Source organism: 'Catharanthus roseus' aster yellows phytoplasma, from assembly GCF_004214875.1.
GTDB lineage: Bacteria > Bacillota_I > Bacilli_A > Acholeplasmatales > Acholeplasmataceae > Phytoplasma > Phytoplasma asteris.
Window position 1 is genome coordinate 1 of sequence record NZ_CP035949.1, and the last position, 57671, is coordinate 57671.

The 57671-nt window shown below is 26.2% G+C and carries 55 protein-coding genes and 3 pseudogenes (1 of these 58 running past the window's edge); 52 read left to right on the forward strand and 6 right to left on the reverse strand.

The genetic code is table 11. The annotated features are described in order from the left end of the window. Together dnaA and dnaN are read left to right on the forward strand one after the other, a co-directional pair. On the forward strand, positions 1-1524 hold the full coding sequence (dnaA, locus tag EXT02_RS00005) for a chromosomal replication initiator protein DnaA (protein WP_130427242.1): 1524 nt from the start codon (positions 1-3) through the stop codon (positions 1522-1524). A 294-nt stretch (positions 1525-1818) separates the two neighbouring features. Further along, entirely contained in the window at positions 1819-2955 is a 1137-nt protein-coding gene (gene dnaN / locus EXT02_RS00010; RefSeq protein WP_130427244.1) for a DNA polymerase III subunit beta, read from the forward strand. A 94-nt stretch (positions 2956-3049) separates the two neighbouring features. On the opposite strand, the gene EXT02_RS00015 is transcribed toward dnaN, so the two are convergent. Beyond that, a complete protein-coding gene (locus tag EXT02_RS00015; RefSeq protein ID WP_165383224.1) occupies positions 3050-3556 on the reverse strand; it encodes a hypothetical protein in 507 nt (168 codons plus the stop codon). Between the two features lie 780 nt (positions 3557-4336). Here EXT02_RS00015 and EXT02_RS00020 point away from each other — a divergent pair. Together EXT02_RS00020 and EXT02_RS00025 are read left to right on the forward strand one after the other, a co-directional pair. Continuing rightward, complete coding sequence (locus tag EXT02_RS00020; protein ID WP_130427248.1) at positions 4337-4567, forward strand: hypothetical protein; 231 nt, start codon at positions 4337-4339, stop codon at positions 4565-4567. A 130-nt stretch (positions 4568-4697) separates the two neighbouring features. Continuing rightward, positions 4698-5063, forward strand: a complete 366-nt coding sequence (locus EXT02_RS00025; RefSeq protein ID WP_130427250.1) for a hypothetical protein — start codon at positions 4698-4700, stop codon at positions 5061-5063. A gap of 305 nt (positions 5064-5368) precedes the next feature. Here the strand turns inward: EXT02_RS00025 and EXT02_RS00030 are convergent, their stop codons facing one another. Then, complete coding sequence (locus tag EXT02_RS00030; RefSeq protein WP_130427252.1) at positions 5369-6157, reverse strand: phosphatase PAP2 family protein; 789 nt, start codon at positions 6155-6157, stop codon at positions 5369-5371. A 1437-nt stretch (positions 6158-7594) separates the two neighbouring features. Between EXT02_RS00030 and EXT02_RS00035 the strand changes: the two genes are divergently transcribed. The 10 genes from EXT02_RS00035 (at position 7595) to EXT02_RS00080 (ending at position 18939) form a co-directional block, all read left to right on the forward strand. Then, positions 7595-8911: a bifunctional folylpolyglutamate synthase/dihydrofolate synthase gene (locus EXT02_RS00035; protein ID WP_130427254.1), complete on the forward strand. Its 1317-nt coding sequence runs from the start codon at positions 7595-7597 to the stop codon at positions 8909-8911. Between the two features lie 70 nt (positions 8912-8981). Then, the gene (locus EXT02_RS00040) at positions 8982-10190 is read left to right on the forward strand and encodes a glycosyltransferase (protein WP_130427256.1); all 1209 of its coding nucleotides are present in this window, start codon (positions 8982-8984) and stop codon (positions 10188-10190) included. Positions 10191-10362: 172 nt separating this feature from the next. After that, positions 10363-11610 (forward strand): glycosyltransferase, encoded by a 1248-nt coding sequence (locus EXT02_RS00045; RefSeq protein ID WP_130427258.1) that lies wholly within the window; start codon positions 10363-10365, stop codon positions 11608-11610. 547 nt (positions 11611-12157) lie between these two features. Then, positions 12158-12445, forward strand: coding sequence for a 30S ribosomal protein S6 (rpsF, locus tag EXT02_RS00050; RefSeq protein WP_034172155.1), 288 nt, complete (start codon positions 12158-12160; stop codon positions 12443-12445). A 14-nt stretch (positions 12446-12459) separates the two neighbouring features. Then, entirely contained in the window at positions 12460-12804 is a 345-nt protein-coding gene (locus tag EXT02_RS00055; protein ID WP_011160385.1) for a single-stranded DNA-binding protein, read from the forward strand. A 137-nt stretch (positions 12805-12941) separates the two neighbouring features. Then, the gene (gene rpsR, locus EXT02_RS00060; RefSeq protein WP_011160386.1) at positions 12942-13181 is read left to right on the forward strand and encodes a 30S ribosomal protein S18; all 240 of its coding nucleotides are present in this window, start codon (positions 12942-12944) and stop codon (positions 13179-13181) included. A 93-nt stretch (positions 13182-13274) separates the two neighbouring features. Next, positions 13275-15824, forward strand: a complete 2550-nt coding sequence (rplI, locus tag EXT02_RS00065) for a 50S ribosomal protein L9 (RefSeq protein ID WP_130427260.1) — start codon at positions 13275-13277, stop codon at positions 15822-15824. Beyond that, entirely contained in the window at positions 15821-17164 is a 1344-nt protein-coding gene (gene dnaB, locus EXT02_RS00070; RefSeq protein ID WP_130427262.1) for a replicative DNA helicase, read from the forward strand. Before rplI ends, dnaB begins: the two co-directional genes overlap by 4 nt. A gap of 69 nt (positions 17165-17233) precedes the next feature. Continuing rightward, positions 17234-18289 (forward strand): peptide chain release factor 1, encoded by a 1056-nt coding sequence (prfA, locus tag EXT02_RS00075; RefSeq protein ID WP_130427264.1) that lies wholly within the window; start codon positions 17234-17236, stop codon positions 18287-18289. A 92-nt stretch (positions 18290-18381) separates the two neighbouring features. Next, a complete protein-coding gene (locus EXT02_RS00080; protein ID WP_130427266.1) occupies positions 18382-18939 on the forward strand; it encodes an L-threonylcarbamoyladenylate synthase in 558 nt (185 codons plus the stop codon). Between the two features lie 38 nt (positions 18940-18977). On the opposite strand, the gene holA is transcribed toward EXT02_RS00080, so the two are convergent. Further along, entirely contained in the window at positions 18978-19949 is a 972-nt protein-coding gene (gene holA / locus EXT02_RS00085; protein WP_130427268.1) for a DNA polymerase III subunit delta, read from the reverse strand. A gap of 261 nt (positions 19950-20210) precedes the next feature. On the opposite strand from holA, the gene yihA reads away from it, so the two are divergent. The 21 genes and pseudogenes from yihA to EXT02_RS03095 all read left to right on the forward strand — a co-directional run bounded on the left by yihA (position 20211) and on the right by EXT02_RS03095 (position 36225). Next, positions 20211-20801, forward strand: a complete 591-nt coding sequence (gene yihA, locus EXT02_RS00090) for a ribosome biogenesis GTP-binding protein YihA/YsxC (protein ID WP_130427270.1) — start codon at positions 20211-20213, stop codon at positions 20799-20801. 197 nt (positions 20802-20998) lie between these two features. Next, complete coding sequence (locus EXT02_RS00095) at positions 20999-23647, forward strand: valine--tRNA ligase (RefSeq protein WP_130427272.1); 2649 nt, start codon at positions 20999-21001, stop codon at positions 23645-23647. A 119-nt stretch (positions 23648-23766) separates the two neighbouring features. Beyond that, positions 23767-24324, forward strand: a complete 558-nt coding sequence (locus EXT02_RS00100; RefSeq protein ID WP_069028004.1) for an ECF-type riboflavin transporter substrate-binding protein — start codon at positions 23767-23769, stop codon at positions 24322-24324. 57 nt (positions 24325-24381) lie between these two features. Beyond that, on the forward strand, positions 24382-26148 hold the full coding sequence (locus EXT02_RS00105) for an ABC transporter ATP-binding protein (protein ID WP_130427274.1): 1767 nt from the start codon (positions 24382-24384) through the stop codon (positions 26146-26148). Further along, a complete protein-coding gene (locus tag EXT02_RS00110; protein ID WP_130427276.1) occupies positions 26138-26971 on the forward strand; it encodes an energy-coupling factor transporter transmembrane component T family protein in 834 nt (277 codons plus the stop codon). Before EXT02_RS00105 ends, EXT02_RS00110 begins: the two co-directional genes overlap by 11 nt. An 863-nt stretch (positions 26972-27834) precedes the next feature. Beyond that, positions 27835-28299 (forward strand): hypothetical protein, encoded by a 465-nt coding sequence (locus tag EXT02_RS00115; RefSeq protein WP_130427278.1) that lies wholly within the window; start codon positions 27835-27837, stop codon positions 28297-28299. A 105-nt stretch (positions 28300-28404) separates the two neighbouring features. Beyond that, complete coding sequence (locus EXT02_RS00120; RefSeq protein WP_130427280.1) at positions 28405-28638, forward strand: hypothetical protein; 234 nt, start codon at positions 28405-28407, stop codon at positions 28636-28638. An 11-nt stretch (positions 28639-28649) separates the two neighbouring features. Then, positions 28650-28829, forward strand: coding sequence for a hypothetical protein (locus tag EXT02_RS00125; protein WP_130427282.1), 180 nt, complete (start codon positions 28650-28652; stop codon positions 28827-28829). A gap of 450 nt (positions 28830-29279) precedes the next feature. Beyond that, positions 29280-29432 carry a hypothetical protein gene (locus EXT02_RS02875; RefSeq protein WP_165383225.1) on the forward strand — a complete coding sequence of 51 codons (153 nt, stop codon included), beginning with the start codon at positions 29280-29282 and terminating at the stop codon, positions 29430-29432. A gap of 99 nt (positions 29433-29531) precedes the next feature. Beyond that, entirely contained in the window at positions 29532-29984 is a 453-nt protein-coding gene (locus EXT02_RS00130; RefSeq protein ID WP_130427284.1) for a hypothetical protein, read from the forward strand. Continuing rightward, positions 29971-30369 carry a hypothetical protein gene (locus EXT02_RS00135; RefSeq protein WP_130427286.1) on the forward strand — a complete coding sequence of 133 codons (399 nt, stop codon included), beginning with the start codon at positions 29971-29973 and terminating at the stop codon, positions 30367-30369. Before EXT02_RS00130 ends, EXT02_RS00135 begins: the two co-directional genes overlap by 14 nt. A gap of 228 nt (positions 30370-30597) precedes the next feature. Then, the gene (locus EXT02_RS00140; protein ID WP_130427288.1) at positions 30598-30972 is read left to right on the forward strand and encodes a hypothetical protein; all 375 of its coding nucleotides are present in this window, start codon (positions 30598-30600) and stop codon (positions 30970-30972) included. A gap of 170 nt (positions 30973-31142) precedes the next feature. After that, positions 31143-31562: pseudogene (locus tag EXT02_RS00145) on the forward strand (ABC transporter permease subunit); the annotation flags it as partial. After that, entirely contained in the window at positions 31549-32049 is a 501-nt protein-coding gene (locus EXT02_RS02970) for a hypothetical protein (protein WP_240682808.1), read from the forward strand. The pseudogene EXT02_RS00145 and the gene EXT02_RS02970, both read left to right, overlap by 14 nt. After that, entirely contained in the window at positions 32021-32803 is a 783-nt protein-coding gene (locus EXT02_RS00150; protein ID WP_240682809.1) for an ABC transporter permease, read from the forward strand. The genes EXT02_RS02970 and EXT02_RS00150 overlap by 29 nt, the downstream gene beginning before the upstream one ends. A 112-nt stretch (positions 32804-32915) precedes the next feature. After that, the gene (locus EXT02_RS02975) at positions 32916-33110 is read left to right on the forward strand and encodes a hypothetical protein (RefSeq protein ID WP_240682810.1); all 195 of its coding nucleotides are present in this window, start codon (positions 32916-32918) and stop codon (positions 33108-33110) included. A gap of 17 nt (positions 33111-33127) precedes the next feature. Beyond that, entirely contained in the window at positions 33128-34069 is a 942-nt protein-coding gene (locus EXT02_RS00155) for a Sapep family Mn(2+)-dependent dipeptidase (protein ID WP_240682811.1), read from the forward strand. A 44-nt stretch (positions 34070-34113) separates the two neighbouring features. Beyond that, complete coding sequence (locus EXT02_RS02980) at positions 34114-34287, forward strand: hypothetical protein (protein ID WP_240682812.1); 174 nt, start codon at positions 34114-34116, stop codon at positions 34285-34287. A gap of 110 nt (positions 34288-34397) precedes the next feature. Then, positions 34398-35434 (forward strand): annotated as a pseudogene (locus EXT02_RS03175) (ABC transporter ATP-binding protein). A gap of 16 nt (positions 35435-35450) precedes the next feature. After that, positions 35451-35696, forward strand: coding sequence for an ATP-binding cassette domain-containing protein (locus EXT02_RS03090; protein ID WP_165383226.1), 246 nt, complete (start codon positions 35451-35453; stop codon positions 35694-35696). 28 nt (positions 35697-35724) lie between these two features. Next, the gene (locus EXT02_RS03095) at positions 35725-36225 is read left to right on the forward strand and encodes an ATP-binding cassette domain-containing protein (protein WP_276318972.1); all 501 of its coding nucleotides are present in this window, start codon (positions 35725-35727) and stop codon (positions 36223-36225) included. A gap of 88 nt (positions 36226-36313) precedes the next feature. Here the strand turns inward: EXT02_RS03095 and EXT02_RS00175 are convergent, their stop codons facing one another. Further along, the gene (locus EXT02_RS00175) at positions 36314-39304 is read right to left on the reverse strand and encodes a S1 family peptidase (protein ID WP_240682816.1); all 2991 of its coding nucleotides are present in this window, start codon (positions 39302-39304) and stop codon (positions 36314-36316) included. 477 nt (positions 39305-39781) lie between these two features. On the opposite strand from EXT02_RS00175, the gene EXT02_RS00180 reads away from it, so the two are divergent. After that, positions 39782-40195, forward strand: coding sequence for an Hsp20/alpha crystallin family protein (locus tag EXT02_RS00180; protein ID WP_069028016.1), 414 nt, complete (start codon positions 39782-39784; stop codon positions 40193-40195). Positions 40196-40415: 220 nt separating this feature from the next. On the opposite strand, the gene EXT02_RS02880 is transcribed toward EXT02_RS00180, so the two are convergent. Together EXT02_RS02880 and EXT02_RS00185 are read right to left on the reverse strand one after the other, a co-directional pair. Next, positions 40416-40589 (reverse strand): hypothetical protein, encoded by a 174-nt coding sequence (locus EXT02_RS02880; protein WP_165383227.1) that lies wholly within the window; start codon positions 40587-40589, stop codon positions 40416-40418. Between the two features lie 211 nt (positions 40590-40800). Further along, entirely contained in the window at positions 40801-43563 is a 2763-nt protein-coding gene (locus tag EXT02_RS00185) for a cation-translocating P-type ATPase (RefSeq protein ID WP_130427296.1), read from the reverse strand. A gap of 1017 nt (positions 43564-44580) precedes the next feature. Between EXT02_RS00185 and EXT02_RS00190 the strand changes: the two genes are divergently transcribed. From EXT02_RS00190 to nrdE, 16 genes and pseudogenes are all read left to right on the forward strand, one after another. Next, complete coding sequence (locus EXT02_RS00190) at positions 44581-45711, forward strand: hypothetical protein (protein ID WP_130427298.1); 1131 nt, start codon at positions 44581-44583, stop codon at positions 45709-45711. A 485-nt stretch (positions 45712-46196) separates the two neighbouring features. Then, positions 46197-46406 (forward strand): hypothetical protein, encoded by a 210-nt coding sequence (locus EXT02_RS00195; protein ID WP_130427300.1) that lies wholly within the window; start codon positions 46197-46199, stop codon positions 46404-46406. A 3-nt stretch (positions 46407-46409) separates the two neighbouring features. Beyond that, on the forward strand, positions 46410-46811 hold the full coding sequence (locus tag EXT02_RS00200; RefSeq protein WP_130427302.1) for a hypothetical protein: 402 nt from the start codon (positions 46410-46412) through the stop codon (positions 46809-46811). Positions 46812-47144: 333 nt separating this feature from the next. Next, positions 47145-47393 carry a hypothetical protein gene (locus EXT02_RS00205; RefSeq protein WP_130427304.1) on the forward strand — a complete coding sequence of 83 codons (249 nt, stop codon included), beginning with the start codon at positions 47145-47147 and terminating at the stop codon, positions 47391-47393. Between the two features lie 315 nt (positions 47394-47708). After that, the gene (locus EXT02_RS03100; RefSeq protein ID WP_276318973.1) at positions 47709-47837 is read left to right on the forward strand and encodes a hypothetical protein; all 129 of its coding nucleotides are present in this window, start codon (positions 47709-47711) and stop codon (positions 47835-47837) included. Between the two features lie 106 nt (positions 47838-47943). Beyond that, on the forward strand, positions 47944-48294 hold the full coding sequence (locus EXT02_RS00210) for a hypothetical protein (RefSeq protein ID WP_071345292.1): 351 nt from the start codon (positions 47944-47946) through the stop codon (positions 48292-48294). 35 nt (positions 48295-48329) lie between these two features. After that, positions 48330-48548, forward strand: a complete 219-nt coding sequence (locus tag EXT02_RS00215) for a hypothetical protein (protein ID WP_130427306.1) — start codon at positions 48330-48332, stop codon at positions 48546-48548. A gap of 117 nt (positions 48549-48665) precedes the next feature. After that, positions 48666-49370, forward strand: a complete 705-nt coding sequence (locus EXT02_RS00220; RefSeq protein WP_130427308.1) for a hypothetical protein — start codon at positions 48666-48668, stop codon at positions 49368-49370. A 104-nt stretch (positions 49371-49474) separates the two neighbouring features. Next, a pseudogene (locus tag EXT02_RS03180) lies at positions 49475-51169 on the forward strand (ATP-dependent metallopeptidase FtsH/Yme1/Tma family protein). 58 nt (positions 51170-51227) lie between these two features. Next, entirely contained in the window at positions 51228-51689 is a 462-nt protein-coding gene (locus EXT02_RS00235; RefSeq protein ID WP_071345295.1) for a hypothetical protein, read from the forward strand. 11 nt (positions 51690-51700) lie between these two features. Then, on the forward strand, positions 51701-52435 hold the full coding sequence (locus EXT02_RS00240; RefSeq protein WP_130427312.1) for an ABC transporter substrate-binding protein: 735 nt from the start codon (positions 51701-51703) through the stop codon (positions 52433-52435). A gap of 206 nt (positions 52436-52641) precedes the next feature. Further along, a complete protein-coding gene (locus tag EXT02_RS00245; RefSeq protein ID WP_130427314.1) occupies positions 52642-53313 on the forward strand; it encodes a hypothetical protein in 672 nt (223 codons plus the stop codon). A 617-nt stretch (positions 53314-53930) separates the two neighbouring features. After that, on the forward strand, positions 53931-54416 hold the full coding sequence (locus tag EXT02_RS03005) for an AAA family ATPase (protein ID WP_240682817.1): 486 nt from the start codon (positions 53931-53933) through the stop codon (positions 54414-54416). 145 nt (positions 54417-54561) lie between these two features. After that, the gene (locus EXT02_RS03010; RefSeq protein WP_240682818.1) at positions 54562-54729 is read left to right on the forward strand and encodes a hypothetical protein; all 168 of its coding nucleotides are present in this window, start codon (positions 54562-54564) and stop codon (positions 54727-54729) included. Positions 54730-54746: 17 nt separating this feature from the next. Then, positions 54747-54980, forward strand: a complete 234-nt coding sequence (locus EXT02_RS00255; RefSeq protein WP_071345303.1) for a hypothetical protein — start codon at positions 54747-54749, stop codon at positions 54978-54980. Between the two features lie 739 nt (positions 54981-55719). Continuing rightward, positions 55720-57671, forward strand: partial view of a class 1b ribonucleoside-diphosphate reductase subunit alpha gene (nrdE, locus tag EXT02_RS00260; RefSeq protein ID WP_130427316.1) — the 5' portion only. 592 nt of this gene lie beyond the right edge of the window; the window shows 1952 of its 2544 coding nt (coding positions 1-1952); the start codon lies at positions 55720-55722; its stop codon lies beyond the right edge, outside the window.

Sequence of the window (57671 nt, forward strand, 5' to 3'; positions counted from 1 at the left end):
ATGAATAATTATAATAAAATTTGGGAAATAATTTTAAATGAACTATCAAAAATTTACAGTGATGAAGTTTTTAAAGAAACATTTTCGAATATTAAAAAAATAAAACAAATTGAAGAAAAAATTATAATTTCAGTAGAAACTGAATTTATTAAGAATAAAATATATAAAATGTATTTTGAAAAAATCAAAAAAATAACTAAATTAAAATTTGAAGAAAAAATTATAATTGAATTTGTTTCAGAAAAAAATCAAAAAAATAGTAATTTTGATGATGAAAAAAAGCATTTTGAAAATCTTAAAGAAAAATTAGAAAATGAGAATCAAAATTATTTTTCCAAAATTGAAAATAATGAAAATAATGATGAATTCCAAAATAATAAATATTTTGAAACAATTGAAAAAGAACAAATCGAAACTAAAACTGATAATGACACAAATGTTGAAATTGAAAATAGAAAAATAAGTTTTAATAAATACAATTATGGAAATACTAATCCCAAGTATAGTTTTGATAATTTTGTTGTGGGAAAAAGTAATAATTTTGCCTTTAAAATTGCCAAAAAAATTGCTGAAGAAAAAAAAGTAACTACCAATCCGCTATATATTTTTGGAAAAGCAGGAATCGGAAAAACCCATCTAATTCAGGCAATCGGAAATCATATTTTAAAAAAAACACATTCAGCCAAAAAAGTTCTATATGTAAAAGCTGACGGATTTATTGAAGAATTTACCAACCAATTAAGAAAATCCAAAATGGAGGATTTCAACGAAAAATACCGTGATATTGATCTTTTATTAGTTGATGATATCCAAATTATGGCAGGTGCTACAAGAACTCAAATGGAGTTTTTTAAATTATTTGATTATCTTTATTTAAACCAAAAACAAATTGTAATTACAAGTGATAAACAAGCCTCAGAACTAAAAAATATTATGAGTAGATTAACTTCACGTTTTGAAGCTGGTCTTATGGTTGATATTCAAAGTCCTGATTTTAATCATCGTCTCAATATTTTGAAAAAGAAAATATTAGAATTTGAACCACAAAATCCTTTGAAAATAAAAAAAGATGTCCTTGATTTGATTGCTTCTTCTTTTGTTAATAATGTTCGCGAAATGGAAGGAGCTTTATTAAGATTGTTGAATTATGCCCAAACTTTTGGCTATGATATTGATATTAATATTGCCAATGAAGCTTTAGAACTTTTGATTAAAAGCAAAAAAAGTGTTTCTTATGATGAGGATGTTTTGGAAAAAATCAAATCAGTTGTTAGCAATTTTTTCAATATTTCAGTTCGTGATTTAATGAGTAAAAAAAGACAACAAAAATATACTTTACCGCGTCATATTGCTATGTATTTAATCAAAGAATTAAAAGATATTCCTTATAATATTGTTGGTAGTTTTTTCAAAAGAAACCATTCTGCAGTTTTTAAAGCTTATCAAAAAATTAAAAAAAATTCTCAAAGTGATTATGAATTAAAAAAATCCTTAGAACTTATTTTGAAAAAAATTAATTCTTAATAAATGAATTAAATAATAAATGAATTGAATAAAATTGAATTAAAAATGAATTAATAAATTATCTATATTTTAAAAAAGTATCTTTTAATTATTCGATGATTTTTAACTTATTTTAGTCTGTTTTTGAAATTGTAATATAAATATTAAAAGTAAGTTAAACATCAATTAAAATAACTTTAAACGTGTTTAAATGCCATTATATAAAATATTAATAATAAAATTAATAAAGATATAAAATAAATAATAAAGATATAAAATAATTACTACAACAAAAAGATAAATGAGGTTTAATAAATGTATTTAGAAATTAATAAAGATATTTTTTTGGAACAACTTTTAAAAATACAAAAAATTTTACCCCAAAAAAATTTTTTCCCTATTTTTAATGCTCTCAAAATCCAAACACAAGAAAATAACTTAATTTTAGAAGCTAATAATGGCAATATTGCAATTAAAATAGAAATTAAAGATGAAAGTTTAAAAATTAAAAAACAAGGTAAAATTGCTTGTTTAGGGAGATATTTTATTGAAATAATTAAAAAAATTAGTGATTCTTTAATTAAAATTACTGTAATGGAAAATAATTTTTTAGTAATTAAAACTAGTTTTTGTGAATATAAATTAAAATTAATGGATGTTTGTGATTTTTTAGAACTTGATTTTTCTTTCCAAAAATTAGATTCTTTTCAAATTGAAACTCATTTTTTAAAAAATATGATTAAAGAAATAAATATTTCTACTTCTAAAAATGAAAAAAGACCTATTTTAATGGGACTTAACTTGATTTATCAAAACAACCTTTTAAAAGCTTGTGCTACTGATTCTTTTCGAATGAGTCAAAAAAAAATCAATCTAGATATTGAATATCACAATTTTAATATTGTTATTCCTAATAAAAGTTTAGAAGAATTAAGTAAAATATTAGAACATTGTCAAAGTAAATATTTAAAAATTTATTCTGATACTCAAAAAATCTTTTTAGAAATTGATAATTTATGGTTTCAAACTTCACTTTTAGAAGGAAATTATCCCCAAATTCAAGAAATTAAACTTACAAATTTTCTTTTTTCTATTCATTTAAATAAAGATGATTTAATGAAAGCCTTAGAAAGAGTTTCATTGTTGTTTTCCAAAGAACAAATAAATACCAATGTTATTAAATTTATTTTAACTAAACAAAATTCAATTGAAATTTCTTCTTCTAGTGAAAGTTTGGGAACTGCTTTGGAAAAAATTATTCCTTTAAAAGTTAGTGCAAATAGTTTCCAAATTGCTTTTAATGCTAAATATTTAGAAGATGTTTTAAAAGTTTTATCAGTTAAAGAAGTAGTTTTTTATTTTGATAATCCCTTAAAACCATTTATTATTACTACTTTGGAAAAAGATAGTTCTATTCATTTAATTCTGCCTATTCCTTTGGAAAATGATTGATATTGTTATATAATGGTAAGATAATAAAAAGAACAGTGTTAATCTTAATTGTCTAAATAAATGAAACAGTTATTTATTAATTACTACAAATGATTTAATATTTAAACCAATATATTTCTTTTAGTTCTTTTTCAATTTCTTTTTTAAGGTTTTTAATGCATTGTTGTAATATATTTTGTTTATTTTGTTGGTTATAATTTTCGTTATCTTCTGTTACTTTTTCTTTGCTCCAAGTTAAAAATGAACTATACTCTCTTTCAATGTTTGGAAATATGTTTTTTTCATTTCTTGTTTCATATTTAGCTACACAATTATCCCATGACATGCTTTTTAAATCATTTAATATTTCTTCAACAATTCTATCAAATTGAATTTGGGTAATCTCTTTGCGATTACTTTCAAATGTATTTAATGTATTTGTATTTTGTTTTGTTTCTGGTTTTGGATCTTTCCAAAAAGTTGTTATCTCTAAACTAGAAGATGATGGTTTATTTTTTGATGGTTTTTGTTCAGATGGTTTGATTGGTGTTGTTTTTATTTGGGATGGCACTTTGTTTGGTTTTTTAAAATATTGATATAAAAGAAAACTGCAAACACTCAAAAAGCAGCAATAAATAAAAATAGTTAATATTTTTTTACATTTTGATTCATATTATTTTATTCCTTGCTTCCTTTTGAAAATTGTTTTCTTTTTTAAAAAATATTTTATCCCTTACTTTTGTTTTACTTGTTTTTTTTGCAAGAAAAATAAAAGTAATTATAATTTTATTAAGTAAATTTATTTATATAAATATTAATAGTAATAATAAAAAATGGTATAATTATCATAAAGGTTATAAATTATCTTTTTATTTTTATTATAATTATATTTATAAAAAACAAAATAGGAGCAAATATGAAGTTTAAATTAAATTTTAAAGTAAAAGATATTAAATCCAAAATAACTCCTTTTAGTATTGTGTTTATTTGTAGTGATTATTTTTTTAGGAGTTTCATATTTTAAATTTACACAACAAAATAAAAGAGATACAGAACAAGAATCAGATCAAAAAGTAAATTTATTTATTAGATGAAAAAAAATTAGCGATTTAGAAAAATATTTAGAAAAAGAACAATTAAAAAATTTAGATTTTAGTAGAGATGAATTATTAAAAAGTGGTCTTTTTAGCAAAGAACAATTAAAAGATTATGATGAAGAAAGGAAATAATAAAATTAAAAGAAACTAAATATATAATATATTCTTTTATCGTTTTAAATATTATTTTATTTTTAGGTGGATTTTTGTTAATTGTAAAAACATATAAAATTAAACAATTTAAAGATAAAGAAGTAGAAATAAAAGTAAAATAAAAAAAGTAGGATATACTTTAAAACATTTAATTGAAAAAAGGTCTTTCTTATAAACAAATTTTAGAACAATTAAAACCATTTTTTGGTGCTTTTGATCTTAAATATATTAAAAATAATGAAGGAAAACAAATATATACTATAAGTTATTTAAGACAAAAAGGGGATTATGAAGACAAAGAATTGGTAAAAGAAGGTTTTAATGTAGAAGATTTTAAAGAAATTGGTTACCAACTTCCTCAATTAATAGAAAATTTAGTTTAAAAAAATTAAATAAATCAGGTTATAGTTTGGAAGAAATAAAAAATTTAGATCCTCAAACAGAAAGTTTTTTTATTTAAAACAATTTAGTGCAAGAGATTTAAAAGATAAAGTTGGTTTTACTTTGCAAGAAATGCAATTATATAATTATAATCTGAAAGATTTTGCCAAAGGTGGCATTAGCATACAAGAAATAAAAGAAACACCAATATATATAAATCCTCCTAAATTAAAAGAAACAGGTTTTACTTTTCAACAAATTAAAGAAGCGGGATATACACTTGATGATTTAGGATACAAATATGAAACACCAAATCCATTGCAAAATAAAACATTTATTCCTTTTCAAGAATTAAAAGATGCAGGTTATGATAAAAAAGATTTTAAAAATGCTAAATATCCAGCACAATATTTGAAAAATAATGGTTTTTCTTTGAAAGAATTAATGAATGCTGAATATAGATCATTTGATTTGAAAATAGCTGGATATATATTATAAGAAATTAAAGAGTGTTTGACAAACCATCCAAATTCTTATTATAATATACAAAATATAGAACAAAATTATTATACTGAAAATGTTCATAATTAGATTTTAATTATATAATCCGTACTATCTTGTTTTTTATCATGTTATAACGGTGGTAATAAATAATTTTGGTTTTTCCAAAACCAAAACTTTAATTCTTTTATCTGTGTATTTTATTAGAAACTAAGCATTATAACTTTTTTTGTAAAAAAGTGCTCAGCAATTCTAAATTTATTTCTATTTTGGTTATTATAGGTAATTTATTGACAAAAAAATTATCTTAATTGATAGTCTTTTTTAATGTTATTCATTTTTTTACCAACTAAAAAGAAGGTAGTTTCTACTAAAATAATTGCAATTATTCCATCCATTATATAATGTTGTTTTAAAACAAAAGTAGAAATAAAAACTAAAATAGCACAAAATAATTGTCCATAATTTAATATTTTAGGGATTTTCTTTTTATTTTTTTGGCGAAAACCAATATAACATAACCAACTTAAACTAACATGAAAACTTGGTAAATTATTAAGATGAAGATAATCATATTTATATAAATTTTGAATTAAAAAATCTACAAAACTTTTGTTTTCCTTAAATAAAAACTTATCCAACATTTGAACTGGGAAAACAAAAAATAAAATAAAACTAATAGCTAAAATTATAAAATAAGAAATGAATAATTGAAATATTATTTTTTTATCTAAATGTTTATATATCAAATAAGGAGCAATTAAAAACCACCACCAGCAGCTTATTATATAAATATAAATAAAATATTTAGAAAATTCCCAACTAGGGAATCCACTGCTTCCATTAATATTTAAATTTAATATTTTTACCCAATAATTATTAGTTTCTTCATTACCATCTTCTTTAATTCGAATAATTGTTTTAAAAAAACCATTTTTATTCTTTTCAATTATATATAAAGAACCAAACCAAGTTATGTGTTGAATTAAAACAATAAATAAAAACCATAATATATATTTTTTAAGATATTTATTTTTATTATTTGTTTCTTTTTTTTCTAAATTGTTTCTTTGTAAAGTTTGTTTTTCCATTTTTAATAATTTAAACTCCTGTTGTTTTTGTTATTTATAATATTGGATTTTATAATGATAATTTATTAAGAATTAAAAAAACGATATAAAAAAATAATAAAAATAAATTATTTTATAAAATTAAAGAAAACAAAAAAAGAAAGAACCAAAATACTTAAAAAATAAAACCACCTTTTATATTTTTTGATAACTACAATATCATTATTTTTGATGATTTTATTTTTTAAAATAATTGTATAGAAACTAATTATTAATATCATTATAGAAGTTAGAAAAGCATAAAACAATAACATAAACTCGTTAATTTCATATTTTGTTATTTCTCTCGAATAAGGATTTAACTTTTCATTATCAATTTTTATAAGTATAAACATTATTAAAAAATAAATCAAAGGATATATTATTCCTACATAATTTTTTTTTAATTTTATTATGCTTTTGTTTCGGAAAAAATAATAAAATATAAACATCAAAGATAAAATTTTGTGTTCAAAAAAATAATTAATTTGCAAAGTACCTGTTTTTGTTTCAATTAAACAAAAAAACATCACTATTAAACAATTAATAAAACAAACAAAACTTAAATAAAGGTAATATTTTGATTTTTTAAATTTATTATTTAAAGATAAGAGTAAAAAGATATTCACTGATAATGTGTTTTGTCTTGTGAATAAACCTAAAGTAAAAAAATTTCTTTTATTTTTATCATATGAAATTGTATAAATAGCCAAAAGAGAAGTGATACAAGAAATAATTAAAGGCACATAAACTAAAAACTTTTTTGAAAAAACATTTTTTGCTTTTCCGTTTGTATTTGTATCTAAATTATTTTTATACATAAACATAAAAAATCCTTTATAATATTGTTTTTTAATTTTTAGATAAATAATATTTGATTAATTTAGAAAAACTTTTACTTATTTTTTTAATCCTTTTTTATTTTTAATAATTTTTTTATTTCTTGTTAGTATAATGTTGTTTCTAAAAAATTATTTAAAATTATAACAGTAAAATTATAACAGTATAACAGTAATATTATAACATTTTTATATTTTTGAAAGTTTCTTTTTTTAAAATATGATTTTTATTGACTCTAACTATTTTATTTATTTAGTCAAATTAATATTTTTTTTTTGCTTACTTTATTTTACTAAGTAATAATTTATCCTTATTTTGCCTTTGAACCTTATTTTTGCAATATTTTTTGTGGTATAATAAACTTGTATTTACAATTTTAATTTATTATGTAGTTCAAAATAAGTTAATAAAAAACTAATAAAAATAAATTTACAATAGATATTAAAAATTCAAAAAAATAAAAAAATTTAAAAAACACCTTAAACAAATACATTCTATCAAACATTTAGTAATTTTAAAAATTTAATAATATCAAAGAAATCCTAAATATAAATAAATGCAGACAAACGGAAAATAAAAATGATTACTGAAATAAATAACATAAAAGAAGCTATTTTGTGGATTGAAAAAAGAGAAATTTTAGGCATGCGTTTAGGACTTTTGCGTGTTTTGGCTTTGTTAAAATTATTACATCATCCTGAAAAAAAATTAGCTATGATTCATATTGCAGGTACTAACGGCAAAGGTTCAACTGTTAATTATTTAAGTTCTTTATTGCAACAAAGTTGTTCCAAAGTAGGAACTTTTATTTCTCCTCATATTCAAAATTACAATGAAAGAATTAAAATTAATGGCGAGACTATTTCTTGTAATGATTTAATAATTTGGGTTCGTAAAATTAAAAAGTTAGTAGACCAAGCAAGTCCCAATTCTGCTTTATTTAGCATTACTCCGTTTGAAATTATCACCGCTATTGCTTTTGATTATTTTTATCATAAAAAAGTTGATGTTTGTGTAATTGAAGTAGGTTTGGGAGGTCTTTTAGACAGTACCAATGTTATTTATCCCATCCTAACTGGAATTACTACCATTGGCAAAGATCACGAACATATTTTAGGAAAAACTCTTAAAGAAATTGCTTTTCAAAAAGCAGGAATTATTAAACCCAAAATTCCCTTAGTTACAGGAAATATTTCTCAAAAAGCTTTGTTAGTTATTGAACAACAAGCCATAAAAAACAAAACTCCCATTTATAAATTCAAAAAAGATTACAACATAACTTATTTAGGAATGCAAACTTGGCAAGAATGTTTTAATTTTAAAACAAAACAAATCACAATAAAAGCCATCAAAACTCCTTTAATAGGAAAATATCAACCTGAAAATGCTGCAATGGCAATCAAACTTTATTATTTATTTTGTCAGCTAAAAAAATTTCCTTTCTTAGAACAAAATGTTTTTACAGGCATTAGCAAAACTCAAATTCCAGCCAGAATGCAAAAACTAAATTCAACTCCTTTAATTATTTTAGATGGTGCTCACAATGTGCATGCCATAAGAAAATTAGTCCAAACAACAATCAAACAATTTAGTAACTACCGCATTTCTATTTTATTTTCTGCTTTGGAAAACAAAAATGTAGTTTCTATGTTGTACCAATTATTAAAAATTCCCAAATCCCACATTTATTTAACAACTTTTAATCATCCAAATAGTATTGAATTAGTACAAAAATATTTGTTTATTGCTCCACAAAGAATTACAAAAGTTTTTGATTGGCAAGACAAATTGAAGGATTTTTTACAACAAAACCAAACTCAAAATTGTAAAGATTTATTGTTAATTATAGGGTCTCTATATTTTGCCTCAGAAGTAATTCATTTTTTTGATATTTAAATATTTTTAATATTTTAAAAACATCAAATTTAATTTACACAACTTTAAAAAACTTAAAGAGGGGTCAAAAATGAAAATAGGTTTTTTTACTGATACATACTTACCAATTATTGGAGGTATTCCTATCTCTGTTAAATCTCATAAAGATAGTTTAGAAAAATTAGGACATAAAGTTTATATAATTACTCCTCAAGGACCTAAGAATTATGAAGAAAAAGATGCTTCAATAATAAGAATTAAAGGAATACCAATACCTTTTAAAGGTATTGAAGGTCATCGTGTAGTATTGAGGTTCAAAAAATATTTATCTCTTGTAAAAGATCTTAATTTAGATATTATCCATATTCACACTGAATTTCCTATGGGTAAATTAGGTATTTATGCTTCTCAAAAATTAAATATACCATCCGTTTATACTATGAACACCATGCACGAATATTTTTTTAATAAAAGCAAAAATATTGGAATAAAAATATTTAAATTATTTTTTATATTAGCTAATAGAAAAGCTTTAAAAAAATTTATTTCCAAAACACATTCTACAATTGTTCCTACTCATAAAATTTTAACTTTATTAGAAAAAGATTACAATATCAAAGGAAAATATAATGTTGTTCCTACAGGAATCAATTTAGAACAATTTTATTCCCAAAACCACTCTTTAGAAGAAATTCAAGCTTTAAAAGTTAAATTTAATTTAGTAAATGATTTTGTTTGTCTTTATGTAGGTAGGTTGTCGCCTGAAAAAGACATTTCTTATTTGATTAGTGCTTTTGCTTCTTTTTGTCAAAATCATCCTCAAAGTAAATTTGTGATTGTTGGCGATGGTCCTGAAAAAAAAGCTCTTCAAAAACAAGTAAAACAATTACAAATCGAAAATAATGTTTTGTTTTTGGGATTTGTTCCTTATGATAATTTAGGAATTTATTATCAATTGGGAAATTGTTTTTTGAGTGCTTCTTTATTTGAGACTCAAGGTTTAACTTTTGTAGAAGCGATGGCATCTTCTTTGGTTTTGTTAGCTAGACACGATCAAGCATTAGATGGTTTAATTGATAATGGAAATAATGGTTTTTTTTATCATCAAAAAGAAGAATTAATCAATTATTTAAGTCTTTTATACAATGATAATAAAAAAACTAAAACAATGTCTATGAATGCCAAAAACTCAATACTTAATTATGATCAAACAAGTTTTGCTTCTAAAATGATCCAAATTTATAAAGAAGCGATAAAAACTAATAAAGAAAACAATAACCAAAACAATAACCATAATTAATTATTTTTTTACCCTTTTTATTATTTTTCCTTATTCCCTAATTATTTCAACTTTTTAGTTATTAAAAAATATAAATTTATTTTTTATTTTTGTTGTTATTACTATTACAATTTGCTATGTTTTCATTAAGATAAAAAAGTATGACAATGACAATAATAAGGAGGTTTTTTGCTTGAAAATAGGAATTTTTACCGATTCATATAAACCTTTAATTAGTGGTGTTGTTGTTTCTTGTGATTCTCTAAGAGAAGGTTTAGAAGCTTTGGGACATGAAGTCTATATTATTACAACTAACTGTCCAAAAGTCAAACAAGAAAAAGACTCTCGCGTAATAAGAATTAAAGGAATGCCATTGCCTTTTAAAATTTTTAAAGATCATCGTTGGGTTTTAAGTTATAAAAAACATCTTTTTAAAATCAAAGCCCTTAATTTAGATGTAATTCATGTTCATACTGAATTTGGGGTAGGTTCTTTAGGGCTTTTAGCTAAACAAAAATTAAATTTGCCTTTAGTTTATACAGCACACACAATGTATGTTGCCTTTTTTGATACTCAAAAATCTTTTATTGTTAAATGTTTTAAAAAACCCATTTTAAAATATGTAGACTATCTTTTTACTAAATTTATTTTTAATAGTGATGTCAATATTTTACCTACTAAAAAAGTGTTGTATTTTTTAGAAAATCGCTATTATAATAAAGTTAATGATACTTCTAAAATCAATTATCAAATTGTTCCAACAGGTTTTAATTTAGAAAAATTTTATTGTCACAATCATTCATCAGAAAAAGTTTTTTCATTAAAACAACAATTAGGACTTAAAGATTCGTTTGTATGTCTTTATGTAGGAAGAATATCTGCTGAAAAAGAAATTGATTATTTGATGGATGCTTTTACTTCTTTTCACCTTCAAAATCCCAAAAGTAAATTTTTAATTATTGGTGATGGACCTGAAAGAAAAAATTTAGAAAAAAAAGCCAAAAAACTTAATTTAGATGATAAAATCATTTTTTTAGGATTTGTTGCTTATGATAAGTTAGGAATTTATTATCAATTAGGAAATGTCTTTATTAATGCATCTTTATTTGAAACTCAAGGACTTACATATATTGAAGCACTAGCTGCTTCTTTGCCTTGTGTAGTGCGTTTTGATCAAGCATTAGAAGGAGTAATTAAACATGAACAAAATGGATTTTTTTATCATAACCAAGAACAATTAATTACAATTCTTACTTCCTTATATCAAAATCCAGATAATTTTAAACAATTATCATATCAAGCTCAAAAATCAGTTAATTTATATACTCAAAAGACTTTTGTAACTAATGTTTTAGAAGTTTATAATCAAGCTATTGATAATCATAAATTAAAAAAACAAAAATTAATTCAACATCAAAAAGAAACTTCAGATAAGATTTAATTATAAAGAACAAAAAAAGATCAAATTATTTATTTTTAATAAGTAATTTGATCTTTTAATATTTTATTTATTATTATGTTATTTTGAAAGTTTTCAAAAAATTATTTTACTATTTTGAGAATCTAAATATATTTCTACTAATTGAGATACAATAAAAACACTTATCCAAAACCATTTTTTATTTGATAAAGTTATTTTATCATACCAATTTTCTTTATAAGTTCCTTTTGTTTTTATTTTTGAATAAACTTTTATTTTAACTAAAAAACAAAACTTAATAAAACAACAAATTATTTATTTTTCATCAATTTTATTCACATCTTATTTTATTTTTACAAAAATTCCCAACTTTAAAATTACTTTTTTTATTTTTTTATTACCTTATCCAACTAAAAAACCTATAAATATTAAAGTTTTGTCATCTAATTAACTCAAAAAAATATTTTTTTGTTATAATATTAATGTCTTATAAATTATAAAATAAAATGCTTATTCCTTGTCTTTACAATTTAGAGATAAAGACCGCGTAGGCCATAAGGAGAAAAAAATGAAAAAATACGAAATAATGTATATTTTACGCCCCAATTTAGACAGCAAAGACGTTAAAAAAATTAATGACACTTTGCAAAATGTTTTTTTACAAGCCCCAAATCAAATTTTGGAACAAAACGAAATAGGATTAAAAGACCTAGCTTATCTTATTGATAATCATAAAAAAGGATATTACAATTGGTTAATGGTAAAAGCAGATAATGATGCTGTTTTAGAATTTAATCGTATTGTTAAAATTACTGAAGAAATTATTAGATTTATCTTTATCAAAGATAAAGAATAAGGAGTTTAATTCATATGATTAATAAAGTTATTTTAGTAGGTCGCATTACCAAAGACCCAGAACTAAAAAATACTAATAGTGGCACTTATGTTGTTAAATTTACTTTGGCAGTTAATAGAATTGTAAGTGCTTCTAGCGAAAAAAAAACTGATTTTATCAATTGTACTGTTTTTGGTAAACAAGCTGAAAATTTAGAAAAATATATTTCTAAAGGTGCTTTAATAGGTGTTGAAGGAAACATTAGAGTAGAAACTTGGGAAAAAGACGGTGTAACTAATTGGCAAACTAGTGTTGTTTGTAACAATGTCCAATTCTTAGAATCTAAAAAAAATCCTGATAATGCTTATGACAATTTCTAAAATTAAAAACAATTCTTAAATTAACTGATATAAAATAATAAACAAATATCACAATCAAATCTTAAAACAAAAACATTAAATACAAGCGAACCAAACCAAACAACAATAAATATTTTCAATTTCAAAAGGAGCTACAAATGAAATTCAATAATAAAAAAAATACTTTTAAAAAACGTCGCAAAGTTTGTTTTTTTACTGAAAACAAAGTAACTAAAATTGATTTTAAAGACATAGAGCTTTTACAAAGATTTATTACTGACCGTGGAAGAATTCTTTCTAGAAGAGTAACAAATACTTCTGCTAAATGGCAACGTCAATTGGCAATTGCTATTAAAAGAGCTCGCCATATGGCTTTAATTCCTTTTATCCAACAATAAAAACAGGTGTTGCATCCTGTTTTTTTTATTAATTGAAAATATTAAAAACCAAATTTATCTAATTATTTAAATGCAAATGAGGGCAAAAAAATTATGTTTTCTAAAAATAAACATAACACAAAATTTATTGTAATTGCTTGTGTAATTGTTGTTTTAATTTTAATTCTTTTTTGTTTGGATTTCCAAAATATCCAAGAAATTATCGAAACAATTAATCAATTAACCAACAATCAAAACCCAAGCCAAAATACTGCCAGCGAAATGAGTGGTATGCGTCGTAAAATCATTTTTTTCATTTTTAACTTTTTTGGAAAAATCATTTTAGCATCCTTTGTTATCAGTTTTTTGCTTCACATTAAAAAAAACGCCCAAATTAAAAGATTAAAAAACAAACTTTCTTTATGGTCTAAATTATCTTTTCACGTAAGTCAAATTGGAGAAGAAGTACTTAATGAACTTCCTATTGGTATTGTTTTAATTGATATTTCTAGTCAAGAAATTCAGTGGCTCAATCCTTACGCCAGTTTTATTTTGAAAAATCCTGAAATCAATTCGCCCTTAGCTCAAATTAATGAAAATATGGCACAACTAATAAGCACTTCTGATGCAATCCCCAAAACTATTATCACTTTGGAAAACCAAAAATTTGAATGTTTTTATAAAAAAGATTTAAATGTTTTTTACTTGTTTGATGCTACCGAAAAAGAACAAATCAAACATTTATTTTTACAAAAAACCTTAGCTCTTGCCATGATTGCTTTTGATAATTTAGCAGAATCCTTAATTCGTTATGATCTTTCAGAACAATCACAAATACAAGGTGAATATTTAAGTGCTTTATCTGATTACATTGAACCTTATGAAGGTTATTTAAAACAATTGATAGACGACCGTTTTTTACTTCTTCTTAACCGCCAAAACTTAGATAAAATGTTAGAAAATAAATTTAGTATTTTGGATACCATCCGCAACATTTCTTACAAATATCAATTAAAAGTTACTCTTTCTATGGGAATTGCTTGTTGGAATTTGTCATATGAAAAATTGGCTACCTACAGTCAAAATGCAATCGAATTAGCCCAAAAAAGGGGTGGCGATCAAGTAGTTGTTAATATTGAAAATGAAAAAATTAAATATTTTGGTGCCAAAATTGCTTCTTTAAGTAAACAATCCAAAGTTCATGCCCGTATTAATGCCCAAAATTTGGTCGATATTTTGAAAAAACACCCCCATTGTTTTATCATGGGACACACTCACACCGACCTTGATGCTTTGGGTTCTGTCATTGCTTTTTACAAAATTGCAACCACTATCCATCCTGAAAGCAACAATTATATTATCCTTGATGAAGAAAAATTAGACAAAAGCCTCATTCCTGTTTATCATCAATTAATTAAAACTGAGGCAAAAACATCTCTAAATATTATTACAACCCAACAATCCTCCAAAATGATTAAAGACAATTCCTTAATTGCAGTTTTGGATACTCAAACTAAAGATATGGTAAATAGTCCCGAACTTTTGTCACTAACGTCCAATATTTTAGTTGTTGATCACCACCGCGCTACCGAAGAAATTATTCCTTCTATTTTTTCTTACGTCGAATCATCTGCTTCTTCAACTGTTGAATTGCTTGTTGAAGTTATGGGATTTTTGGAAAAAGAAGTCCACATTACTGCTTTTGAAGCAAGCATTATGTATGCAGGTATTTTAATTGATACTAACGCTTTTATTTATCGTACAAGTTCTAGAACTTTTGAAGTAGCTTCCAAATTAAAAGATTTAGGCGCTGATGCAATTGAGGTTAAAAGTTGGTTACGTAAAGACTTTGATAAAGTTTTAGAAATTAATAAACTGATTTCTGAAATGGAAATTTTTATGGATAGATTTGCTATTATTCAAAGTTCTGAAATTTATGAAAATCGTTCTTTTTTAGCTCAAGTGGCAGAAAGTGTTCTAAACATTCGCAACGTTGATGCTGCCTTTATGATAGCTCAAATAGCAGATAATAAAATAGCAATTAGTGCTCGTTCTTACAATGAAATTAACGTTCAAACTATCATGGAACAAATGGAAGGTGGAGGACATCTCAATAGCGCTGCTACTCAATTAGAAGGAACTAATATCAAAACAGTTACAGACACTTTAAAACATTTTTTAAAATTAGAATATGAAAAAGGTGAAAAGAATATGGAAATTATTTTGTTAACTGACATTCCTAATAAAGGAAAAAAACACGCAATTATTAAAGTTAATAATGGTTATGGCAATTTTTTAATTCAAAATAAAAAAGCTCTTTTAGCAGACAAAACCAATTTAGCTGCAATTAAACAATCCCAAATGTTAGAACAAGAACAAAAACGTAATCACGAACTTTTAATGCATAAATTAAAAAAAGAAATTGATGACAAAAAAATTACTCTAGATATTCAATTAGGACCTAAAGGAAAAATTTATGGAAAAATTACTCTCAAACAAATTGCTGAAGAATTTTTAAAAGTTTATAATATTACTCTTGACCGTAAAAAAATATCTTTAGAAGGCGAAATCATTGCTATTGGTATTTATCCTGTTGATGTTTTTCTAACTGATCAAATTAAGGCTACTTTTTTCCTTAATGTGACTGAAAGAAAAAGCAAATGACCAATTATTCTAAAAATACTCCTTCAAGTCCTGAAGCAGAACGTGCTTTGTTAGGAGCTTTACTTTTAAACCCTGAAAAAATAGCTTTTACCTTAGATATGATTGCAGAAACTGACTTTTACAGCTCTCATCACCAACATATTTTTAGAGCAATGAAAACTTTGCATGAAACTAACAAACAAATTGATTATTATTCAGTAAGTGCTATTTTAGACAATGAAAAATTATTACAACAAATAGGAAATATCGATTATTTAAATGAATTATCTGATTTGATGCCTTCTACTCAACATATAGAAACCTATATTGATTTAATTAAGGAAACTGCTTTAAAAAGAGAAATTATCGAAACTGTCACTTCATTAGCACAAAAAGGATACGAAAACATTGATGTCCAAGAATATTTGGATTTTTCAGAAGAAAAAATCTTTAATTTAACTAAAAACAAAAAAACCAGTGAATTATTAAAATTAAAAATTTTGTTAAAAGACACTAAAGAAAAAAATATTCTTGCCAAACGCCATAAAGATTTAGTAGGTCTTTCCACTGGATATGATAATCTCAACAATATTACTTTAGGTTTTAAGCCCGAAGAATTTATTATTTTAGCTGCTCGTCCTTCCATGGGAAAAAGTACTTTTATGCTTAATTTAGCTCTCAGAATTGCAAATCCCAAACATAATTATCAATCCCCTCATATTGCTATTTTTAGTTTAGAAATGTCAAACGAACAATTAGCTATGCGCATGTTAAGCACTCAATCAAAAATACAGCACAAAAAAATTCAATTGGGTAACACAAACAGAGAAGAAAAATTTTTGTTAGAAATATCAATGGAAAAAATGGATGATCTAAATATTTATTTTGATGATTCAGCTACAGTAAATATTTTAGATATTAAAGCTAAATGTCGCAAACTTAAAAGTCAAAACAAACTTGATATTGTAATGATAGATTATTTGCAACTTATCCGCAAAACTAATAAACAAAACCGTCAAGAAGAAGTAGCAGAAATTTCTCAAAGTTTAAAACAAATGGCACGTGAATTAAAAATTCCTGTTATCGCCCTTTCACAATTATCAAGGGATGTAGAAAAAAGAGAAGACAAACGTCCCATTTTGGCTGACCTCAGAGATTCAGGTTCAATTGAACAAGACGCCGATATTGTAATGTTTTTGTACCGAGAAGGTTATTATGAAAAGGACAAAAAACCCAATTCTTCTGGACACACCCAAGTTATTATTGCCAAAAATCGTCAAGGATCAATTGGTATTAGAGAATTTATACTTGATTTTGATCATATGTTTTTTTCAGAAATCGAACCTAATATAAATGAATAAAAAAGCATTTTGATTGATTAAAATATTTTTTTAACCCCCCATTCTTTTTTAAAAAACAAAGAGGTAAATATGCTTGACAGATTAAAAATAATAAAACAAAAATATCAAGATTTACAAAAACTTTTGTTAAACGAACAAAACATAAACCAAAAAATTGACATTTTAAAAAATTTATCAAAATTAGAACCCACAGTAGAACTTTTTAACCGATACTTAAATTTAGAAACCGAATTTACTCAAATACAGACCATTTTAGAAACCCAACAAGATCAAGAATTATTGCTTTTAGCACACCAAGAAAAAGATAATATTTTGTCAGAAAAAAAAACTACCTTAGATAAATTAAAAATTTTGCTCTTACCCCAAGATCCTTTTGATAAAAAAAATGTTGTCTTAGAAATTAAAGGTGCAGCTGGTGGCAACGAAGCGAATCTTTTTGCAGCTGATTTATTACGAACCTATGTTAAATACGCAGAAAGCAAAAAATGGAAAGTCGAAATCCTCAATCTAAATCCCAGCATTAAAGGCGGTCTTTCTTCCGTAGAACTTTTAATTTCTGGACAAAATATTTATTCTTTTTTAAAATATGAATCAGGTGTGCATCGCGTCCAACGTGTTCCTGCTACCGAAGCTCAAGGGCGAATTCACACTTCTACTGCTGTTGTTTTGGTAGTTCCCGAAGCAGAAGAATTAGAATTAAAAATTGATTGGCATGACATTCGCACCGACACTTTTAATTCTAGCGGACCTGGTGGACAATCAGTAAACACTACTAAATCAGCTGTTAGACTTACTCATATACCTTCGGGAATTAGTGTTGCTTGTCAAGAAGGAAAAAGCCAGCACGAAAACAAAGATAAAGCATTTACCCTTTTAAAAACACGCATTTATAATCAAATGTTAACCGCTAAACAAGAAGAAGAAAACAAACACAGAAAAAATTTAGTAGGAACTGGTGAAAGAAGCGAAAAAATAAGAACATACAATTACCCCCAAAATCGTATAACAGATCACAGAATTGGACTTACTTTACAAAAATTAGATATTATTATGGAAGGTAAACTCGATTTAGTTATTGAACCTTTGATTCATGAAGCCCAAAAAGAACAACTTGCCCAAAGTTAGTTTTGATGCAATTTCTTTTAAAAAACCAAAATCAAAACAATTCAATTAAAAAAACCAGTTTAAGATAAATAAAGATAAATAAAGGAATTATTTTGAAACCAAAAGATATTATTATTTTTCCAACCGATACAGTTTATGGTATGGGCGCTAAATTATATGATAAAAAAGGACTCAATTGCATTTATCAAATTAAAAAAAGACCTTTAAATAAAAGTATTGTTGTTTTGTGTGCATCTTTACAACAAGCAAAAAAATTGGTCCAATTTAGTCCCCAAAGCCTTAAATTAGCTCTGCATTTTTGGCCAGGCCCTTTAACTTTAATTCTGCCTACCACTTTGAAATATTTTTCTAAAACAAAGGCAAAAACTTTAGGAGTAAGAATCCCCAATCATCCTTTAGCTTTGGAAATTTTAAAAAAAAATGGTCCTTTAAAGACCACTTCTGTTAATCAAAGCAATCATCCTCCACTAAATGATTACCAAACTATTTTTAATATTTATCACAATAAAGTCGCCTTAATTTATCAAAACTATCACCCGATTTTAAAAACATCTTCAACTGTTGTTGATCTAACCACCTTTCAACCAGTTATTTTAAGGCAAGGAACAATTACTCAAGAAGAAATTTTACAAATCTTAAAACCTTTGTGATCGTCAAAAAATTGTAAGTTATATGCTTAGTTTTCAAATTACAAAAAAACCTTTTGCTTACCCAATAAAAACATTTCCAAACCGATATCTTTATTTACAGCACCCATTTTAATTTGATATTCTAATTCTATTAAATCTAAAAACAGTGTATTTAATTTTTGCTTTTCAATCAATTTTGCTTCTTTCATTAAAAAAAATACTTTGCCTTGTGAAACTGGCAAAACTTTTTGCACTTCTTCTGGGCTTTTTTTTTGTTGCAACATTTCTTTTACCAATAACAATTCTTTAATTTTATGAGTTAATTGATTTATAACATGAAAAGCATTGATTTTTTGCGTTTTTAAGGTTTGATACATTTGATAAGCATCAATATAATTTTGTTTTAAAAAAAGATTAATTAATCCAAAAATATTGTCATTTTCTTTAAAAGCATTGATTTTTTGCACCAATTGCCAAGTTATATTTTTATCATTTGATTGAAATAATTTGATTTTTGTTATTTCTTGATGCAATAAATAAAGATTATAGTTAGTTTTACTCACTAATTCTTGTATAGCTTTGGTATCAATTTGAAAACCATCTTTTTGAAAAACTTCCATGATATATTTAAAAAAATCTTTTTTCTCCAAACTGTTTGTCGTTTTGCAAAGACAATATTTTTCCCAAATTTTTTGAACTTCAGATGCTTTAGTTGTTTTTTCTGCAAAAAAATATAAATCTAAATTGTTGTAAGGATTTTGTAAATAAGAAATTAAAAAAGCCATTTCTTGAGGTTTTTTTTGAAATAAAATTTCACTGTGATCCACCAAAACTACTTTTTTCCATGCGCTTTCAATCAAAGAAGTGGTTTGTAGTTCTTTTTGCAGCTCTGTTACAAGATCTTTTTGCATACAATAATAAACTACATCTAATTGTTTTTGTTTGCAAATATTAATTATTTTTTTTATTTTTTTTTCTAGAAAAAACCTTTGTTTTCCCCAAATTAAATGTATGTTATTTGTTTGTTCCAAATTAAAAACCTCATTTTGCTCTTTTATTATTAATTAATTGTTTGTTTTTTAAATGTTGTGCAAAAGATCAATTCAACATTATTATCATTATCACTATTGTTATTTTATCAAAAAAATATTATTATAAAACGATATCACAAAATATAAAGCAACAAAAATAATAATTTGCTATAATAATATTTGTAAACTACCTTCAAAAATTTCCCAAAATTACCAATCGCAAACAATTATAGACAAAAGCAAAGAAAAGGAAAAACCAAAATGATTAAAAAAGCCACTTTTGTGCGTAGTATTGTCCATTTTAAAGATATTCCTTTGAAAAAACAACCCGAAATTGTTTTAATGGGCAGAAGCAACGTTGGCAAAAGCACTTTCATCAATGCTTTAACTCAAAGAAAAAAATTAGCTAAAATTTCTCAAACACCTGGCAAAACCATCACCCTAAACTACTATGACATTAACGAATCTTTTTATTTGATCGATACTCCTGGATACGGTTATGCTAAAAAAAGTAAAGAAATTCAAAAGCAGTTATTGCCGATGATTATTTCTTTTTTGGAACAAACTTCTCATCTCAAAGCAGTCTTTCAGCTAATTGATTTTAAAGTGGGTGCTACCCAAGAAGACGATAGAATCCATCAAGCTCTTTTGAAAGTGGGTTTTGAGGTCGTCTTGTTATTTGTTAAAAAGGATAAAGTTAAAAAAAATCTTGTGCCCAAACAATTAAAAATGCTTGTTAATCACTTTCCCCAGATTAAATATTTTTTTTTGATTTCTTCAAAACAACAAGAAGGGCTGGAAGAATTAAAACTGTTTTTAAGTCAATTAATAGATCCAAATGCCAATGATTAAAAAAGGAGTCCCTTATTTTTTGGCTCTTTTATTTTTAGTTTTTCCAACTTTTTCACTTTGCAAAAAAAATTTGTAATTTTTTTTATTTCCTCCAATCCATTTAAACATTTTCAAAACCCCAAACATAACCCCCAAAAAACTTTTAAAACCCAAAAACTTCAACCCTAAAAAAAGAAAATAGAAAGAAGCTAGCTTTTATGCAAACTAAATATGATTTTAAAAAAGTAGAACATCAAAGATACCAACAATGGTTAGAAAAAAAATATTTTTGTGCCAATCCAAACGCCAACAAAAAAACTTTTACTGTTGTAATTCCGCCTCCCAATGTAACAGGAAAACTGCATTTGGGACACGCTTGGAATAACACCATTCAAGATATTATTATAAGATTTAAAAAAATGCAAGGCTTTGATGTGCTCTTTTTGCCTGGGATGGATCATGCAGGAATTGCCACTCAAAATAAAGTTAAAGAACAATTAAAACAAGAAGGGCTTTTGACCAAAACTTTAAGTAAAGAAACTTTTTTAAAATATGCGTGGCAGTGGAAAGAAAAACATGCCCAAAATATTAGGCAACAATGGCAAGTTTTAGGGCTGCATCTAGATTATAATTTTGAAAAATTTACCCTTGATCCTGATTTGAGCCAAACAGTTCAAGAAGTTTTTGTCAAATTATACCAACAAAAATTAATTTACAGAGATTATAAAATTATTAATTGGGACCCCGAAACTAAAACAGCCCTTTCTAATGTAGAAGTAAATTACCATGAAACTGAAGGAAAATTATATTATATTAAATATTTTTTGGTTGATTTTCCAACTAATTCCAATTTGTCTGACGCTTCTTTGGTTCCTTCTTTTTTAGAAATTGCAACCACTCGCCCCGAAACCATGTTTGCTGATCAAGCTTTAATGGTAAATCCTAACGACCCTAGATATCAATCTTTTATTGGCAAAAAAGTTTTTATTCCTGATACTAACATCCAAATTCCTGTTATTAGTGATAATTACGTAGATATTAATTTTGGTACAGGAGTTGTAAAAGTGACACCTGGACATGATATTAATGATTTTGAAGTAGCTAAAAGACATCAATTAAAAGCTTTATTATGCATGAACGAAGATGGCACTATGAACAACTTAGCCTTGCAATATCAAGGATTAGACCGCTTTTTTTGTCGTCAAAAGTTATTGCAAACTCTTAAACAAAAAGGATTTTTTACAAAAACCGAAAATCACCTTCATAAAGTAGGATATTCAAGTATTTCGGATGCCATCATCGAACCGCGGCTTTCTTTACAATGGTTTTTAAAAACCAAAGCCATCGCCCAAATTGCTTTAAAAACGAACAAAATCAATTTTTTTCCGCTTCGTTTTGAAAATATTTTTAATAATTGGCTCCAAAATATCGAAGACTGGTGTATTTCGCGTCAATTATGGTGGGGTCATCAAATTCCTGCTTGGCATAAAGGACAAGAAATTAAAGTTCAAATAGAAAGTCCTGGTCCAGAATGGAGCCTTGATTGTGATGTTTTGGATACTTGGTTTTCTTCTGCTTTGTGGCCTTTTAGCACTTTGGGATGGCCTAATTGCAATGCCCCTTTATTTCAAAATCGTTTTCCTACTGATGTTTTAGTAACAGGCTATGACATTTTAACTTTTTGGGTATCAAAAATGGTTTTTCAAAGTATTTTATTAACCCACAAGGACCCTTTTAAAGATGTTTTATTACATGGTTTAGTAAGAGATAACAAAGGACAAAAAATGTCTAAATCAAAAGGTAATGGTGTTGATCCTTTGGAAGTTGTTGCCAAATATGGTACCGATGCTCTTAGATGGTTTTTAATTACTAACGCTGCTCCTGGGTTTGATTTATTCTATGATGAGACTAAAGTTGCTTCATCTTGGAATTTTATTAATAAATTGTGGAATATTAGTCGTTTTGTAAAATTAAATACCAGCACCTTAGACACTGATTTTGATATCAATCTTTTGACTTTGACCCAAAAAGCCCTTTTAACACAATTGCATTTAACAACTCAAAAAGTAACAACTTTATATCAAAAATATGAATTAAAAGAAATTGGAAAAATTTTATATCACTTTGTTTGGGAAGATTTTGCTAATTGGCATTTAGAATTTGCCAAACATGATTTAGATCAGAATAACTCCAATTTAACAAAATTGCACAACAGTCAAAAATTTTTAGTTTATATGATGAAACATATTTTGCAACTCTTACATCCTTTTATTCCTTTTGTAACTGATGCTCTTTATGAAAATTTTGACAATAAAACGAACATTACTCAAACCACTTTGCAAAAAACTTCTTATTGTAATTTAGATGCCTTATCTGATTTTGAAAATCTTAAAAACTTAATTATTAAAACACGTCATTTAAGACAAGAATCCAATATCAATTGTAAATTAAATTTAGAATTAGAAGTTGCATCTCAATTTTCAACTATCCTACAAGATTTCGTAAATTTGCAACAAGCTTTAGAAAAATTTTTCAAAACTTTACAAATTAAAATTACTAACAAAGTTACCAATTCAAAAAAAACTATTTGGTTAATTGAAAAAAATTTAAGTCTTTATATTGACCTCAAAACCCTAAACGAACTTAATGAAACCAAAATTGAAAGTAATTTTTTACAACAAAAAAATACCCTTCTTAAAGAAATTAAAAGAAGTGAAACCATTTTAAATAATCCATCTTTCTTGCAAAAAGCCGCAAGTGCCAAAATTGAAATTGAAAAAAAGAAATATGAAAGTTATTGTAAGCAATATCAAAAATTGTTAGAAAGTAAAAACAATTCTAATCCGCTAAATCCCAACAAAAAATAAAAAATTTAAATAAAATTATAAATGAATAATTTAAGCTTTGAAATTAAAAAACATTACAAGCAAAACCCCAACCCACTAATATTTTCAAAACCCAAACCATTTATTAAAGGAACTAACCAATGTCAAAAGATGATTCTATTAAAAAAACTGTTACTATAGGACTGAGTGCTGCGATATTTTTTGTTTTAAGTTGTTTTGCCTCTATTCCTGTGGGATTTAATGTAAGTATTGAAACTTCAGTCGCTTTTTTAGCTTTCATTGCTGTTGCTTTTGGTCCTGCGGTTGGTTTTTATTTAGGACTTATAGGACACACCATTAAAGATTTTATTTTGTTTGGAAATGTTTCTTGGAATTGGGTTTTATGCTCTGCTCTTATTGGATTTATTTACGGATTGCCGCATAAAATAATTGATCTTAAATATCAAGTGTTTACCAAGAAAAAAATTGTTTACTTTTGGCTTTATCAGGTTGCTTGTAATTTTATAATTTGGGGTTTTTTTGCTCCTCAAAGTGATTTATTGATTTACGGACAACCACCTAAACTAGTTTATTTACAAAGTTTTTTAATAGTAATTTCTAATATTTTAGCTTATAGTGTAGTAGGAATTAAATTAATGTCTATGTATTCTTGTCATTACACTAAACAAGCTACTTTAATTAAAATTAATAATTCTTAAATATTTTTAAACATCCTTAATCAATTTTTTTATTTTATAACTTCAAAGAGGAACTTTATGCCAAAACCATTAATCATTTTTAAAGATTTTAGTTTTCAATATTATAGCCAACAAACGCCAACTCTAAATCAAATTAATTTAACTATTTATGAAGGACAAAAAGTTTTGATTGTGGGCAAAAATGGTAGCGGTAAATCTACTTTTTTAAAATGTATTAATGGTTTGATTCCTCATAGTTATCAAGGAAAAATTACAGGTACTGCTATTATTAAGGATAAAGTCTTGACACAAACCAATATCTTTGATCTATCTTTGGATGTGGGTACCATTATGCAAGATACAGATAATCAATTTGTAGGTTTAACAGTAGCAGAAGATATAGCTTTTGCCTTGGAAAATGATGATTTGCCTCAAAGTGAAATATATCAAAAAGTAAATATGTGGGCACAAGATTTAGGATTGCAATCCTTTTTAGATTACAAACCACAAGAACTTTCTGAAGGTCACAAGCAATTAGCATTGATGGCAGGAGTTTTAATTTATAATCCTTCTATTTTGTTATTTGATGAATCTCTATCCAATCTTGATCCTGTTTCAAGATCCAAAATGACTGCTTTAATAAAAACTATTCATCAAAAATACCATTCGACTATTTTAGTTATCGAACATTATTTAGAAGATATTTTAGATGATTCTTTTGATAGGGTAATAGTATTTGAAGATGAAAAAATTATTTATGACAATTCTCCCCAAAAATTAATTTTAGAAAATATTTTAACTAAACAAGGTATCCAAGAACCAACTTATATTAGTGCTTTGAAAAAGGTTGGTATCAATTTGGGAAGCCTTCCTTATTTATTAAATTTGCCTGCCTTACAATCCTTAGATTTTGTTCAATATTTTTCCAATCAATTAACAAATTTAAAAAAATGTGCTATTTCTCAAAACGACCCAACTCAATTATTGCCTTTTTTCCCCAAACATTTTGCCCCAATTTGCCCTATTTTGCAATTAAAAAATATTTCTTATCACTATGAATCCAAACAACCCAATATTTTAAATGACATTTCTTTGGATTTATTTCCAGGAAAAATGATTAGTATTGTTGGTAAAAATGGTAGTGGTAAATCTACTTTAGCCAAAGTTATTTGTGGTTTTTGTAATCCTCAAGCAGGAACTATTTTATTAAATAATCAAGATTTAACACATTTGTCTTTACAACAAAGATCAGAAAAAATTGGTTTTGTCATGCAAAATCCCCACCATATGATTTCTCAAAAAACTGTTTTTGAAGAAGTATCATTGGGGCTTTTAGGCAAACAACTTTCATTAACTGAAATAAAAACCAAAGTGCATGCCATTTTGAAAACTTGTAATTTGGATTGTTTTGTTAACTGGCCTATTTCTGCTCTTAGTTTTGGACAAAAAAAAAGACTTACCATTGCTTCTATTTTAGTGATGCAACCCCAAATTCTTATTTTGGATGAACCTACCATAGGACAAGATTTAAAACATCACACACAAATTATGACTTTTTTACAAAAGTTAAATAATAAAGGAATTACCATTATAATTATTACTCATGATATGTCTTTAATGCTTAATTATACTCAAAGAACTTTGGTTTTGGAACAAGGAAAAATTATTGCAAATACTACTCCTTTAAAAATTTTTACAGATATGTCTTTAATGCAAAAAACTTCTCTCAATCCTATCAGCTTGATTGTTCTTATCAATAAATTGCCATTTACATCAGAACAAAAAAATGTTTTGTTAACTCAAATGTTGGCTTTTTTAAGGGAGGATTGTTGTTATGGCAAATAGTATGTTACAATATTTACCAGGTAATACTTTCATTTATAAAATCCAAGGAGCAACTAAGTTATTGTTTTTAATTTTGGTTTCAGTTGCTTGTATGATGGTCTATCATGTATGGTTTTTGTTAGGACTTGTCTTTTTTTCTTTGTTTTTGTTTTGGTGTGCTCAAATTAAATGGCAGCAAGTAGCGTTTGTAGTTAAAGGAACTTTCTTTTTTTTGTTTGTAAACAATATTATTATTTTTTTTTGTTTTAGAAATTATGGTACTCAAATATATAACTCCAAAACCCCCATTCCTTTATTTTTTAATCTTTTAACCCAAGAACAATTATTTTATCAATTTAATGTGTTGTTAAAATATTGTTGTATTATTCCTTTATTTTTAATCTTTATTATAACTACTAATCCCAGTCAATTAGCTGCTAGTTTAAATAAATTAGGGGTTAGTTATAAAATTAGTTATGCTTTTGCCCTTACTATTCGTTATATTCCTGAAATTCAAAAAGATTTTAAAAATATTTCTCTCAATCAACAAGTACGAGGTATTAAAGTTGTTAAAAAAACTCATTTTTTGGCTCGTATTATTGCAGATATTAAAAGAATTGCTCTTATTATTCCTCCTTTGATTTTCTTTAATTTAGATAAAATTGATGTAATTACTAATGCTATGCAATTGAGGCGTTTTGGTAAATACAAAACAAGAACTTGGTATTATGAAAAATCTTTTAGTATTCTTGATTTGTTTACTTTTTTATTGGGATTGGCACTTCTTTTGCTTGGTGTGTGGCTTTTGTGCCTTTATGATAGGTTTTATTATCCTTTTGCCTAAAACCCTTTTTGATAAAATATTGCCAAATTATTAACATCAAACAATTAAATATTTTGAAAAATTATAAGATCAACTCTAAAAAGTTGGTTTTTTTTGTTATATAAAATTGCAAGAAAAAAACTCATTATATAAAGATGAGTGAGCAAAAAATTCCTTTTTTTTGTGATAAAATGATGTTAATAGCAATATTTTTATTTTTAAATTGCTGTTGTAAAAAAAGATAAAGGAGTGAAAAAGTGTTAGGTGGTTAATAAAAAAATGTCAATATACTTTTAAAGTATTTTTGATGCAATTTAGCAAAAAAATTGTATTTTTGTATTTTTATTGTATTTTTAATTTTTTAAGTTTTTAAATATTGAGTTTTTTTGTTTTTAAAATATATTTTTATTTTGTAGTTTTATTTTTTAATTGTTAAATATTTTTGTTATAAATCTCAGTTTATATCAAAATAATACTAAATATTTATTTTTAATTTTAAAAAAACTTAACTTATTTGGTGTCATATGTTATATTTTTAAAATATTAAAATACTTGATACAATATTTAAATACCAAAATTACTGCAATTTTACTATTTATATAAAACAATATTAGAAAGTATTTTTTTCAATATTATATAAAATATAAAATCATATAAAAAGAAAAGGAAATAAAGGAAAAATAAATGTCAAAGAAAAATAAAGGAGTTCCAAAAGCCAATCAAGCAAATCGGAAATCAAAAGTAAAGAATTTTTTTAGTGCGTTAAAAAAATATTTTTTTACAGATTTTACCAAAAAAAGGTTGTTACATGGACAGTACTTGCATTATTAGTAGTAGGTGGTGTACTTGGTTATCTTTTATGGCCTAAATCACAAGTTTTAAAAGTGAAATTTTATAATCAAGAAGGAAAAGTTGTCAAAGAGTTTAAAGTTGATAAAAATACTAAACTTTTAGATAAAGATACTAATAAACAAGATTTTGAACCACTTGGTAATAAATTTAGATGGTGTTTGGAATCTGATAAAAATAAACAAGTAGATTCAAACCGAGTTAAAGATTTTCAACCTTTATATGAAAAAGTAACTCAAAGTTTAAATTTATATCCGTTAGTTTTACCAGATGATAAAAAACTAGTTACTTTTAATTTTAAAAAAGGTAATAAAGTTAATGCTTTGTTAGTTGATAAAGGTGCTGATAGTGCTGATGTAAAGACCAAAGTAGATCAATTAGAAAAACCTGCAAATGATAACTTTAATTTTTGTGGTTGGTTTCGTTTTGGATATGGTGGTGAATCATTTTTAGAACCGTATCAATTTGGAACAAAAGAAGAACAAAGAACAAAAGATTAAAAAGCCTCTAATCAAGTAAATGATGATTTAGTTTTACATGCTTATTTAGAACCTAAAGATTCTAAAGCTGTAACTTATAGTGATTATGAAACTTTTAAAAGCAATATGAAAACAAATGTAGAACACATCAATCCTTTTACTTGGGAAAAAGGTACGCAAATTGATTTTTTAAAACTTTTATCTTCTTCTTTTGTAGATACAGAAGAAATAGATTGGGACAAAGCTGTTCGAGATGGACACGCTTCTTATGCACATGATTTTTCTAAATTTTCACAAGAACCTAATGGTCCAGGAAAAGTTCAAGAAGGCACAACTGAGACTTTATCAACAAAGGTTTAAAAAAGAAATTTATGCCTGGTTTATTACAAGATTTACCATTTCATGAAGAATTAAAAGATCTTTCGGGTAATGAGTATTATGAAAAATCAAAAGAAGTAACTGCTACTAAGTTTACATTTAAGTTTAAAGAAGATTTAAAATTTGAAAATGGAGAACCTATTAATGCAGAAACTCTAAAAATATACTCTTAAAAGAAGAATAGATCCAAATTGTAAAAATAAACAAGCAGAATATATATATATATATATATGATGAAAAATATTTAGAATTGAAAAATGCTAAAAAGTATTATGAACAAAAATCAGAAACTAAAGTTGATTTTGAAGAAGTAGGTGTTAAAGCAGTTCAAGGGGATCCTTTTTAACATTTGAATTACATTTCGATCAACCCAAAAGTTTATTCAAAGTAGTAAATAGTTTAAATATGGTTATTTTAGTTCCTCCCAAAAGTTATGATGCTGCTTTTTTTCAAAATGATGCTCAAACCCAAACTTCTTATGGAACTGTTAACTTCACTTTCCAATCTTACGGACCTTATGTAGTGAAAGAATGGAGTAATAATCAAAAATTTTTTTTAATAAAAATTATAATTATTTTGATAAAAATAAAGTTGCTTATAAATCAATTGTTAAAAGAGTTGTTATGGAAAATAATGTATTTGAATTTATGTTTGAAGAGAAAAAAATTAACGCATTACCTTTAATGAATGATCCGATGTATCACAAATATAAACAACATCCTTTATTAAAAATGAGTCCTGTTGATAAAAGACAAACATTATGTTTTAATAATTGAAAAAGAGGAGATAAAAAAGCAACTCCTAAATTATTAGAAGATCTAGATTTTAAAAAAGCAGTTTTATTTGCTCTTAATAGAAGTGATGTAGGAGAAAGTGTGGATGTATTTAGTGATGGAGAGTTGGCTGTTGTTCCTAAAATAACTTCTTTTTTAGAAGAACCTTTAATGTATAATGAAAGCGAAGAACACAAAGCAAATATTCAAGATTTTGAACCTGAAAATAAAGGTTATAATCCAACTAAAGCTTATGAATTATTTAAAAAAGCTTATAATCATTTATTTGATGCAGATAAACAAAAAACAGTTGAAATAGAATTTTTAGTTGCTAAAACACAAGAAGAAAGAGTTAACTTAGCTCGTTTTGTAAAAAACCAATTAAAAAATTGTTTTAATCAAGAAGGAAAAAAAGTAGAAATAAAAGTTAATGTGGTTGCTGAATGGAATAATTTTGTTAACCAACTATTGCTGCCTTATAATTATGATATGGTATTTGAACCTGTATCAGGTAGCTCTAATGGATACATATTTTTTCAACATGCTAGAACTTAGCCCTAAAAAATGGAGTTTTGGAGTAGGATTTGAATTAGATAAAAAAGTCCTTGATCTAGATTTTGTAGAATTAAAAAAAGATCTAGATGCTTCTTCCAACAAACCAGCTTGGTACAAACAATTTACCCAAGGTCTAGATAGAGTTGTAGAAAAACAAAAAGTTAAAGTTTTAGATGGAACTGGCCAACCTCAAAAAGGTTCAGACGGTAAAGAAGTTTATCAAGAGCAAAAAGATGCAAATGGCGAAACTTTAAAAGATGAAAACGGAAATGTTATGTATGTAGAAAAAGAAGTTGAAATAGAACCTAAAGTGCCAGGAGTAAACGAACAAGGAAAATGGCAAGGAACTGTTTCACAATTTAAAACTTTTTTACTAAAACATTAAATGATTCTGCCAATTATTCTCAATATAAACAAAAAAACATTACTTTATGTTTTTGGAAAGTTAGAAAAAGTTTTTTGATAATTTAGTTGATGTGCCTTTGTCTACTGTAAGAGGTGGATAAGTATACAATGATATGAAATTTTTATGGCCTAATTTTAGTGCTGAATGGAGTTGAGGACCTGATTATTATAAACATTTAACAAGTGATCTAGATTATAAACTTTAATTATGTTAAAATATATTATTAAAAGATTGCTTTTAGCTATTTCTTGCTTTTTGTTAATTATTTTTTGTTGTTTTATTCTTACTAAAATATCAATTACAAAACCTTTACAACCTCTTTTAATGTCTGATTTAGCATGGAAAGATATGTGTGAAAAAGAAGGTTATGACAAACCAGCCCTAACTCAGTTTTGGAAATGGTTTAGTCATGTTTGTAAAGGAGATTTTGGTTTTTCAACTAAATTAAATCAAAATATTTATGATGTTGTTAAAAGTAAAATCTCATTTACTTTTAAGATGAATATCATTCATACTTTATTATCAGTTCCATTAGGGATTTTATTAGCAATATTAGCTACTATTAAAAAAATTCTTGGATAGATTATAGCATTATTTTTTTTGCTATTATTGTTATGACTTTAGGAACTTTAGTAATTGCCATTATGGAACAATATCTTTTTGTTCATGTGTGGCATTTATTTCCTTATCAAGTAGCAACTTCGATGGAATGGAAAGAAAAAGGCTTTTAGGTTGGAGTTAATTCTTATTTACTTCCCTTAGCATTTATGACTTTGTTAAGTATGGTTTTTTACATTAGAAAAATTAGAGCCGAGTTAATTGAACAAAACAATCAAAATTATTTTTTGTTAGCTCACTCTAAGGGGCTAACTTTTGGCCAAACTATTAATCGTCATGCCTTAAAAAATTCCTTAGTACCTTATGCTCCTGTCTTTTTTGATGAATTCGTGGGTTTAATTACAGGCAGTTTTTTAATTGAAAGAATTTTTTCTATTGATGGTGCAGGAAGACTTATGATAGAAGCATTCCAAACTCAAGATCAACCTTTATTAATGTTTTGTTTTGGGTTTTATACCTTCATTAGTTTAATTACTAATATTTTAGTTGATTTATCATATCGCTTATTAGATCCAAGAATTAAGATAGGGAGCAAAAAAGATGAAAGTGCTTGATCCTAAATATTTTGTTCTGATAAATCAAACTTTGCTTGATAAAAATATTACTTCTGAAAATAAAATTGTTGGTTATTATCGCAATACTTTTAAAAAATTATGGAAAAATAAAAGTACCAAATCAGCTTTATTTATGATTTTGGTAGTCTTATTTTTTACTGCTGTAGGACCTTTTATTAATACTCTTCCTAAAACTACTCAAGAAAAAGAAAAATCTTGGATTGCTTTATTACCTCCAAAAATCCCTTTTTTAGAAAAATTTGGTATTTGTGATGGTACTAAAAAAGTAGATTTATATTTAGATGAAATTGAACAAATTAAAAAATTTAATCCTAATATTATCAAAAAACAACAAACCATTAAGGACAACAAACAAACAGTTATTTTAGATGCTTATCTTTATTGTGAATATGAAAAGTCATCTATTAATTTAACTTTTACCCAAAAAGAATATGATCTTGCCAAACAAAATAAAAGCCTTATTTAATAGTACTCCTTTGCAAAATGGATTGTATAGAGTAAAAATTCGTTTGTTTAAATATGTATTTAACAAAACGTCTGGAAAAACTTATTTTTATTTTGGTACTACTCATGAAGGAAATGATTTGTTTACTCAAATATGGAAAGGTTATTTTATTTCTCTTTCCTTTGCTTTTATTTTTTCGGTTTGTACTTTAATTATTGGTACTATTATTGGAGCTATTTGTGGTTATTATGGTGGCTTAGTTGATTTGATTGTTAATAGTATTGTTGATTTTTTAAGCTATTTGCCCTTTATGACTTTGGTGTTGGTGTTAATGCTAAAAGTAGGTATTTCTTTTTGGACTATTATTGGTGTTTTTCTAATTAAAGGTTGGATTGGATCTTTTTATTATTCACGCGCTTCTTTTTATCTTTATAAAAATAAAGAATATATTATTTCTGCAAGAATGCTTGGAGCCTCTAATTTGCGTATTATGTTTAAACATATTTTTCCCAACATCATAGGACTAATGATAACTAGTTTTACTCTTGCTATTCCAGGATTTATTTTAACTGAGGCAGTTTATAGTTTTGTAGGAGTTATTAAATATCCTGAAGTATTTATTAGTATTGGTGAATTGCTTGATAAAAGTTTTGATAAAATTGGGTCTTTTTCTTATTTATTAATTTTTCCGATGAGTTATTTAATTTATTTAATGTTTGCTTTTGATTTGTTGGGAAAAAACCTTAGAGAAGTTTTTAATCCTGCTTCTAATTAGTTAAAATGGTGCATTTTATTTGTAAATATTTGATACAGTTTTGATATAATTAAATTTAATAAACAATTAAAATAAAAAAATATCCAAAATAATAAAAGAGGTTAGATAATGGTTGATTTTAAAAAAAGAAGTTTTAAAAAGAAAAAATGCTTTAATCGAGACTTTTCAAAAATTATTAAGAATCAACACTAAACTTACCACCTTTGATTCTCATAGAAAAGTAGATCCTTTTGGCGAAGGCAACCAACAAGCCCTTAATTTTATGCTGGATTTAGGTAACCAAAGTGGTTCAAAACTCTTAATTTAGAAGGTTACGCAGGTCACATGGAATATGGAGAGCAAAAAGAATGGGTTGGTATGATTGGTCATTTGGATGTTGTTCCTGCAGGAACTGGTTGGACTTATCCTCCTTATGAAGCTTTAATTGTGGATGATAAAATTTATGGTAGAGGTTCGCAAGATAACAAAGGGCCTGTGATAGCTTCTTATTTTGCTTTAAAAATATCAAAAGAACTCAATTTGCCTTTATCAAAAAGAATTAAATTTATTTTAGGTGTTGATGAAGAAACAGGATTTCGTTGTATGAAACACTATTTTACCAAATTACCTAAAATGCCTGTATCTGGTTTTGTTCCTGATAGTCATTTTCCTGCTGTTTATTGTGAAAAAGGACTTGCATTTTTTAATTTTGAAGGTGAATTTTCAGATAACAAAATTGTAAGTATCCAAAGCGGGCAAGCCTCTAATGTAGTTCCTAATTTGGCAGAAGCACTTTTAGTTTATGATCCTGTTTATAAAACTTTATTTGATGAATATATGCAAAAAAGTGATATGAAAGTATCTTTAAAAAAATATTCTAATTTGTGGAAATTAACTGTTTATGGCAAATCAACTCATGGTTCTACTCCTGAAAAAGGAAAAAACGCTCTTTATGATTTGATGAAAATGCTAAAAGTATTAGGAATCAACAATAATTTAGTTAATTTTTATGATAAATATTTAGTAGATAGTTTAGATGGTAAAAAATTAGGGATTGATAATTATGATGAAGAAACTTATAATATGGTTTGTTTTTCTGGAGTTTGTAAATTAGAAAAAAATAAAACTTCATTTGCTCTTAATTTGAGATATCCTAAAGGAATTATGTTTGAAAAAATCCTTTTTCAATTAGAAAAGGCAGCTAAAGAGAATAATTTTCTTTTAAAACAAGGGCTTCATTATCCTATTATGTATGTTGATCCCAAAAGTGATTTAATGAAACATTAGTAAAAGTTTATCAAAAACATACTCTTTATTTTACTTCTAAGCCTATGTGTATAGGAGGTGGTTCTTATTCAAAATGCGATCCTAATTTAGTTCCTTTTGTACCTGCCTTTATTGACTTAAAAAAATTAGCTCATCAAGTGGATGAATTCTTTACAATTGATCAATTACTTACTTTAACTACAATTTATACTGAATCCTTATATCTTTTATCTAAATAAACAACCAAAAAACATCTAAATAAACAACCAAAAAACATCTAATAAACAATCAATCCCCCAACTAAAATATATTTATATACAAATTAAACAAATATATAAAGGAGTTATTTTTGAAAAAAGAAATACTTAAAATATGTGATCTAAATCTTAATTTTCTTGTTAAAAAACATTTAATCTATGCACTAAGAGGGATTAATTTGTCTCTTGGTGAAGGCGAAATTTTGGGGTTAGTAGGAGAATCGGGGAGTGGTAAAAGTGTTATTTCTAAAGCTTTAATGGGACTTTTACCTGATAATGCTTTAATACAAAAAGGTTCTATCCTTTATAAAGACCTAGATTTAGCCCAAATGAAAGATAAATAATTTAATAAAATTAGAGGAAATGAGATTTCTATTATTTTTCAAAATCCTCTTTCAAGTCTTAATCCTTTAATTAAAGTTGGTAAACAAATCTATGAAATCCTACAATTAAAAAAGACTAAAAGCACTCATCAACAACGCAAAAATCAAGTATTAAAATTGATGGAAGAAGTATGAATTCCCGAACCTATGAAGTGTTTCAATCAATATCCTCATCAACTTTCAGGTGGGATGTGTCAAAGAATTGTAATTGCTATTGCTCTAGCTAATGAAGCCAAAATTTTAATTTGTGATGAACCTACTACAGCTTTGGATTTAAGTGTGCAAAAAAAGATTTTGTATTTGATTAAAAAATTACAACAAGAAAAAAAGTTTTCCATTATTTTTATTACTCATGATTTAGAAGTAGTTAAATATGTAGCTGATAGAATAGCTGTTATTTATGCTGGTAGGATTTTTGAATATGGGACTACTCATGAAGTTTTTATAATAGTAAACATCCCTATACTTGGGCTTTTTTGCAATCTATGCCTGTTTTTGCCAAGAAAGGCAACAAGTTAAAAAGTATTCAAAGAAATCCTCATCTGCTTACTGCTCCTATTTTGGGGGATGCTTTTGCTCCTCGTAATCCTTATGCTTTAAAAATTGATTTTGAAAAAGAACCTCCCATGTTTAAAATCTCTGCTACTCATTATGCAAGTGGTTGGTTATTACACAAGTTTGCTCCCCGAATTGAAGTCCCTGATTTAATTTTGGATTTGCAAAAGAAAGGAGGATATTGTAATTAAAAACAATAAAGTTATTTTGGACGTTAGTAATGTTTCTAAAATTTTTCCTAATAAATTTCAAGGATTAAAAGATGTTTCTCTAACTATTTATAAAGGTGAATGTTTTGGATTAGTAGGACAATCAGGTTCAGGCAAAATTACTTTAGGACGCATTATGGCAGGTATTATTCATGCTACTGCAGGAACAGTTTTATTTAGTGGTAGTATGGATAAAAAAACATATTTAGTTCAACAAGGTTTTAAAAAATCCCCAAAATCTTAAAGATAAACAAAAATTAAAAGAGATTCAAATGATATTTCAAGATCCTGATCGAGCTCTTAATCCAAGAATGATTGTAAGAGATTTAGTAGAAGAAGGTTTGATTTGTCAAGGAATTAAAGATAAAAATAAAAGAAAAGTACAAGTTTTGGAAATGATTAAATTAGTAGGATTGCAAGAAAGTGATTTGGCGCGTTATCCTCATGAATTTTCAGGAGGACAAAAACAAAGAATTGTAATTGCTAGAGCCTTAATTGTAAAACCTACTTTAATTATTGCTGATGAACCTGTTTCTGATTTGGATGTTTTCATTCAGGCACAAATTCTTAATCTTTTAAATGAATTGAAAGAAAAATTAAAACTTACTATTGTCTTTATTTCTCATGATTTATCCATAGTTAAGTATTTTTGTGATAGATGTGCTGTAATGTATCATGGTAATGTAGTAGAAATGGCAAATGTTAAAGATATTTTTGTCTTTCCTCAACATCAATATACTAAAACTTTATTGAAAGATGCTAATTTAAGTTAAGTTGAAGTGTGGGAAAATAAATCAATATACTAAAAACAAGATATTAAGATAAAAAGAGACTTTTTAAGTCTCTTTTTTTTATTTAGTTCTAAAAAGACAAAAAATATTGTAATTTATATGCAATACTGTATTTATCTTTAAAACTTTTGATATATATTATTACAAAAACTATAATGCAAATAAAAGTCCATATTAAAAATATTGCTATTTTTGCATTAGTAATGTTTAGTATTTTATTTGGGAAAATATTATTTTTGGGAAATGTAATAAAAGGAAATTGACTTTTGTGTAGATGATAAATATCTTGTTGAGAGCAAATATTAATTAGATTTCCTTGAGAATCAAAGGCAAACCAATTATTATAATAAAGGCTTTCTTCTAAGTTAAAATAATTTTCTAAAAAAGTACTATCTATTGTAATTGCTTGGCTGTTTGGGTTATCTAGTAATGCTAAATGGCTTTGAAAAATATGAGGCGCTAAGGCTTTATCAGAGATGTTATTATGATTACTAATTAAATATATTTTTTCTCCTAATAAAAGTTTTTTATCAGGAACAAAGGTACAAACAGGATAATTTGTTCTAGATTCAAAAGTTATGTAGCTAAAAGGATTATTGTAGGTGGCTATGGTTTTGTATTTTCCTTTTTCATCTTGTAAGCCAAAAGGTGTTTGGATAGTTATTTTAACATTTTCATTACAAATATTTTGAAAAGCATCTAAGAGATAAGAAGTGTCTAGGTTTGTTCTATTTTTTTGTAAAATGACAGTATATATAAAAGTATTATCGGAATTATTTACAGTTTTTTTGTCAATGATAACTCCTAAGTTGATATTTTGGGAATTGTAATAATCTTGGCATAAAACTATAGTTTTTAACATATCTTCTTTAATTATTTGTTCTTTGTTATCAAAAAGATTATAAAAAGTATTTGGTTTTTTGGGGCTTTGGAAGGTGGTTTTTGCCAATTTGATATTAGTTTCTAAAATCTTTTTTTGGTTTTCTAAAATGTTGTTATAAGAAAAAGTTTGTTTAGTAAATGATAAAAACATTTTATCTATGTCAATTTTAGGTATTTGAATTATTTCTTCATAACTTTTTTTATTGTTATAATCAAAAATTTGAATTTGTAAAGAGATACTAAATTGATTAGTGTTTGCTAAACTAATTTCTAATTGCTTGTATTTGTGAGTATCAAAATTAACTAATTGTATTGTTTCCAAACCATGACAATTTATTGTAAGTAGAGTTTCTTGGTTGTCTTTATTTTGAAAAATTATTTTTTGTTCGGGTTGTTCTTTTATATAAGTATGGAGGTCTTCTAAAAAGATGTTGGTTTGGATGTGGTTTTTTTTTTCGTTTAGTTTTTCATTTTGTAAGATGTTAAGTTCGTTTGCAATATGATTTGTATTAGTGTTAGTCGTTTGGAATGCAATATTATTTGGGTTGTTATTTGCTATGTTTTCTTTTTTGAATTTGAGTAAAGTATAGAATTGTTGTTTGATGTAGTTAATGTTAATTGATTGAGAAATACGCAAAATTTTATGATAACTCCTATTTATGCCTATTAATTTTCCTTCAGCATTAAAAAGAGGTCCTCCGCTATTGCCTGAATCTAAGGTCATATCAGAGTTAATTTCTTTTTCATTGAGAAAAGCAATAACTCCTGTTTTAAATAAATTTTGTCTAAATTGAGGTCTTTGGTGAGGCATTAGGTCAAAATACCATTGTTCCCATTTTAGTTTTGTTGGTTTTTGAAATTGGTTAGTTTGTAAGCCTTTTTGGCAACCTAATACCCAAACTTGTTCTCCTTGATGTATAGGTATTTGTATATCTTTATCAAAATTAATGTATTTGGCAAGAACTTCATCTAATTTTTTAGTAGTATCGGAGTTAGGAATAGTAAAAGTTATGATAGCTATATCGTCGTATTCACGATTGTTATTAATAAAAGCATATAGTTTTGCTTGCTTGTTTAATCCTTGATTGTTTTTGATTGTTATTTGTTTTTGGTGATTTGATGTATGATAAAAACTTTCAATTACATGACGATTAGTTAGTGCATAATATATGGTGTGGTTATTTATTTGTTCTTTGTAAACAATTATTCCTGTTCCTAGGCTATAACCAGTATTGATAAATAAAGTAATTAAATTGATGTCTTTTAGTATTTGGTTGTTGGGCGGTTCTTTTTCCTTTGTCTTTGTCTTTGTTTCTGTATCTTTATCTACTATATTATTTATATTATTGGGGTTGATAATTGCATTGATAAGTTTTATTATTGGAGGTTCGTCATTTATTATAGGTTTATTAAAATTTATGGAAGGAATCACTTTAATATATTTAATTCCTTTTTCTTTTTTTATTTCAGGAGTTATTAAAAAACCAATTAAATTGCCTTTTTCAGTCCAAAACATAGTTTGTTTATTGTTGGAATTACAACGACTAGAAATAGCAATAAATATTTCATCTAATTCATTGTTAACTTCAATATCTTCACTTATATGACTTTGTTGAAAGGCAATTGCTTGTGGTATAGTTGTAGAAAAAGAATGAATTGGCTGTCCTTGGTGATATTTGTTTTGTCTTTGTAAAGGAGTAATTATATATTGTTTGTGAGATTTAAAAGTGATAATATCAAAATCTTTTAATAAGGGAGTAAAAATATTATATTGAGTTAATACTTGATTTTGAATAGTGCCCCATTCTTCTCCTTGGGGATTTGATAATTTTATAATGCTGTTTGGTTGTATGATATTTTTAGGAGTAAGAGCAAAATATATTTTTTTTTCTGAATTGTTAATTGATGTTGTTTTTTCATTTTCATTGTCATTATTGTTTGTGATTTTGAAACTATAAAAAATAATTCCCAAAGCAGTTTTATCATTTGTATGTATTTGCCAAATTTGGTCTTTGTTGGTTTGTATTTGATTAGTATTTTTAATTTGTTCTTCCTTAATATCTTTTTTAATGTTTTCTTTTAAAATGTCTTTTTCTTGTTCCAAAGCTTTAATAGTTTGTTTAATAGTTTTAGTTTGTTTATTTTCATGTAGTTTATCAAAATATAAGGAATTATTCATAAATTGAATAGTATAAGAGTAATTTTGTAATTGAATAAAACTTAGCCAAAAAAGAATAGATATGTTAAAAAATAAGATAAATTTACGATAAAAATTAATTCTTTTCATAAAACTCTTTTCTAATTATGAGCGATGTTAAATAAAATATAAATAAAAGTATTTTTTTTCTTTTGGGATTTATTTCAAATTTAAAACACCCTTCATTATTATTTTACCCTAAAATTTATTTATTAGTTTGTAAAAAAAATAGCAATAATGTATTGACAGTGCCAAAAATTTTTGTTAAAATAAAATTGAGCTTAAAGGATTAAATGTTTTATACATATTATAAAAAATAAAATAAATATAAGAGATTATCAAAAAAGATAGTAAAGATTTATATTTTCATCTAAAATCGCTTTAAGTTCAAATGAACAAATTATAGAAAATCGTTTTTTCATTTTTTAAGTTAGAAAGAAGAAAAAAGGAGTGATAAAAATGCTATTTAGTTTAATTAATCAAAATCAAGATTTATTAGAAAATTTATTTGAAGATTTTAAAACAAATTCTTTAACTAACAACAACAATATTATGAAAACTGATATTCAAGAACAAGATAATCAATACCTTATTACTATTGAATTACCAGGTTTTCAAAAAGAAGATGTTAAAGTTGCTTTGGAAGAAGGTTATTTAGTAGTTGAGGCTAAAAATTCTAAAAAAAATGAAATTAAAGAAGCTAATTTTATACGTAAAGAAAGATTTCAAGGATTTTTGAGACGTAGTTTTTATTTAGGTGATGATTTTCTTTTAGAAGATATTAAAGGTTCTTTGGAACAAGGTTTATTAAAATTAAGTGTTCCTAAAAAAGAAGTTAAACCCAAAGAAAAACGTTATATAAAATTAAATTAAGATATAATAAAAACAAGTTAATTACTTAACTTGTTTTTATTATATATATGATTAATATTATTAAAAGAAATAACCTCTTATTTATAAGAGGTTATTATGAAATGCTTCAATTATGAAAATAATCATTGGTAGTTGTATTCGTAGGTACAATAATCAGATTTTGTGCCATTGGATTTATATTCTTGTTTTTTTGATTAGTTTTCCTTGTGGAGTTTGGGTTTTAGTTGGTTGAGAGTTTGTAAGTTTGTGTGGGCGGTTTAAATGTTTCTTCTTTTGTTTGTTCTTGTTTAGATTTTAAAACCCAACAAACACCTAAAATTAATCCTAACATTAATACTGTAAATGATATTGTAAGTACAATAAAGTTTTTATTGTCTTTTTGTGGTTGTTGCATATTTTTTGTCTCCTTTATCATTTCCTTTTATTTTTATAGGGAACAAAAAACATTTCCCTTACTTTTATTTTACTCTTTTTTTTGCGTAAAGAACGCTCAATAATAGTTAAAAAAGTAGTTTTATGAGTTTAGGAGACTTAATAATTATATTAATAAACAAAAAAAAGACCTCTAAAAAAGAGGTCTTTTATAAATTATTTCATTGTAAGTATTAGTTTATTTTTGATTGTTTTTGGTTCTTAAATACAAATACTTTTTTCCAGATAGTATCAAATAATAACATAACTAAAGGACATAATAATAAACATAAATAATGAGATATATTAATATCCTTAGTATGGAATATATCACTTAAAGAACTAAATTTAGTAATTAATACAAAGAATAATACTTCAATTATAATACCATAGTACAATATTTTATTAGGTTTTTTTATAGTTTGCCAAAAGTAAAGTTTGTTAGAACGACAAGCAAATGCGTTTCCTACTTGAGCAAAGATAACAACTCCAAATGCCATAGTAGAAGCTAGGAAGAAGTTGTCTTTTGTATTAAAATTGTAAACTGCACAAAAAAATGCTAAAGACATTAAACCTTCAACTATTCCTAAAAAGCCATAACTACGTTTTAATACTTTAGCGTCCATTAGATGGTCGTTTTTAGTACGTGGTTTTTGGACTAATAAACTTGGGTCAGTTTCTTCAGCTCCTAGAGCAATAGCAGGAATTAAGTCAGTTAAAAGATCAATTGCTAAAATTTGTAAAACATATAAGTAAGGTTCTGTAACTCCTAAAAAAGCAATAGCGATGAAAGGAAAGATTTGAGGGATATTAGAAGCAAAGACATAAGTCATGAATTTTTTGATGTTTTCATAAATACAACGTCCTTCTAAAACAGCTTTGGAAATAGTTGCAAAATTATCATCTAATAAAATCATATCAGCAGCATTACGAGCAACATCAGTGCCTGCTTTTCCCATAGCAATTCCTATGTGAGCTGCTTTAAGGGCTAAAATGTCATTAACTCCGTCGCCAGTAACTCCTACTACTTCTCCATTTTTGCGGTATGCTTGAACAATTTTTAATTTATGTTTGGGAGTAGTGCGCGAAAAGACAACTGGATGAGGGCTTTTGAGGACTTCTTGTAATTGTTCTAAAGACATTTTGTCAAGGTCACAACCGTCTAAACCAACGAACTTGTCTTGGATGATTCCTACTTGTTTACCAATGGCAGCAGCAGTAAGACTGTAATCTCCTGTAATAATAGTAATTTTTAGTCCTGCTTGAGTTAAGTTTTTAACTGCTTCTTTAACTTCTTCTCTTGGTGGGTCGTAATTAACTGCAAAACCTAAGAAAACCATATCTTCTTCTAGGGGAGGATTTTGTTCAATTTTTTTGTAAGCAAGAGCAAGAACGCGGTATCCTTGGCTTGCAAATTGGTCGTTTTGTTTAAGGAAAGATTCTTTTTCATGAGGGCTAAAAGGACTTACTTGAGAACCTTTGTATTGCATTTGACATTGTTCAAGGACAATATTAGGAGCTCCTTTAATAAAGAGATATTGTGAATTGGTGTCATATGCAGGTTCTTGGTTGTTTTTAACTAAGACACTCATTTTTTTACGTTCTGAAGTAAATGGGTTTAATTGGATGATTTCTAAGTTGTTTTTTACTTCTTCAATGTTGTAACCGTATTTTTTAGCAGCAATTAATAAAGCTCCTTCAGTAGGATTACCGATTAATTCAAATTGGTGGGGTTTAGTTGGCGTAGGAACTAATTTAGCCTCAGAGCATAGAACTGATGCAATTAAGAATTTTTCAATTCCTTTTTTGGAGGCAGTATTGTTTGGGCAAACACTAAATGTTTGTTCGTCGTTATAGCCAGAACCTTTTAATTTGATAGTGCCATCAGGAGTTACAATTTTTCTTACTGTAAGTTGGTTTTGAGTTAGAGTTCCTGTTTTATCAGTACAAATAACAGTAGTAGAACTGAGGGTTTCTAGGGAAGAGATTTTTTTAACTAAAGCGTTTTGTTTAGCCATTCTTTGAGAACCAACTGCTAAACTTAGATTAACGGTAGGAAGTAAGCCTTCAGGAATGTTTGCAACTAACATACCAACTGCACAAACAATTGCTGCTCTAAAAGAATCTATATTATATTTTTCTGCTTTGAAAAAACAAATCATAAAGACAAATAAAGCTGCACAAGAAGCAATAATACTTACTTTTTTAACAATATGGTGCATTTCTTGGTCTAGAAGGCTTTTGCCTTTTTCAATGCTTTGAGCAATGCTTGAAACTTCTCCAATTTGGGTGTTATTTCCAATAGCATAAACAACTGCAAAACAACTACCTTGAGTAACTGTAGTACCTGCATAAACTAAATTAGGCATTTCAGCAATGGAATGATTATCTTCGAGGTTTGGCATTTCAGTACGGTTTAAAGGAATGGTTTCGCCTGATAACATTGAGTTGTCAACAAAAAAGCTATTAGATTGAATAATACGTGCATCTACTGGAACTTGGGTTCCTGTTTCTAAAAAGATGACATCTCCAATGGTAAGTTCAATAACATCCATTAATTCTATTTTTTTGTTGCGGTAAACTTGAACTTTTTTAGGAATCATTTTACCTAAGGAAGACAACATTTTATCAGCTTTGTATTCTTGGGAAAAAGAAAATAAGCCATTTACAATGATAACTAAAATAATAGAAATACCGATGGCTGCTTCTTTGGGATTAATTACAAAAATCATTAATGCTGCTATCCATAATAAAATAGCCATTATCGAGGTGAATTGTTTGATGAATTGTTGCCAAAAAGGAAAAGATTCGCCTTGTTTGATAATATTTTTACCGTAGAGAGTTTGTCTTTCTTGGGCTTGTTTGTCAGTAAGTCCGCAAGCATCGGTGTTTAGATGTTTGACAACAGCATCTTTATCAAGACGACTGATTTGCAAAATTTCTTCTTTTTTATTCATATAAAGTTGTTTCCTTTGACTAAATTTTATATTTTAGTATTTTGTTAACTGATATATAAAAAATATTTGCAAGGCTATAATGGTGGATAAAATTAAATGGAATAAAGGAATTCAAAATAATAAGGATGCTAATTGAGTAAGATAATTTTTAGTTGGGGGAGTTTGGTTGGGGTTTTGAGTTATGTGGTTTATGTGGTTTGTTAGTCTTGTTTGTGTGCAAAGTCATTTTTATGTTTTTTTTGCCTTCTTGCTCTTGACTTTTTGTTTTGCATTTGCAAGTTTAATAAATTAGTTATATTGTTTTTATAACTACTAAAAATAAATCAGAAAAGTGCCACAACCAAAGTTATAAAGTATTATCTTGGGTCAATTTTGCAAAATTAAATTATTTTTTAGTTCGTTTATTCTAGTCATCTTTCTTTTGATGATCAATTATTTTTTATAAGCCTGATTAAATTATAACAAAACAAAAAATAAAAGCTAATAATAAATGTTAAAAAAAATGCATTATTTTGGGAATTTAGAACCAAAAACCGTTATTTTGGGAATTATTTGGGTGGAATTGGGTGAATTTTGAAAAAAATTGTTATTTTTTTGTATCCGTTTTAGTTAATTTTTGGCAGTTGTTGTGATTTGGGATTGGATGAAACAAAATAATAAATTTTTAAGGATGGAATTAGTTATAAAATTTTTTGAAAGTGGTTTTATTAAATATATAAATCACCCAAATGCATTCAAATTTATAATTCTTAAATCCATATTATAAAATATAATAATATATGATGTAGAATTTTAATATTTGTTTATTTGTAGTATATTATTTTGATAACTAATTATCAAGTATAAAATTTATCATCCATTAATAAAGCACATTATTTATTATTTGCTATATGATTTTATTTTATATCATCCAAAAAACTTTATTATTTCAAATAATATTAATCACTTTATTATGTTATTTTTTTATGTTAAATTTTAATTTAACTTTTTTAATTTTAAGGAGATAAAAAACTAAATATGATTTCTAAAATCCCAAAATTATTTTGGACAAAAATTGCTATTATTATTTTTGTAATAATTGGGATAAAAGAATTTATAGATTTGCCAAAAAAATTGTCAATTGATTTAAATACTAACCCAACCCATATTATTTGTGATGTTGTTCCTGTAGGGGCTTGTTTTACAAAACCTTCTATCAATATGTCATTAAAAAAACACCATTTATCTTCTGCAAAACCTCATTATAATATTTATACGGATGAAAAATATATTCCTTTAATGCCTGAACTTTTGGAAACTCAGTTAATGAAAGAAGGCAAAGAACACCGCGATAATAAAGTGATGCAAATTGCCATACAAGCCAAAGAGCACCAAAATAAAAAGTTTAATTGTTCTATTTTCCAAGAAGAAAAAAAATTTTTAAGAGAAATCCAACCAAATGGCATAATTATTGAAGGTTTTTTAGACTCTTGTTTGCTTACACAAGTGATTTTACCAAGTGGATCTATTTTTAAATATTATATGCCAACACAAGACAATATACAAACTATTAAAGAAATTTGGTGTGCTAATGGACAAATCCTAAAACCTGATTTTTCTCATATTTTGCATTTTTCTATGATGCAAACACCAACACCCCTTACTCCTAGTCAACTAACAGCTTATCATGAAGCAGGACATGCCTTAATAGTTTTGCAATTTCCTTTTGCATTATGTTCGGTTGCCAAAATTTATATTCAAGAAACAACTACTGATTTGACCGCTGATTCGATGTTTTTTTTTGGACAAACAGTTGTTAGGCATCCAAAATTAAATCAAGGTTGGCAAAGATTAGTTTTACAAGCTTTTGGAGGTGTAGCTGCGCAACAGTATTTAGCTAATCAAGGCAAAATTCCAAAAGAAAAAATATTTTCAGGAATTGATGATGATTTTCAATTTATAGAAAAACTTTTAATGGAAAATAATCAATTAAATAAAGTAGATTTGAATAAATTATTTCAACAAGCTTATAATATTGTTGCAAATAATAAAGATTTATTAGATATTATTGCCCAAGAAATAGACCAAAAGAAACTTTTACAACAAATAGATATAGAAAGAATTATTAAAGATAATCATATGTTGGTTGCTAAATTAAGAATTGGATAAATAATTTTAATTTATTTTTTTGTTAATTTTATCGATTTGTTTTTGTTTTTTTTATCAACTTAGAATTAAAATTATTGAATAATTAAAATATTTTGCCAAAATAAATCTAAATCCCAAAAATAGGCTTTTTTAAAGTCTCTTTTTTTATTTATAAAATTGCAAGAAAACTATCAGAATATAAGGATTAGTGAGTAAATTTTATCGTTTTTTTTTGATAAAATGACATTAATAGCAGTTTTTTTAATCACTGCTGCTAATTTTTAAAAGAGGAGCAAAAAGGATGTAAAAAATTTACCATGAAGAAAACAACAATTATTTTATTTTAACATTATCTTTTTTTAGTTTTTAGTTTTGCAATTGCAATTAGCTCATTTTATTTTAACATTTTTTAAAAAAGAAATAAATAGAAAGAAAAAATATTGAAATTTATAAAAAATAATCTTGACAAATAAACCTAATTTCAAAGAAAATAAGACAAATTAACTATGAAAATTAAAATATTGAAAAAGGAAAGAAATGTATGTGTATGGTTAGGAATTTTGTTGGTTTTAATTCTAATAGAAAGTAGCGTTTTTGGGTTTTTAATATTAACAGACAAACTTCAATATAATGTTAAAAAATCTGAAGAACACACACAACCTAACTTTTCTAAAAATTTAGATTTTAATAATCTTGATTATAACCAAATTGATTAAAAAATGCTCAAAACAGCAGTACACGAAGTAGGACATACAGTTGTTGCTTTGAGTGTAGGCAGAATTATTAATTCAGTTTCTGCCCAAACTTTGATTAATTATAATGCTGATGGTGGAATTTCTTATTATCGACTAGATGATAGCATTATGAAAGAAAAAGATTATTTAGATGAAGTTATTATTAATCTTAGCGGGCGTGCTGCTGAAGTACTTTTATTTCAAAAGGATGGCGTTTCAAAGAATTATGTAGATGATGCGTTTCAAGCTAAAAGAGAAATTGAAAAAATGTTTCACAAATTCCCAAATAATCACTATTTACAACAAAGGGATGGCAATAAAACAAAAGCAACAAAAGATGTTTTAGATTATTGTTATAATGAAATTAAAAAAATTAATCAATCATAAATTAATATGGAAAATAATAATTCAAATGTTATTGTATAAGCAAACTTTGGATCAAAATGACAATTTGCTCACTGATTCTATGAAAAATCTAGATAGACAACTTAATTCTTTATCTTGAATTTGGTAATAATTAATCTTTAATCATGCCAAATTAAAGCTGTATGAAGTTAAAATAAATATTTATCATTAAGAATAACTTTTTAAAAATTTATAAAATTTATAACATTTTTTATCAATTAAAAAAATACTATTTAAATTTCAAAAAATATTTATAAAATAAAAGAAAAAGGGAAGGCCTTAAAGAATATGAACGATAATTTAAAACAACTTTAGATGAAAAAGAAAAAATTATTTTTAGTTACACTACTATTATTTTGTGTTGTTTCTTTGTGTTTAGGAGTTTATTTATATAAAAAATATGCCAAAACACCAACAAATAACCAAACTCAAACAGCAAATAATTTACAAGAAGTTAATCAAGATTTGATGAGAGTTGCTTTTCCTAAAGAATTAAGTCAGTTATGTCCTTTATATCCATTAGGTGCACACAATGCTGATCCTAGGCGAACAAGGATTTCATAAAAATATTTACAAATTATTGACGCAACCCTTTTTTAAAGAAAAAATGAAAAATGAAAATAGCGTTTTCTGCCTAATTTAGTTGTTAGTGTTAAAAGTTGCAATGAACAACAACAACAAGAACATATCATGGGAAATTCCGAACAAGTACAAGCTGCTAAAACAGTTTTAAGTGAAAATTATCTTTTTGAATTAAAACAAGGATTAAAATTTGAAAATGATGAAGAAATTAATTGTGATGTGGTATAAAATACCATTGAAAAATATATTAAATATTATGATAACTATTATTCTAATTCCAATACACAAGATCAAACAGTGCAATTCAAAAACAAAGTTAAAGGATTAAAAAACCTTGGTCTAGATCTGAAAGAAGATCAAAATTTAACACAAGTACAACAATTAAATCAATGTTTTGAAAAAGTAGATAATTATAAATTAAAATAAAATATCAAAGTCCTAAATCTTTGTTAAAAGTATTAAAAAAGTTAATAATTTAGTTCTTTTATCTCCTCAAAATTTTCAAGATTCATGTGTAGGAAGCGATGTTAAGTTGCGGTACGCGTTTGTATCTTATGGTCCTTATAAAGTCCAAGAAGGTTATAATCCTAAAAAATGGGTTTTTGTTAAAAATAAAAATGATTTTACTTATGATAATCCTCAAACTAATTTACCAAAAACAGTAGAGGTTTTAATTGCTCCTTTAGAAGAACACAAAACATTATTAAAACAACATAAATTGAGTTTTGTAGTTCCCTTTATGCCAAGAGAATTTAATTATTTAGATATTTATACAAATCATCCAGGTTTAAAACCAATTTTTTCTTCTGATTTTATATCTTTATTTCGAGTTAATATAGAAAATGATGAAAACGATTATTTAAAAAAGGTTCTGGGTTATTAAAAGATCTTAATTTTAGAAAAGCTTTATTTTATGGTATGGCACGTCAAAAATTAGACAACAATCCTATTATTAATTTATCTTCTGATAAAGCTAAAGTGTCTAAAACTGCTTCTTATTATAATTTAACCCAACAACATAAAGATAATGTTAATCAATTATTACAAGAAGATGGTGTTCTAAATGCCAATAACCAAACTAATTTAGATTATATGAAAGTATTAAAGTCCCAACAAACTTATGAGGTTGCAAAATAATTATAAAAAACATCTTATAATAACTTTTTACAACAATTCTATAATAATGAAACTCCTCAGACATTAGAAATTCAAATAAATTTTGAAGGCGGCTTTAATTGTGATAAAGTGCAGAAAATGGCTGAACTTTGGGAAAAATTATTTAAAGATGCTTTGGGTCCAAATAAAATAAAATTCAAACTTAATATAGTGAGCATGGATGATATGACACCAGAAGAAGAGGCGGCTTTTTTTGAAAATTTGGATACAGCAAGCAATTATTTAGTTTTTGCATATCAGGATAAAGATGATCCAGATACTATTCTTTATCAGTTATTACCTGATAAAAACAAAGACAAAGAAATAAATTTCAATTTAAAATCATTTAGAGATTATTTAGTAAATCAATTTCAAAATGATTTAGCAAAACCTGAATGGTATGATAAATTAATTAATACAGGTGGCGAAATGGAAATTTTAGATTTAACCGATTCCAAAGCTTTCCAGAATTTTTTCTCACTGCCTTCTAATACTACTATTGCACAAACTAAGGAACAAGGAACAATAAATACAAAAACAGTAAACTTTCCAAAAATTGAAGAAAATGGTGTTTGGAAAGGAAATGCAAACCAAATAATAGGTATTGTAAGTACTTGTTTATTACAAGTTCAAAATATTGATGCTAAGACTAAAGAAGAGTTTTTTACTTATATAGCTCAAACTTTAGAAAAAGATTTATATCAAAGTTTTTATCGTATTCCTTTAACAACTATTCAAAAATATCTTGTTTTTGATGATGTTAATCGTGATTATCCTAATTATTTACAACTTTTTGATTTTTAAAATTATATATTATTTATGCTAAATATTTAAACAATATTAACAACAAAATTCATTTTAGATAAAAAAGGCAAATCCATATTTATTCAAATTAAAAAAATTTAAAAATCAGTTTAATTATTTTAACAATATTGATTATTATTATTGGTAATTTTTTAGGTATAGGGCAGTTTAAACCCAAAGGACAAATAATTACTGAACATGAACTTTGGAAAAAATTAGAATCTCGTAAAATTAAATCTGTGCGTTATAGTAAAGGCGGCACTCGCCAAATGAAAAGTTTTAGCACTTATCATAATGTAGAAATCCAAGATATTGATGATAATTTTTTTAAAACCAAATTATATCATGTGGATATGATTTATTTAATTAAACAAGTTCCTTCGCAAAAGGTTTTTCATTTGAATGTTATTGTGCTTTTATTTGATATATTAGTTCCTGCTCAAGTTATTATTTTTGTAGTTTATATTTTGCGACAAAATAATTTATTAGGTGGGAATATGTCAGGTAAAACTAAAATTTCTGCTTCACAAAAATCTCTTTTACTTTCTAAGATGTGGCATGAAACGAAGAAGAAAAAGAAGAACTCAAAGAACTAGTGGACTTCTTACAAAATCCTAAAAAATATGAATATGCAGGAGACTCAATTCCTAAAGGAGTGTTATTATCAGGTCCTCCAGGAACAGGAAAAACCTTACTTGCAAAAGCACTTGCAGGAGAGGCAAAAGTACCTTATGCCGCTTCTGGCTCGGAGTTTGATGGCATTTTATTAGGTTTAGGCGCTAGAAAAATCCAAAAATTGTTTACTACAATTAAATATAATGCTCCTTGTATTTTATTTATTGATGAAATAGATACTTTAGGCAAAAAGCGTGGTGGACTAGATAACAAACATGAACAAACCCTAAATCAACTTTTAACAGAGATGGACGGATTTACTAAATCATTAGGAGTAATTATCATTGGAGCAACCAATAGAGTTGATATGTTAGATTCTGCCTTACTTCGTCCAGGAAGATTTGATAGACAATTTAATGTAGGCTTACCCGACATAAAAGCAAGACAAGCTATTTTAAAAGTACACGCCAGAAACAAAAAAATTGCTCCAAGTGTTGATTTTTATCAAATAGCAAAACAAAATCCAGGAATGAGTGGCGCTCAACTTGCAGCTGTCCTCAATGAAGCCTCAATTTTAGTTGTAAGAAATCAAAAAGAATTAATTACTAAACAAGAATTAGAAGAAGCAATCGACCGTGTTTTGATGGGTCCTGCCAAAAAATCAATTAAATACAACGAAGAAGAACGAAAAATGGTAGCTTATCATGAAGCAGGACACGCTATTATAGGAATTAAGTTGGAACATGCCCAAAAGGTGCAAAAAAATAACTATTATTCCGTGTGGGAATTCGGGCGGTTATAATTTAATGACACCAGAAACAGAAACTTTCTTTTCATCTAAAAAACGTATGCTTACCCAAATTACATCTTATTTAGGGGGACGTGTGGCTGAAGAATTAATTTTTGATGATGTTTCTTCTGGTGCTTATGATGATTTTAAACAAGCCACTAAAATAGCTCGCTTAATGGTTACTAAATACGGCATGAGCGACCTTGGAGTAAGCCAAGATTCAGAGTTTTCTGATAAAACATTAATTGATCAAGAAATTAAAAAAATAATTGATAATTGTTATTTACAAGCCAAAGAAATTATTTCCCAAAATAAATCCTTGCTTGATAAAATAACTAATTTATTGTTAGAACAAGAAACAATTACCAAAGAACAAATAGATAAATTAGTTTAGACATGCAAGAAAATTACATTCAATCAAAAACTAAATAATTCAAAGGATAATATTTATCATGAAAATCAAACAATTTTTAGACAAAAATAAAAAAATAATCTTATTTATAGTAGGATTTTTGGCAATATTGATTATTGCTTTTGTAGTTGCTATAAACTGGAAAAAATTTCAAAAAGACCCAATTTTGCAATCAACAAATGAAAAAACACAAGAATTGCAAGTTATAAATGATAAAGTATATCAAAAAAGTCTTCTAGAAGAAAACATCCCCTCCTTACATCCATTTAGTGAAGGAAATTCAGCACAAAAAGAAATGTTTGCTCTTTTAAAAACTAATTTTATTAATACTGAACCTAACTGGCATTTGGCTATACAAGAAGGTTTGGCTTCCAAAGAAAATGATTTTTCTAAATTGATTCAAAATAATAAATTTCAAGTAGCTAAATTCAAACCACAATATACTTTAGTTTTGTTAAAAGCATTCTCTTTATATTTTGATGATAAAAAAATGATTTTGTAGCCACTTCTTTTTTGAAAGAAGAACATTATCATGAGACCAAAGAAAGATATATTAAGTCTAAAAAGTTCAAATGTGTTTTAAAAGATGGTTTAAAGTTTGAAAATGAAAAACCCATTAATGCTGATGTAATTGCATATTGTTTGGAAAAACATCAACAAATAATTAAAGAAACTCTAGAATCAAATGAAGACAATATTTATTCATGTGATAAAAATAATGTTTTGTTAAAAGATATTGTTTTTGAAAAAATAAATGATACTTCTTTTATAATAACTTATCCTGAAACCCAACATTTATTAACTTTATTTAAGAACTTAAATATTTTAACTTTATTTCCACAACAAGAATTTGAAGCTGCTTATTTTACAAACAAAGAAGAAGAAATACAATCTCAATATGCAACCAAACAACATCCTTTTATCTCTTATGGAGTTTATTGTTTATCACAAGGATATAATGAAAAATGTTGGGAATTTGTTAAAAACAAACATCATTTTAATGTTGATAAATATCCATTAGAAAAAGTTGTTTATAAAATAGTGTCAAATGTAGATGATCAAAATCAATTATGGCAAACTAATTCATTGAATGAAACACATATAATGGAAGAAAAAGATTTTTTTGCTTTGGCACAAACAAATCCTATAAACCCAAATAATATTTTAATGTTTGATTCAGTAGAACAAGTAAATATATTTTTAGAAAAACGAGTTTCAGAGGACAACCCTAAATTTAATTTTTTATAAATCATCCTAAATTTAGAAAAGTATTATTTTATGCAATTAATAGAAATGCATTAGCTAAAAAAATAAACTTTTTTATGATCCTAGTTTGTCTTATGTAAGTCAAGTAGCCTTAATAACTGACAATACTACTTATAATAATACCCAACAACATTGTGATGTTTTAAAAGTTTTTTTTAGGACTTGATAATTATAATTTTGATGAAGCTTTGAACAAAAGTTTTGATCCAACCAAAGCTAGACAATTATTTAATGAAGTGCAAGAAGAATACAAAGAAAAAAATCCACAAGCAAACCATGAAGCACAAATAAAATTGTTATTGCCAAAACCAGAAAAAGAAATTGAAAATATGGTCTATTCATATTTAAAACAATCTTTGGAAAGTGTTTTTACCAATTCCAATTTGGAAATTATCATTAGTGATGAAGAGTACTGTGATTTTATTTTAAATATAGGTGATGTGTATTATAATAATGTAACTAATAGATTAGCTTTTATTTTTAATTTAGAAAAAGTAAATGAAGAATCAAGAAATATAGTAATTGATTTAAATAATGATCCTTTAGTAGAAGTTTTTAGGAAAAAATATGCTAATAATGATGATTGGAAAACTTATTTTTTTGACAAAATAACTTCTAATAATGAATTAATTTTTAATATTGGGGAATTTGTAGATTTTATAGAAAAAACTTATTTAGTTGTTTCTTCTGACCAAACCCTACAAGAAAATCAATTTTTTCTTAAGATTTTGAAACAAATTGAAATGGATAATTTTCAAAATATGAATTTGATTCCTTTATTAAATAAAAATAAAGTTAGGGTTTATAGTGACTTGAATAAAGATTTTACTAATAGTTTTTTGTTAGGTTTTTTTCACTAATGAGCAATTAATTAAGTCATTAAGTTTTTAAGTCATTAAGTTTTTAAGTAATTAAATAATTATAAATACCAAAAATATTATAATTTACAATAACAAATAATAAGTAACGATTTTAAAGAATATATTTTTACCAGAAAAAAAATAAGATATGATCAAGTGTTTCAAAAACTGGAAAATAAAAAAGTAAAATAAATTCAATTATTTTATAAACAAAATAGTTTTTATAATGCCAATAATCAAGAATACTATCTTATAGTAATTAAAGATCAAAATGGCAATTGGTTTAATAGTATTTTGACTTACGAATTAAAAAAATATTTTTTTAACAGTTCTATATTAAAAAATAGTAATCTATTAGATAATATGACAGAAAAAAAATTTAGTTTTAATCCTTTAGAAATTATTTTAAGTTTATTTAAGAATTTATATATTTTTTTGTTTGGCATCTATATTATGTATTCTATTAAAACTCTTACAAATAATTCATCTAAAAAAAATCAAATTTCTAATAAAAAAAATTTCTTTTTAACTTTGAAGATGTAGCAGGAAATAGAGAAGAACAAGAAGAGCTCAAAGAGTTAGTTGATTTTTTAAAGCATCCTAAAAAATATGAAAAAATGGGAGCATCAATTCCTAAAGGTGTTATTCTTTCGGGTCCTCCAGGAACAGAAAAAACCTTACTTGCAAAAGCTTTAGCAGGAGAAGCAGGAGTGCCTTTTTATGCTGTTTCTGGTTCTGAAATGGTAGATCCTTATTTTGGTGTAGGAGCTAAAAAGATTAGAAATTTATTTAAAGAAGTAAGAAATAATGCTCCTTGTGTTTTGTTTATTGATGAAATAGATACTATTGGTAAAAAAAGAGGTGCTATTCAAAATGATGATGGCTCTATTATTAATCAATTACTTACCGAAATGGACGGTTTTACTAAATCATTGGGAGTAATTATTATTGCTGCTACTAATAGAATAGACGTTCTAGATCCTGCCTTACTACGTCCAGGACGCTTTTATAGACAAGTAATAGTAGGATTCCCCGATCTTAAAACAAGAGAGTCTATTTTGAAAGTACATGCTAGAAATAAAAAAAATAGATCCTTTATTTGATTTGTTTTGTATTGCTAAAATGACACCTGAAATGAGTGGAGCTCAACTGGAAGCTGTTCTTAATGAAACTTCTATTTTGACTGTTAGAAATAATAAAGATTTAATTACTAAACAATAATTAGAAGAAGCAATTGACCGTGTTTTAATGGGTCCTGCAAAAAAATCAGTGAAATACAATGAAGAAGAAAGGAAAATGGTAGCTTATCACGAAGTAGGACATGCTATTATAGGGTTGAAATTGCCTTTTTCTCAAAAGGTGCAAAAAATAACTATTATTCCGTGGGGAACTGCGGGTGGTTATAATCTATATTAACTTTAAAGTTCCCTTCTATGTTTGCTATACATAAAATTTGTATTCAAAAAACCACTTCTGATGGATCAACAACTTTGGGTTATAATTCATTGACAAATATTCAAGCACAAGGTATTTGTAAACCTATGACTTTGTTATATTGGGGTGGGGCTGCAGCTCAACAAATATTGGCTAATCAAGGCAAAATTTCAAAAGAACAAATATTTTCTGGCATTGATGATGATTATACAAATGGTATTGAAAAAAATTGATGGAAAATAATAGTTTTGACCAAGTAGATATTCAAGCATTATACAAACAAGCTTGCACCATTATAGAAAATAATAAAGAACTTTAGGGAAAAATAGCTCAAGAATTATATAATAAAAAAACTTTATATCCAAATGATATAAATAGGATTTTGCTCAATAATAAAGAGTTAGTGGATAAGTTGCGTTCATATTTTTTAACTGTTTCAAAACTTTCTAACTGTTTCATTTATTTAGACAACTTAATATTTTTTAATAATATAAAGACCAACTTTTGAGTTGGTCTTTTTTTAAAGAGTTTTCTTGCATTTCTAAAAGCCCATTTGCATGTTTTATCCCCTCCTACATTCATCTTTTTCTTACTTTTTTTCATTTTGCATCTGCTCAATTACCTAAATAATTTGGTAGCTTAAATATTTATTCTATACTGGGACGAATTATTTTGACGAATAAGCCTTTTCTAAAATATGTTTTTTAAGCCATTTAATGCCGCTATATTTTTTTCTTTTGATATAATATTAATATAAAATACATATTATTAGAATAATAATATAATGCATGCAAATTTAATTTATTATTTAAAATACGTAATATATTTGACAGTAAGCTAACTTATTCCAAACAATTTTAACTTTTTCATGTATTAAATTAACTGAAATGCATTATTGAAATGCAAATATGAATTAAATCAAACTACAAAAAAAAATCACAAAAAAAGCCAAAGAAGCAAAAGGAGTTTTTAATGCCAGCCTTATTTCCCAAAAAAATTAAAGTTATTTATGATGGTCTCTTGCAAGGTCAAGTTTATGAAATGGCTCAAAGTCTAGACTTTTCCTTTCAACATATCCAAGATGCCCTTTTCAAATTAACCGATGAAAACGTTTTTTTACTTACTCGCAGTGTGAAATTTGGACAAGTATCTGATGATGCCAAAACTTTTTTAGACAAAAACGCTACCAAAGTAATAGGTGTTGCTGTGTCTGGCAATAAAAATTGGGGCAAAAACTATGGCAAAGCAGGCGACACCATCGCTTCTACTTACAATGTGCCTTTGGTTCTCAAATTCGAAGGTTCGGGCATGCCAGAAGAAAGAGCTTTTTTAAAAAAATGGCTTGCTTGCTATTGTAACGACCAAAAATTGCCTTCTTATCAATCCCAAACGCAAGCACAACTTCAAACACTCACCCAAAAAAAAAACGTCTTGCCACCTTGGATTACACTCAACAATCAAATTATTGACGAACAAGGAAACATCAAAGACCTCAATAAAGATAAAGAAGCTTTACAAAGTTTTTTGCAAGAAGGAGTTTTGCCCAAACTAAAACGTTTTGCCACTTTGCAAGAAAAATTAACTTTTTTACAAGAAAACGAATATTATGAAAGTGCTTTTTTGCAAAAATACACCCACTCGCAAATTAAAGAAATCTACCAAATTGCCTACCAAAAGAATTTCACTTTCCCAACTTTTATGGGAGCTTTCAAATTTTACCACGATTACGCCCTTAAAACTCGTGACAAACAACACTATTTAGAAACCTACGAAGACCGCTTGTCAGTAAACGCCCTTTATCATGCCAAAGGTGACTTTGAAATTGCCAAACGCCTCATTGTATCCTTAATCAACCAAGACTTTACTCCTGCAACTCCCACTTTGCTCAACACAGGCAAAAAACATCGTGGCGAATTTGTCTCTTGCTTTTTGTTAGAAGCTGGTGACTCTTTAAACGACATTGCCCGCATTAATGAATTTTCGATGCAACTTTCCAAAATTGGCGGTGGCGTTTCGATTAACATCACTAATTTGCGTGCCAAAGGTGAATCTATCAAAGGCATCAAAGGCGTGTGTAAAGGTGTTGTAGGTGTGTGCAAATTATTAGACCACAGTTTCCGTTATGCTGATCAAATGGGACAACGTACAGGTGCTGGCGCTGTTTATTTGAACGTTTTTCACTCCGATATCATTGATTTTTTAAGTACGAAAAAATTAAGCGCTGACGAGGATGTTCGTGTTAAAACTTTATCTTTGGGCGTTGTAGTTCCTAATAAAATGATTGAACTTGCCCGCAACAAAGAAGTTATGTATACCTTTTTCCCGCACACTGTTTTCTTAGAATACGGCAAAAATTTTGCTGACATCGCAGTTGATATGGACTATTGGTACGATATTCTAGTTGCCAATCCCAAAGTGCAAAAAAAAGCCATCAATCCACGCCAACTCTTAGAACTTATTGCCCACATGCAAGGCGAATCAGGCTATCCTTACTTAATGTTTTGCGACAACACCAATCAAGCAAACACTTCCGATCTGAAAGTCAAGTTTTCTAATTTATGTACTGAAATCCTCCAACCCACTATCACTTCACATTACAAAGATTACCATCAAACCCAACAAGACGAAATTGGTATGGACGTTTCATGCAATCTAGCATCAGGACACATGGGAAACATGATTACTAACAATACCATTCAAGAAACTGTTTTTATGGCGATGGAAGTAATGAACTGTGTTTCTGAAAACACTAACATTAGTTATGTGCCAGCTGTTGCCAAAGCTAATTTTCTTAACCGCAGTGTAGGTTTTGGAATTATGGGTCATCACGGTTTTTTAGCTCAAAATTACATTGCTTTTGGAAGTGAAGAAAACAAAGATTTAATTGATGTTTTTTTCAATGCCGTTAATTTTTACAGCCTTCT

Bases quoted from the DNA above. Each gene is read 5' to 3' on its own strand.
- dnaA (WP_130427242.1), top strand. From the start codon at position 1: ATGAATAATTATAATAAAATTTGGGAAATAATTTTAAATGAACTATCA.
- dnaN (WP_130427244.1), top strand. From the start codon at position 1,819: ATGTATTTAGAAATTAATAAAGATATTTTTTTGGAACAACTTTTAAAA.
- EXT02_RS00025 (WP_130427250.1), top strand. From the start codon at position 4,698: ATGCAATTATATAATTATAATCTGAAAGATTTTGCCAAAGGTGGCATT.
- EXT02_RS00030 (WP_130427252.1), bottom strand. From the start codon at position 6,157: ATGGAAAAACAAACTTTACAAAGAAACAATTTAGAAAAAAAAGAAACA.
- EXT02_RS00035 (WP_130427254.1), top strand. From the start codon at position 7,595: ATGATTACTGAAATAAATAACATAAAAGAAGCTATTTTGTGGATTGAA.
- EXT02_RS00040 (WP_130427256.1), top strand. From the start codon at position 8,982: ATGAAAATAGGTTTTTTTACTGATACATACTTACCAATTATTGGAGGT.
- rpsF (WP_034172155.1), top strand. From the start codon at position 12,158: ATGAAAAAATACGAAATAATGTATATTTTACGCCCCAATTTAGACAGC.
- EXT02_RS00055 (WP_011160385.1), top strand. From the start codon at position 12,460: ATGATTAATAAAGTTATTTTAGTAGGTCGCATTACCAAAGACCCAGAA.
- rpsR (WP_011160386.1), top strand. From the start codon at position 12,942: ATGAAATTCAATAATAAAAAAAATACTTTTAAAAAACGTCGCAAAGTT.
- rplI (WP_130427260.1), top strand. From the start codon at position 13,275: ATGTTTTCTAAAAATAAACATAACACAAAATTTATTGTAATTGCTTGT.
- dnaB (WP_130427262.1), top strand. From the start codon at position 15,821: ATGACCAATTATTCTAAAAATACTCCTTCAAGTCCTGAAGCAGAACGT.
- prfA (WP_130427264.1), top strand. From the start codon at position 17,234: ATGCTTGACAGATTAAAAATAATAAAACAAAAATATCAAGATTTACAA.
- yihA (WP_130427270.1), top strand. From the start codon at position 20,211: ATGATTAAAAAAGCCACTTTTGTGCGTAGTATTGTCCATTTTAAAGAT.
- EXT02_RS00095 (WP_130427272.1), top strand. From the start codon at position 20,999: ATGCAAACTAAATATGATTTTAAAAAAGTAGAACATCAAAGATACCAA.
- EXT02_RS00100 (WP_069028004.1), top strand. From the start codon at position 23,767: ATGTCAAAAGATGATTCTATTAAAAAAACTGTTACTATAGGACTGAGT.
- EXT02_RS00105 (WP_130427274.1), top strand. From the start codon at position 24,382: ATGCCAAAACCATTAATCATTTTTAAAGATTTTAGTTTTCAATATTAT.
- EXT02_RS00110 (WP_130427276.1), top strand. From the start codon at position 26,138: ATGGCAAATAGTATGTTACAATATTTACCAGGTAATACTTTCATTTAT.
- EXT02_RS00120 (WP_130427280.1), top strand. From the start codon at position 28,405: ATGAAAACAAATGTAGAACACATCAATCCTTTTACTTGGGAAAAAGGT.
- EXT02_RS00125 (WP_130427282.1), top strand. From the start codon at position 28,650: ATGCCTGGTTTATTACAAGATTTACCATTTCATGAAGAATTAAAAGAT.
- EXT02_RS02875 (WP_165383225.1), top strand. From the start codon at position 29,280: ATGGAAAATAATGTATTTGAATTTATGTTTGAAGAGAAAAAAATTAAC.
- EXT02_RS00135 (WP_130427286.1), top strand. From the start codon at position 29,971: ATGCTAGAACTTAGCCCTAAAAAATGGAGTTTTGGAGTAGGATTTGAA.
- EXT02_RS00140 (WP_130427288.1), top strand. From the start codon at position 30,598: ATGTTAAAATATATTATTAAAAGATTGCTTTTAGCTATTTCTTGCTTT.
- EXT02_RS02970 (WP_240682808.1), top strand. From the start codon at position 31,549: ATGAAAGTGCTTGATCCTAAATATTTTGTTCTGATAAATCAAACTTTG.
- EXT02_RS00155 (WP_240682811.1), top strand. From the start codon at position 33,128: ATGGAATATGGAGAGCAAAAAGAATGGGTTGGTATGATTGGTCATTTG.
- EXT02_RS02980 (WP_240682812.1), top strand. From the start codon at position 34,114: ATGTGTATAGGAGGTGGTTCTTATTCAAAATGCGATCCTAATTTAGTT.
- EXT02_RS03095 (WP_276318972.1), top strand. From the start codon at position 35,725: ATGATATTTCAAGATCCTGATCGAGCTCTTAATCCAAGAATGATTGTA.
- EXT02_RS00175 (WP_240682816.1), bottom strand. From the start codon at position 39,304: ATGAATAATTCCTTATATTTTGATAAACTACATGAAAATAAACAAACT.
- EXT02_RS00180 (WP_069028016.1), top strand. From the start codon at position 39,782: ATGCTATTTAGTTTAATTAATCAAAATCAAGATTTATTAGAAAATTTA.
- EXT02_RS02880 (WP_165383227.1), bottom strand. From the start codon at position 40,589: ATGCAACAACCACAAAAAGACAATAAAAACTTTATTGTACTTACAATA.
- EXT02_RS00185 (WP_130427296.1), bottom strand. From the start codon at position 43,563: ATGAATAAAAAAGAAGAAATTTTGCAAATCAGTCGTCTTGATAAAGAT.
- EXT02_RS00190 (WP_130427298.1), top strand. From the start codon at position 44,581: ATGATTTCTAAAATCCCAAAATTATTTTGGACAAAAATTGCTATTATT.
- EXT02_RS00195 (WP_130427300.1), top strand. From the start codon at position 46,197: ATGAAAATTAAAATATTGAAAAAGGAAAGAAATGTATGTGTATGGTTA.
- EXT02_RS00200 (WP_130427302.1), top strand. From the start codon at position 46,410: ATGCTCAAAACAGCAGTACACGAAGTAGGACATACAGTTGTTGCTTTG.
- EXT02_RS00205 (WP_130427304.1), top strand. From the start codon at position 47,145: ATGAAAAAGAAAAAATTATTTTTAGTTACACTACTATTATTTTGTGTT.
- EXT02_RS00215 (WP_130427306.1), top strand. From the start codon at position 48,330: ATGGCACGTCAAAAATTAGACAACAATCCTATTATTAATTTATCTTCT.
- EXT02_RS00220 (WP_130427308.1), top strand. From the start codon at position 48,666: ATGGCTGAACTTTGGGAAAAATTATTTAAAGATGCTTTGGGTCCAAAT.
- EXT02_RS00235 (WP_071345295.1), top strand. From the start codon at position 51,228: ATGAAAATCAAACAATTTTTAGACAAAAATAAAAAAATAATCTTATTT.
- EXT02_RS03005 (WP_240682817.1), top strand. From the start codon at position 53,931: ATGGGAGCATCAATTCCTAAAGGTGTTATTCTTTCGGGTCCTCCAGGA.
- EXT02_RS03010 (WP_240682818.1), top strand. From the start codon at position 54,562: ATGGGTCCTGCAAAAAAATCAGTGAAATACAATGAAGAAGAAAGGAAA.
- EXT02_RS00255 (WP_071345303.1), top strand. From the start codon at position 54,747: ATGTTTGCTATACATAAAATTTGTATTCAAAAAACCACTTCTGATGGA.